The organism is Candidatus Nanopelagicales bacterium, assembly GCA_041393815.1.
Taxonomy (GTDB): domain Bacteria; phylum Actinomycetota; class Actinomycetes; order S36-B12; family JAWKJK01; genus JAWKJK01.
The window spans coordinates 1-57,671 of record JAWKJK010000002.1; the positions used below are offsets into that span (position 1 = coordinate 1).

Genomic DNA, 57,671 nt, shown 5'->3' on the forward strand with positions numbered 1-57,671 from the left:
CCGCTCCAGCCATGGCGGTGTCCTCGCTGCGGGGGCAGGTGCAGGGGCCGAGCAGGGCGGTCAGGTCCGCGGCCGGGTCCTTCAGGGTGGCTTGCCGGGCGCGGGCCCAGGTGTCGAACTGCCGCCACGCCCACGACGCCATCGGCTGGGAGGCCTCCAGGGTGATCCTGGCGCGGAAGTCCGGCAGCGGACTGATCCGCAGCGACCGTTCCCGCCGCCTCTTCTTCGCCCGTTCCGCGGCGGCGGCGGCGTCCAGGCGCAGGATGGTGCGGCGGATGCGGTGCCGCAGCCGGCCCGGGGTCTCCTCCGCATACCGCGACGCGACCCCGTCGACGTCGGGCAGCGTGTCGGCGACCACCACCTGCACGACCTTCTCGGTCAGGTCCGCGGACAGCTCGGCGGTCTCGGACACCACCGCGGACAGGTGCCCGTACCCCCACGCACCCGTTTCCAGCAGCCGAGCGACCGGGGCACCCGGACCGGCGAGGAACCGGGCCGCGTGGATCCGGTCCGACGCCGCGACGGTGGATAGCCGGCAGGCGGCGGCGACCTCGGCGTGCCGGGCCTCCTCCACGCACTCGAACGGACCGAGGTCCACCGGGCCGCCCTCGTCGTCCGGGTCGGGGTCTCGTGCCGGCTGGGGCCCGACCACCGGGAGGATCGCGGCGAACGACCGCGCGGTCACCCACGCCGCCTGCGCCTGCCACGCGGTCAGGAACACCACCCGGTCATGCCCGCACAGCGCCTCGGCGTCGACCTGCTCCAGCAGCCCGATCGCCACCGGACCCGGGCCCACCGTCACCGCCTGCGCGAGCAGGGCGGCGTCCCACGCGCGGGAGGTCCGCGGACCGGGAACCACGGGATCGAACATGTGTACGAGTGTACCTGCCCGGTCCGACACCGCGCAAGCCCTGTGCACACGAAATCGGCTGCGCTGCAGAGGAATATCACTGCCGGGGGCGGCCATGTCGCTGTGTCAGGACAGGAGCGGAGGGGGCAGCGAAGCGCGTTCTCCGCCCGCCGGGCGGCGCTCTCCCGGACGCCGCCGCACGTCAGGCGCCGCCTCGGGCATACGGACTCCTCACGTGGGCGCCGCCTCCAGCAGGCGGTTGAGCGTCCGCCTGCCCCACCTGCTCATCACCGGATGGGACTCGGCGTAGTACCAGACCAGCCCCATGGCTTGCTGAAGGGCCCACGCCATCCCGCGCTGCCACTGGACCGTGCTGCACCCCAACCGACGCCTCACCACGGTGCGCCGCTCGCCGTCCAGCAGGTGCCAGACCGAGACCAGGTCCAGTGCCGGGTCCGCGGCCGCGAACCCGCCCGTGTCCAGGACGCCCGCCAGACGGCCGCCCTCGACAAGCACGTTCTGCGGTGTCAGGTCGCCGTGGCACATCACGTCGCCGTCGACCCGCGGCAGCAGTCGCAGCTCCTGCCAGAGGGCCCGAAGCCGCACGACGTCGACGAGCCCCTCGCTCCTCGCGAAGCACAGTTCCATCCACTCGTCGTGGTCGGTCAGGCGACCGCCACGGCCCGCGCCGCGGAAGCCGCGCCCCCGCGTGTCAGCGGCTCGCAAGCCGACGAGCAGGGACGCCAGATCCTGCGCGAAGGACTCGGAGGCTGCGGGGTCCACCGCGAGCGCGTCACGACCCGGGACCCAGGTCTGGACGGACCACGGCAGCGGGTAGCCGTGCCCGGGATCTCCCAAGGCGATCGGCCGGGGACAAGGGACCGGGGACAGCGTCCAGAACTCCGACGCAGCCCTAGCCTCGTCGACGAGGACCTGCCGGACCTCGTCGGGGTCGCCCGGAAGGAGCGGGAGGCGCACGGACATGGAGTCGCCGAGGCGGAAGACCCCATGCACCGTCCCCGCCGGCGTGACCCGCGCGATCGGGAGCTGCGACCACTGCGCGAACTGATCGTCGATCAGGAGCCGTACCAGCGCCTCATCGATCGAGAGCCCGCCGTCATGCATCGCCACGCTGGCACCAGACAACGAGCTGCATCAGGCTCCGCTCACCGCCCCCGCAGGGCGGCGATCATCCCGTCCAGTTGGGCCACCATGGCCTGCAGCGCCGGTCCGTACTGCGCCGCCGTCGCCCGCGCCCACTCCAGCGCGGCCAGCGCCTCGTCGACCCGTCCCAGCAGGCCGAGGACCTCGCCCCGGTTGGCGGTCGCGAACAACACGCCCTGCGCATTCCCGGATGCCTGCGACAGCGCCACCTGCTCGTCGAGGCAGCGCAGCGAGCCGTCGAGGTCGCCGCGGTACCTCAGCACGATCGCCCGGTTCCCCACGCACGCGGCCAGCCCCACCTGGTCGCCGAGCGACCGGCACAGCACCTCCTGCCGGTCGAGCAGCGCCGCCGCCTGGTCGAGGAGCGCCTGGTCCACGTCCGACGGCGAGGCCACCGCTCCGCCCGGTGGCTGGGCGCGGTTGATGAGCAGCAGCGCGCGTTCGCCCAGCGCCCGCTGCAGCGCAGCGCCGTCGCCCTGCTCCTCGTACGCGTACGCCAGTGACGCCCACAGCGACTCCGCGCGTTGCACGTCGCCGACCTGGTACGCCAGCCCCAGTCCACGCTCGCCCCACTGACGGACCGCCGCCGCGTTCCCGAGGACCGCCGCGCTCGCCGCTGCATCCGCATAGTCCGCGACCGCCGCCGGCACGTTCTGCTGCATGTCGTGCACCTGGGCCCGGTTCGCCAGCATCGGCAGCAGCGACGAGTGCGTCTGCAGCCGACGGAACGCCGGCTCGGCGGCGGCGTACCACGCCAGTGCGTCCGCGAACCGGTTCTCCGCCAGCGCGCAGGTGCCCAGGTTCGCCTGCGCGGACGCGATCGCCTGCGGATCATCCGTCCGCTCGGCGATCCGCAACTCCTCCTCGTGCGTCGTACGGCAGCCGGCGAGGTCGCCCTGCTCCCGGCGCGCCGTCCCCGCAATCCCCAGCGCCACAGCGGCTTGCGGCCACGCGCTCGCCTCGCGTGCGGTGAGCTCGGCCTCCCGGGCGAGCCGCTCGGCTCCGGCCCAGTCCCCACCCGCCGACGTCGCCATCGCCCGCGCCACCAGCACGCGCGCCAGCAGACCCCCGTCCCCGAGCCGCCGGGCCACCTGCTCGGCCTCCACGGCCGCAGCGGTCGCCTCCGGCTGCTGCCCGAGCTGCGTACGCATCACCGACTCGTTCAGCCGCGCCTCGACCAGCCCGCGTGCGTCCCCCGAGTCGCGTACGGCCTCCAGCTGCGCCGTCGTCAGCGCCAGAGCGGACGCCACATCGCCGCGGTCCGCCAGCACCGACGCCTGCCCTGCCAGTGCGCGCGCGATCCCGGCCCGGTCGGCGAGGTCCCGGCACAGGGACTCCTGCTCCCGCAAAGCCTCCAGCGCCTCGTCGAACCGCCCCCGCTGCCGGAGCAGCTGGGCACGGTTCCCCAGGTGCGCCTGCAGCGCGTACGCGTCCCCGCGCTCCCGGCAGAGCGCGCCCTCCTCGTCCGACAGCGCCTCCGCCGAGTCCAGGTCTCCGGCCTCCCGGCGCACCAGCGCGAGGTTGCCGAGCGCGCTGGACAGCATCACGGCGTCACCGGCCCGCCGGCACAGATCCACCGCATCGACCAGGACCGGATCCGCCGCGTCCAGCTCGCCCTGCGACCACAGCGCAGCACCCAGGTTGACCAGGGCCGCACGCAGCCGGGCGGTCCCGTCCGGCCCCTCGCCCAGGCCCGCGGGAGCCCGTCGCGACTGCTCCACCAGGTAGCGCTGCAACCGCAGCGCCTCGGCCGGGTGCCCCGCGTCGGAGAGCAGCCGCGCCACTGCCCACACCAGTTGGCTACGTCCGGTCGGCCCGACCGCCCCCTCCGGGTCGTGCGCCGCCGGGTCCGCGACGACCGGCGCGTACGCCTCCGCCATCGACCGGCCGGCACCCTCCGCCCTGGCCCACAGCCGCATCAGGTCGGAGGTCGCGTCGACGTACGCGAGCTCCACGAACGCGTCGTCCGCCAGCGTGAGCACCAGGCCGTCCACGTCGCCGGAGTCCCACTGCTGCCACGGCAGCTCGTCGACGACCCGGGGTCCGAGGGGACGACCTGCGAAGTACGCGGCCAGCCGCGCATGCGCCGCCCGCCGGTCCGCCTCGTCCGCCAGGTAGCGGTCGCGCACCGCGGTCGCGAGGTACTCGTGCGCGAACCGGAGCAGCCCGGACGCGGAGACCAGGCCCTGCTCCGCGGCCAGCGACAACCGAGCCCAGAACGCATGGGGCAGAGGTGATCCCGGTGTCCCCAGCAGCTCCAGAAGCTCGGTCTCCGACAGGCCGCGCCGGGCCGCCCACAGCAGGCTGAACGCGTCGCGGACCAGTCCCGGCCGGTCCCGCTCGTAGTCGGCCTCGTACCGCGCCAGCACCTGCTCCAGCAGGTCGTCGACGGTGCGTGCAGACAGCATCCGGCCGATGACCTCGCCGAGGGTGTAGTGGTCGCCGTGCTGGCGCAACTCGTCGAGAAGCGTGCGCAGGTACAGCGGGTTGCCGCACATGTCGTCCGACGCGATCCGAGCGACGTGCACGTCGTCCAGCGCCTTGGAGAAGCGGGCCAGGAAGGCCGCCACGAACTCCCGTCGCTCCGGCGGGGTGAGCACCGGCACGTCGAGCACCGGCCACTCCCGGTGCAGCGCGGTGTCGAGCGGCCGGCCGCGACCGGACGTCAGCACCGCCCGAACCCCCGGCGGCAGCCGGGCCGGCAGCCACAGCAGGTCCGGGGCCCCGTCCACGTCATCCAGCCGGTCGACGCCGTCGACGACGACCACGACCCGGCGACCGGTCGCCGCTGCGGCCACCCCCGCGTCACGCAGCACTCGTTCGACCAGGGCGCGCAGCGCCGGGGGGTCATCGGGCAGCGCGTCGGGCCCTGGGGCCTCCACCCCCAGCGACCGGGCCAGCTCCCCGGCGAGCCGGCCCACCAGTGCCCGCCAGTCCGCCGCGTCGCCCCCTGCCCCCACATAGTGCTCGACCACGACGTCGCCGGGCCCGCGCCCACGCAGTCCCCGCACCCAGTCGGCCACGAGCGCGGACCCGCCGCCCCCGGGGTCGGCCGTCACGAGCAGCGGAGCCGCCTGCTCGCCGTCGACGTACGAGTCCAGTCGGTCCGTGAGCGCGGGCCGCGGCACGAAGGCGGTGAACCGGCTGGCGGCGTACGCGGCGTGCTCGTGGGCAGAGCGGTCCAGCGGGTCCGGGGGAGTGGCCTCCGGGTACAGCCCCTCGACCAACGCGGTCAGGTCCGCCAGCACCTGGTCGCCGAGCTGCTCCGGTCCGTGGTAGTCGTGGACGGGGAACCCGCTGTGCCGCACCCGGTCCCGGAGGTCCGTGAGCAGCTCCCGGCCCCGATCGGTGTCCTCCAGGTACAGCTCCTGCTGGTCCGGCGGGAGGGCCGCCACCCAGGCCGGGTCGCGCAGGTAGAAGAACGCGTGACCCGCCGCCTCAGGGTCGTTGAGGACCCCGTGCAGGATCTCCATCTCGGTGACCGAGCGCCCGGCGGCCTCGCCGAGCCAGCCGAGCTCGTCGACCAGGTCCGCGGGGATCTCGTCGGGCACCCAGCCGTACCGCTGCCCCAGCAGCCCGATGAAGTACGGCCGGGTCCGCTCGATCTCCGCCAGGCAGATCGGCAGCACGTCGCCGTCGGCGGCCTGCTCCGTGGTCACGCCCCAGCGCAGGTCCACCTCGCCCCAGGTGACCCCTCGGCTCTCGCACAGGTGCCGCACCAGCGGGAACACCCGCTTGACCAGCTCCTCCCGCTCCGCCTGCATGTCGCGGAACGTCGAGGAGATGAAGACACGGATCACCCGCGGGCGTCCCTCCGTACCCGTCACGGTCGGAGCCTGGCAGAGGCCCCGCCCCCGCGTCGATCAGTTGCGACGGATCTCCACATCCGTCCCGTCCGCGTTGGCGAACAGCGACCCCGACCCGCGCAGGCCCTGCACCGACATGTAGATCCGAGGCGGCTGCCCCTCCAGCTTGTCGATGCCCACGCTCGTGATCTTCTCGCCCTCGAGCTCCAGGCCGTCGTACGCCTGCTGCATCAGGTCCGGGATCACGTCCCACGAGACCTGGTCCAGGGTGAACGTGACCTTCTCGTACTCCTCGATGTCGCGGACGCTGACCGACACCGGATCGGTGCTCCACTCCCCGTAGCGGTAGTCGTAGTCGTCAAGATTGTCCCGCTTGACCGGGTCACGGACCTCCATGGAGAACCCGGTGTCGTACAACGACACCCGGCGCACCGTGGGCGAGTGGCCCAGGTGCTTCTCGGCCAGCACCGGCACCAGCTCGGGGTTGGCGAGCGCGTCCAGCGTCCCGATCGTGTCGCCCTGCATGGTGGCGATCACCGACGGGTCCAGGATCTGCGCCGGCTCGCGCGGGTCCACCGAGTCCCCACCCCCGCATGCCGCGAGCGCGAGGACCAGCGCCCCCGCGGCGACAGCGGCGCCGGCCGCGCGGCGCACCGTCCTGGGCCTGCGGTCACGCGCGCGAGTTCCGGTCACGGGCAGAGCATGCCAAGCCCGACCGGATTCGTGCATCCGTGGGCCGGCCCCCACGCACGGGGAGCCGGTTCGGGCCCTTCGGCGGTGGGAGGTGCCGGGAAGAGTTGGCAGGCTGGCCGTGGAGCGTCTCCGGCTGGGGGTGGCGGCCATGCGTCGACGAGGACCTGCACCGACAGCGCCCGGCGGTCGCCGGAGAAGGACGCGGCTCATCAGCGCGGCGGTCGCGCTTCCCCTGCTGGTCCCTCTCGTCCTGCCCGTCATGCCCGCCGCGGGCGCGACCGCGCGGGTCGTCTGGCGGAGCCCGGTGACGGTGGCCGCGGTGTGGCGTGCCACCGCGTACTACACCGGGCTCGACCTCGCCGCGTCGGCGGACGCCCGGCGGCTGGTCGCGGTGTGGCGCACCCGGGACGACGTGTACGCGGCGGCGAGTGCCGACTCCGGTGCCACCTGGTCCACTCCGGTCACGGTCAACGCCGCACCTTGCTCCGGCGCCCTGCTCGACGCCCCGCGGGTGGCGGCCTCTACCGACGGCGGTCGCGCGGTCATCGTCTTCACCTGCGGTGCGGAGACCCAGGGGCCGGCACTCTTCGCCGCCACCAGCGCTGACGGGGGGCGAACCTGGGCCGCCGCAACCCGGCTGTCCGAGGCCACCTGGGGGACCCAGGACCTGAACCCGGTGGTGGCCGTCTCCGCGGACGGCTCGCGGGCCATCGCGGCGTGGGACTTCGACCCCTACGCGTCCTCCGACCCGGTCGGGAACCGGATCCAGGCATCCTCGTCCGTCGACGGGGGCGCCACCTGGTCGACGCCCAGCGACATCGACGCGTACGGGACCTCCCGGTCCATCAGGGACCTGCAGCTCGCGGCGTCCGTCGCCGGCGACCGCGTCACGCTGCTGTGGCGCAGCTTCTCCTACTCCAGCGGCGGCCCCGCCGAGGTCCGCTACGCCACCACCCTCGACTCGGGCACGACGTGGGGGCCGGCGGCGACGCTGACGGTGGCCGAGGGGGCCTGGTTCGTGCGCAGCGCCGCGTCCCAGGACGGCACCCGCCTGACCGTGGCCTGGTCGGCCTGGAACGGCAGTCACGGTGTTCTCACGGCGGCGACGAGCTCCGACACGGGCGGGACCTGGACGGTGCCCGTACGGGTGTCCGCGAAGACCCAGGACGTCCCGACGGCGGCGCTGTGGTCATCGGCGAGCGGCCAACGCCTGTCCCTGGCGTGGACCTGGCGCTCCGGGAGCCGGTCGAAGGCGGTGCTGTCGGCGTCCAGCCGCGACGGCGGTCGGACCTGGACCACCCCGACGACCCTGTCCCTGCCGAAGCGCCAGGCGAAGGTGCCCAGCGTCGCCGCGTCGGGCGACGGCCGGCGCGTGTACGTGGCGTGGGAGCAGGCCGACGGCGGCAGCTGGCCGGCGTACGCGCGCACGAGCGTGGACGGCGGTCGCACCTGGACCGCGCGGGTCCGGCTGTCGCCGCGGGGCGGCGTCGGGGGGACACCGCAGCTCGCGGTCACCCCCAACGGCGCGCGCGCGACGGCGGTGTGGGCCTTCTCGAACGAGTCCCGATACGCGATCCAGTCGTCCCGCGGGCGGCTGGTCGGGTGAGCGGGGGGAACCGGAGGCGGATCATGTCGCGTACGTCCCACGCCGAACGCCGACCCGAGGTGCGCCGTCGCCCGCCCGTGGTGCTGGCGCTCGCCGTGGGCGTCTGCCTGCCGCTGGCCGTCGTGACGACTCCGGCGTCGGCTGCGGCTTCGGACGCGTACACCTGGCGGACCGGGGTCCGACTGTCGTCGCCGGCACCGAGCTCGGTGCCCGGGGGGATCGTGCTGTCACGCACGGGGTCGCGGGTCGCCACCACGTGGGCGGGCGTCTATGCGGGGTGGCGCGTGATCTGGGTGGCGACCAGCACGGACGGCGGCGTCCGGTGGCGGGCCCCCGTCGAGGTGTCCAGGTCGAGCGAGAACACGGACCCGTCGATCGTCTCGTCGGCCGACGGGACCAGGCTCGCCGTCGTGTGGCAGCGCCGCTTCAACGGCGCGGTGCAGGTCGCGACCAGCAGCGACGGGGGCCGGACCTGGCGCGCGCCCGTCGACCTCACCACACCCCCGACCGAGCCCAGCAGCCCCCGGATCATCTCCTCCGTCGACGGCCGGCGCCTGACCGCGGCCTGGCTGGATGAGGGGGAGTACTCGAACGGCCCGGTGACGATCCAGACCCGGACGAGCACCGACGCCGGAGTGACCTGGGGCCCTGCCAAGACGTTGGACACCGCGACCTTCGACCCCGCGTGGACCGAGTCCCCGATCGAGCTGTCGGGGAGCGCGGACGGCTCCGTCGTGGCGCTGGCCTGGCGGTTCGTGGGGTCGCCTCAGGACCAGCCGGGGCCGGTGCAGGTGGCGGTGAGCAGCAACGGGGGCGGCACCTGGGGCCCTGCCTCGGCGCTCACGGCGCCGGGTGACACGGTCGCCTCGGTGCAGGTCTCGGTCGCCGGCGACGGCTCCGCGGTCGCCGTCGGCTGGACCGGGTGGAGCGGTGCGGAGGTCGCGGCGCTGGTCCGTACGAGCGCGGACGGGGGTGCGACCTGGACGGCACCGGCTCGACTCTCCCCGAGTGGCCGTGACGTCCGCGCCCTCGCCCTGGCGGGAGCGCGTACGTCGGATCGTGTCAGCGCCGTCTGGCTGACCCAGGTGGGGGCCCAGCAGGTGGTCCAAGGCGTCGGAAGCACCAACGGCGGGGTCGCCTGGTCGGCGGTGCGCACCGTGGCGTCCTGGAAGTACACCCAGTTCAAGCAGGCCCCCGGACTGCAGGTCGCGTTGTCCGACGACGGGCGACGGGTCGGCGTAGCGTGGACCCGGCGCATCAGCGGGAAGTGGGCCGTCCAGGCGGTGACGAGCGTCACCGCGGGTCGCACCTGGAGCCCCGCGCGGACCCTGTCCGACCTGTCCGCCGAGGCCTACCACGACCGGATCGGGATGTCCGGCAACGGGAAGCGGGTCGCGGTCCAGTGGATGCGCTACCCGACGAACTCACATGACCGGTTCACCATCCGGGTGGCGACCGGACGGCACCGCTGACCCGGGCTCCGGTGGCGGCTCGCCGCCCCTACGGCGCGCAGGCGGCGTCGACGCGCTCGAGCAGCGTCGTCAGCTGGTCGCGCACCGTGAGGTAGTCCTCGGGGGTGCCGGAGATGCAGCCACCGATCGCGGCCGGCACCTCCCGGGCCCGCTCGCGCAGCGCGCGGCCCTCACGGGTCAGAGACACCACGACGGACCGCTCGTCCTCCGCTGACCGCGTTCGCTCGACCAGCCCCGCGGCCGCCATCCGCTTCAGCAGGGGCGACAGCGTGCCGCTGTCCAGGTGCAGTCGCGCACCGAGCTCGCCGACGGTGACCGGCTCGGACTCCCACAGCACCAGGAGGGCGAGGTACTGCGGGTAGGTCAGCCCGAGCTCGCCGAGCACGGGCCGGTACAGGTCGGTGATGCCGCGGTGCAGCCGGTAGACCAGGAAGCACAGCTGGTTGTCCAGCAGCAGCGCCTCGTCCGGGACCGCGGTCGCGCCGCGGCCCCGGACGGCCGTCCGTGAGCCCATCGTCGTCGGCCGCGCGTCAGGAGGCCGGCTGGTCGAGCAGCGCCTCGATGTCGCCTCGGATGTCGGCCGGGTCGGTCCGGGAGCCGTACCGCGTCACCGTCGTGCCGTCCGGGGCGACCAGGAACTTGGTGAAGTTCCACTTGATCCCGGAGCCCAGGAGGCCGCCGGCCTGTGCCTTCACGTACTGGAACACCGGGTGGGTGTCCTTGCCGTTCACGTCCACCTTGGTGGACAGCGGGAAGTCGACGCCGTAGTTGATGCGGCAGAACTCCTCGATCTCCGCGTCGTCGCCCGGCTCCTGGTGCGCGAACTGGTCGCAGGGGAAGCCGATGACGACCAGTCCCTGGTCCTTGAACTCCTCGTGCAGCTTCTGCAGCCCGTCGTACTGCGGGGTGAACCCGCACTTGCTGGCGGTGTTCACGATCAGGACGGGACGGCCCTCGAACTGCGAGAGCGGCACCTCCTCGCCCTTGTTGGAGGTGAAGGACAGGTCGTAGAGGGTCTCGGTGTTCGCCATGAAAAAGATTGTGCACGATCTAATAGGCCACGGCAAATCGACGCCGCACCGGGCCGGATGACCCGCCCGTCCGGGCCTCCCGAGTCGTAGCCTCGAGCTATGGCTGACGGCACTGCCGACGTCCTGGTCGACGTACGCGGGCTGGTGAAGCGGTTCGGGCGCACCGAGGTCCTCAAGGGGCTCGACCTGCAGGTGACCCGGGGGGAGGTGCACGCCTACCTCGGGCCCAACGGGGCGGGGAAGACCACCACGCTGCGGCTGCTGCTGGGGATGCTGAGGTCCGACGGCGGCTCGATGTCGGTGCTGGGCCTCGACCCGTGGCACGACGTGGCGGCACTGCACCGGCGGCTGGCGTACGTCCCCGGCGACGTGGCGCTGTGGCCCACGCTGTCCGGTGGCGAGGTCATCGACCTGATGGGCCGGCTGCGCGGGGGGCTGGACCCGACGCGTCGGGCGGAGCTGATCGAGCGCTTCGACCTCGACCCGACCAAGAAGGGCCGTACGTACTCGAAGGGCAACCGGCAGAAGGTCGCGCTGGTCGCCGCGCTGGCCAGCCGGGTGGACCTGTACCTGCTGGACGAGCCGACCGCGGGCCTCGACCCGTTGATGGAGGCCGCGTTCCGGGACTGCGTGGACGAGCTGCGCGGCGAGGGCGCGACGATCCTGCTGTCGTCGCACATCCTGTCCGAGGCGGAGGCGCTCAGCGACCGGGTGTCCATCATCCGCGAGGGTGTCGTCGTCGAGACCGGGACGCTGGCCCAGCTGCGGCACCTGACCCGCACGACCGTCACCGCGCGCGTGACCGCGATCCCGGACGGGCTGGACCGGATCGCCGGCGTGCACGACCTGCGCGTGCGCGGTGACGAGGTCGGCGCCGAGGTCGACGCGATGGCGATGAGCGAGTTCGTCGCCGCGCTGTCCAACGCCGGTGTGGTCACGCTGGAGAGCCGGCCGCCGACGCTGGAGGACCTGTTCCTGCGGCACTACACCGGCAGCCCGACATGACGACGACCGTCGTGCGTGCGCCCGCGACGTCGGGCGCACCCGCCCGCGGCAGGGGCGGCCCGTTCGTCGGCACCGGTGCGCTGCTGCGGTTGGCGCTGCGCCGCGACCGGATCCTGTTGCCCGCGTGGGTCCTCGGCTTCGCGTTCATGGTCGTGTTCTCCGTCGCCGCGACGAAGGACCTCTACCCGACGGTGGAGTCCCGGGTCGAGGCCGCCGACGCCGTCAACGCCACGGCCGCGCTGGTCGCCCTGTACGGCAAGGTCTACGACCCGACCTCGCTGGGCGCCGTGTCGCTCATCAAGATGACGGCGTTCGGCGCCGCGCTGATGTCGATCGTCTTCGTGTTCCTCGTCGTGCGGCACACCCGGTCGGAGGAGGAGAGCGGACGCCTGGAGCTGGTGGCCTCCGGTGTCGTCGGACGGGACGCCCCGCTGGCGGCGGCGTTGCTCGTGGGCGGAATCGGCAGCGCGGCCCTCGGCCTCATCACCTCACTCGGCCTGATCGCTGTCGGTCTGCCGCTTGGCGGGTCGCTGGCGTTCGGCCTCGCGTGGGCGCTCAGCGGTCTGGTCTTCAGCGCGATCGCGGGTGTTGCCGCACAGCTCACGACCTCGCACCGGGTCGCGATCGGGCTCGGCATGGCGTCGATCGCGGTCGCGTACGTGCTGCGGGCGGTCGGCGACCTCGCCGCCACCGGCGACCCCGGGTGGCTGTCCTGGCTGTCTCCCATCGGGTGGAGCCAGCAGATCCGGCCGTTCGCGGGGGACCGGTGGTGGGTCGGCCTGATCCCGCTGGTGGCGACCCTGCTGCTCGTACCGCTGGCCTTCGCCCTGCGCGCGCACCGCGACCTCGGCTCCGGCTACGTCGCCGACCGGCCCGGTCCCGCCATCGGACGGCTGCGGGGCGTCGAGGGCCTGGCCTGGCGGCTGCAGCGCGGCAGCCTCGTCGCGTGGCTGGTCGGCTCGGTGCTGATGGGCGCGGTGCTCGGCTCTGTCGCTCACAACGTCGCGTCGCTGCTGGACTCCGAGCAGATGCGCTCGTACCTGGCGGTTCTCGGCGGTGAGCAGGGCCTGACGGACATGTTCCTGGCCGCGGAGATGACGATCCTGGGCGCGGTGTTGTCCGCGTACGGGATGTCGGCGGTGATGCGTCTGCGGTCGGAGGAGACGGCGCTGCACGCCGAGCTGCTGCTGGGGACAGCAACCACCCGGCTCCGGTGGGCGGCAAGCCATGCGGTGATCGCGTTCGTCGGCGTCGCCGTGCTGATGCTGGCGACGGGCGCTGCCGTCGGTGTCACCCACGGGTTCGCGGTCGGCGACCCGGGGGAGCAGACGCTGCGCCTTCTCGGCGCCGCTGCCGCGCACGTGCCCGCCGCCTGGGTGATGGCCGCGCTGGTGCTGCTGCTGTTCGGATTCGTCCCCCGATGGGTCGCGGGGGCCTGGGGTGTGCTGGTCGCGTTCGTGGTCCTGGGCGAGTTCGGGCCGCTGTGGGAGCTGCCGCAGTGGGCGCTGGACCTGTCGCCGTTCGCGCACAGCCCGACGCTGCCCGGCGGCCCGGTGGACGCCCTGTCGTTGGTGCTGCTGGTCGTCACCGCCGTGGTGGTCGCCGGGGCCGGACTGGTCGGCTGGCGGCGTCGCGACCTCGCCGCCTGAGTGGGCGGGCCGGGCCGGCAGGACCTCTACCGTCGGGCCCGGGCGACGAACCTCGTCGTGACGGAAACGACCGCGCCGGTCGCATCGCGGGTCTGCGTCGTCGCGATGACCGCCAGGGTCTTCTTCTTGGCCAGCAACGAAAGGGCGCTCTTCGACCAACGGACCGCGATCGACGCCGAGCGTCCCGGTCCGACGTGGACCGTCGCCGAGCCGATCGCCACGGGTCGGGCGGCGCGCCGCGCACCGGTCGTACTCAGCGCCACCCGCACCGAGCAGGCCGAGCCGACGGAGACCGGGCAGCCGACCACTCCGGCCGTGCGCCCCTTGACCACCGCGGGAGCCGTACGCAGGGTCGCGGCGGGCTGGACGTCGACGGAGACGAACGACGGGTCACTGCTCAGGTCCCCGTCGTTGACCACGAGTTGGAAGATGTACGTTCCCGGCGTGGTCGCGACGAACGACGGCCGTGCCGTGGTGGGTCCGACGAACGACACCGCCGTCGGTCCGAAGAGCTCGGTCCACCGATACGTCAGCGCCGACCCCTCCGGGTCGCGGCTGCCCCGGCCGTCCAGCGTGACGGTCGCCCCGGCGCCCACGCTGGCGTCCGGACCGGCGTCGGCGGTGGGGGCGCCGTTGACCGGGGCGGGAGGACCCGCCTCTGCGACGACGGAGACGAACGACGGGTCGGAGTCCTGGCCCCCGTCGTTGACCACGAGCTGGAAGACGTACGTCCCCGTCGGACCGGCGACGAACGACGGCTGAGCCGTGGTGGGTCCGACGAACGACACCGCCGTCGGTCCGAAGAGCTGGGTCCACCGGTAGGTCAGCGCCGACCCCTCCGGGTCACGGCTCGCGGACCCGTCGAGGGCGACCGTGGCCCCGGCCTTCACCTGCTGATCGACCCCCGCGTCCGCAACCGTTCGGCTGTCAGCGCTCGCCTGGGTTCGGAAGAGCCCGGTCCCGGGGACGAACGGGTCGAGCGCTGCGGCGAAGTACGAGGTGAGCAGGAGACCGTCGTCGCTCATCCCGGGGTCGTCCCCGCTCACACTGGCGGTCGAGGCCATCCGGGTGGTCCCCGTCCGGACGTCCCGGACCGCGGCTCGCGCGCCGGACGGAAGGGTCGACCCGGTCAGGTTCGTGGCCTCCGTCCGGAAGGCCACCACGGTGCCGTCCCTGCTGATCGCCGGTCGGCCCGCGGAGGGGCCGTTCGCCTCGCGCCCGCCGGGGCCGACGCTGACCCGGCTGATCGCACCGGTCTGGGTGTCCTTGAGGAACATGTCGGAGGTCCGGTTCGCGTCGCCCGGGACCAGGTTCGTCGACCAGCTCGCGAACGCGACCCACCGGCCGTCGGCGGAGATGGCCGGGCAGGTGACCGTGCTGGCACCGTTGTCGGCGCGGTTCTGCGGCGTGCCGTCGGCCGCCGTCGACACCCTCGAGGTCGACCCGGTCGTGGTGTCGTACACGAAGATGTCCCACATCGACTCGCCGTCGTCGCCTGCGACGAGGTCGGAGGCATACGACCAGAACGCGATCCGCGACCCGTCCGCCGACGTCGAGGGACAGTTGCTGCCGTAGTTGCCCCCGCGGCCGTTGCGCTGCTGGTTGTCGGAGACCAGCGTCGTCGCACCGGCAGCCAGATCGCGGCGGTAGACCTGGCCGTTGGAGAAGACGCCGGTGACCAGGTCCGTGGCGTACGACCAGAACACGACCACGCGCCCGTCCGCAGAGATCCGCGCGTCCTTGCTCTGTCCTGCCGAGGGCGCACCGCCGGGAGTCACCGCGACCAGCGACGTCGTCGGAGGACTGGCGCACCGATCGCGCACGAAGACGTCGGTGGTCCCGTTGGTGTCGCCGGGCACCAGGTTGGGGGAGTCGGACTCGAAGGCGACGCGGCACCCGTCCTCCGAGATCGACGGCCAGTCGCTCGAGGCCGAGCCGGGGGCGCCGGAGGCACTGATGCTCACCAGCTCCGTCGTCCCCCGGACCAGGTCGCGCAGGAAGATCTGGTACCCCGTGGTCGCCGACGTGGCCAACGACGCGATCGAGCGGAAGACCACGTACCTCCCGTCCGTGGTCAGATCGGAGTGGTCGGCGCTGTTGGTCGGGACGCCCGACGCGGACACCGACACCTTCACGAACCCGGCAGGGACCGCAGCTGCCGGAGCACCGACGAGCGCGCCACCGACGAGCGCGACGGCCGCCAGCGTTGCCGCGGTCCGCCAGACGGCGATCGTGCGATTGCTGCGACGTCCTTCAGGGCCTTCGGGACCGGACATGGCTTGTCTCCCTCCCCCGCGGCGGCACGCGACGCCGGAAGTAGGCGCATGGTGGCACAACGAGTCAGGTTCCCCATGTCGTGCGTGTCGGTTCCGCCGGTCTCTCCTGGTCCGCAGCACGATCGAGCGGTGCGCCGGTTCGTCTGCCTCCTGCTCGGGGCGGTCCTGCTCGCCAGCGGCTGCCAGCCGCCGGACGACGCTGCGGACGCCGACGCCGCTCCGGCGGATCCCGCCCCGGCCGTTGTCTCACCACCGGAGACCGACGTGTGGGCTGCGGTCTTCGCCGAGAACGCCCGACCCGGTGACCCGTCGTGGCGGGACGCGGTCGGCCGATCCACGGACCCGTCGGCCATGTCCGGGTACGCGGGCCGGTCGTCGGCGCTGCCCGGCGACCGGGTGCCGCTGATGGTCACCACGACCGCGCCGCAGTTCCGTGTGGTCGCGTACCGGATGGGCTGGTACGACGGGGCCGGAGCCCGTCGGGTCTGGTACTCGCCCCTGATCCCGGGCGCCATCCAGACGGAGCAGGGATACCTGGAGGACACGCGCACGCCGTACGCGGCGTGGCAGCCCTCGGCGTACGTGGACACGACCGGCTGGCACCCGGGGATGTACCTGCTCCGGCTGGTCGGCACCAACGGCGCGGAGTGGCTGATCCCGCTGGTGCTGCGGTCCCCGGATGCCGTCGGGCGCCTCGTGCTGGTGATGGCCGACCTCACCTGGCAGGCGTACAACGACTGGGGCGGCCGCTCGGCCTACCGCGGGCCCGGTGGCTTCGAAGACCGGTCCCGGGCCGTCAGCTTCTCCCGCCCGTACCTCAACGGGCGCGGCACCGGGAAGTACCTCAACTACGAGCACCCCGTCGTGATGCTCGCCGAGCGGCTCGGCGTCCCGGTGTCGTACCTGGCCGCCTCCGACTTCTCCTGGGGCGGCGACACCCTGGTCGCCGGCGCGGAGGGGATCGTGTCGTTGGGGCACAACGAGTACTGGACGGCGGAGCAGCGGGACGTGGTGACCCGGGCCCGCGACGCGGGGGTCGACCTGGCCTTCCTGGGTGCCAACACCATGTACTGGCGGGCGCGAGTGGAGCAGGGACCTCAGGGCATGCCTCTCGAGGTCGTCTACAAGTCCGCCGCGGAGGACCCGGTGCTGGGGGACCAGGTCACCAGTCGCTTCCGTGACGGCCCGACAGCCCTGCCGGAGCGGGAGCTGGTCGGCATGGACTACGACTGCTTCCCTGCCTCCGGCACGTACACCGTGACCGATCCGGACTTCTTCCTGTTCGCCGGGACCGGGTCGCAGCTGACCTTCCCGGACCTGGTCGCCGTCGAGGTGGATCATGTCTCCGCGTTGCCCGGCACGCCGGAGACGCTCCAGGTCGTCGCGAGCAACCCGACCATGTGCGGGCCGACGGCGACGGTGAGCAACTCGACGTACTACACGACCGACTCGGGCGCGGGTGTCTTCGCGGTCGGGACGATGGGCTGGGTGCTGCGTGGCCTGCGCGGCAAGGCTGTACCCCGGAGCACCCGCTTCGCACGGTCCGTGACCGAGCGCCTGCTCCTGGAGATGATGGCCGGCCCGATGGGCGCCCGGCATCCGGCCCGCCCCACCCTGTCGCAGGACGCGAGCGAGCCCCCGAGCGGTGCCTCGCCCGGCTGATCCGCGCGTGGGTGCCGCCGGGTCAGTTGATGGTGACGACGCCGGCCTGGTCTCCGTACACCTTGCCCTGGTTGGAGTCGAGGCGGCGATCCTGGCGTCCTCGCGACGTCCGACGGGTGTACCGGAAGGGCCGTCCGCACGGCATCCGCGTAGTCCGCCAGTGTCGCGTCAGTCCTCTATCCCTGCCGAGCAAGCGTTCACCCGGCAGGGATAGAGGCGACCTCCTAGGAGATGGGGGTCGGCGTGGAGTAGGTGAAGTCGACGGTGACGTTGGTGGGGGTGACGCCGCACTGGGCGTCGAGGAAGAGTGGTGTCCCGTTGGCGGGTGCGACCTGGGGGCTCACGGACGTGAGCGTCACGGTCGAGCCGTTACCGGCGACGTCCCACCGCGTGAGGATCGGGCCGTTCACGCTCGACAGCCGGACGCGGATGATCCCGTTCGGGCAGCCCACGGCCGACATGGTCGGACTCACCGGCACGACGTAGGTGCCAGCTGCGAACGTCGTCGTCGTCTGGAACGGGTCGTGGACCGGCGGGGTCCAGGTCCAGTGCCAGATGAAGGCGCCGTCGATGCCGTCCGTACCGTTCTGGCCTGGGGTTCCGGGAACTCCCTGCGGGCCTTGGCTGCCTGCGGGACCCGCCGGTCCAGCAGGCCCGGTACCGCCGCTGCCTGGCTTACCGGGCCACTGGACCCGGATCTCGCCGGACTCGCAGGGCTGGTCAGCCCGGACCATGCGCAGCACCCCGGTGCCCTCGCGTGAGCAGGCGAAGTTGGTCGTGAACTCCTTGCCCGGAATGACGCTCCCCGCCGCGACGGCGACGCCCGCGACGACGCCGATGATCCCCGCGGTCAACGCGGTGGCGGTACCCAGCACGACGGCGGTCCGCGGCCTGCTTGTGTTCGGCATGGTTCCCCAACCCTTCCTGCTTGACGCCTGCCCCGACGATTGCCCGCGAGGTCGGCCGGGCACTGTTCCGCCCGATCTTCGCACCATTGGTTGGCGGGACTATACGGTTGGGTCGAGTCAACTGACGTGGTGATCGGGGAGGATCATTGAGGCAACGCGAGAGCATCGCGGCCCTGTCAGCCCTCACCCTTGCCGCGGGCGTCGGAGTAGTGGCCGTGGGGTGGAGGCCGTGGGTGGAGGACGCCGCCGCGATCAGCGCCGCGCTCGAGGCGCACCTGGCGGGGTTGGTGCGGGATGGCTCGAGGGGCCATGGGGGAATCACTCCCTGAGGGCCCTTCGCGTTGCCCGTCGGCGGCGGTTGCCACCCAGCGGGTAGCTACGGCGGGCGGCCACAGCCGGAACCCGTTGTGGCAGCGCGCCCGGAGGGATTCGAACCCCCAACCAACCGGGTAGAAGCCGGTCGCTCTGTCCGTTGAGCTACGGGCGCCGCGGGCCATTGTCCCCCGTCCAACCCGCGTACTTCGGCTTGTGGTGCCGGTTGTGCGCGCTGTAGCTGACGCAACCGGCACCACAAGGGAGGCCGGGCGGGGCAGACTCGCCGGGGGCCGTATCGAAGGCCCCGTTGCCGCACGAAGGAGCCCAGGAGGAGCTGCCCGTGGTCCCCGACGCCTACCGCGCCCGCTACCGGTCCGCCCACCAGATCCGGACGGAGGGGGCCATCGGCAACCTCTTCGACGGGGTCACGATCACCGCCCACGGCCTGGAGACGCGGCTGCTGGCGTGGCCGGGGACCGGCTACCAGACCGAGGCCGTACATGTCACGACGCTGCGGCCGGGTGAGTCGAGCGACCGCTACCGGTACGACCTGTCCGAGGAGGCGATCCTCTGCCGGTACGGCACCGCGGAGGTGTGGCTGCGGGACCGCTGGGTGAACCTGCGCCCCGGCGACATGGCGTACTTCCCCGAGGGCGTCGAGCACCAGATCCGCAGCGCCGACGGCGCTGACGAGGACGCCGTGCTGGTGCACCAGATCTGCCCGCCGCAGTTCGACCTGTACGCCGACGCCGGGTTCTACAACGCCGAGTACGGCGTGATGAACCACGAGGCGATCGAGAAGGCCGCCATCAACGCGCCCACGGTCACCCCACCGGAGCCGCAGGAGATGACGTACCAGGACGACCAGCCGGAGGTGCGTGCCCAGAACCTCGCACCCGCGGACGTCAAGGCGCACGGTGCCCTGTTCAACGTGCTGGAGGGCGCCGCGTTCACCGGTATCGGGCTGCCGATGCGGCTGGTGCTGTGGCCGGGTGCGGGGACGCGACTCGTGGGGTTCAACTACGCGTACTGCGGCACCGGGGTGCAGGACGCGATGCACCGGCACCCGGTGTCCGACGAGTTCCTGGTGATGTGGAGCGGGGCGGGTCAGCTGTACGTGGGCGACCTCGGCTGGGTGGACGCGGAGGAGAACGACGTGGCGATGGCGCCGTGCGGCGTCCTGCACGGCCACCGCAGCACCGCCGAGCTCGGGCCATCCCTGATGGGCGGCTTCGCCTCCCCGCCGCAGATGGACCTGGTGATCCCCACCCCGTACTACGCCGACGGCGTGTACGCGCATCCCGCGGACACTCGGCTCACCGCCGAGGAGGAGCACGCGGCCGACCTCCCGGTCCGACCTGCTGACCCGTCGTCCCCAGGTCGAGCGAAGGCGTACGGGCCGTCCACAGCCGCTCGACTGGCCCTGGGTCTAGGCCGGCTCGCGCCGGATCCTCGGGGCAGCGCGGGCGCGGGTGCGTCCGCACCGATCGGGGGAGCAGGCATGAACGAGATCCAGGTGACCATCACCGGCAACGTCGTCAGCGAGGTCCAGTCCCGGGTGCTGTCCAGCGGCGACATGCTGTCGTCGTTCCGGCTGGCGGTGAACCCGCGCCGGTACGACAGCAAGCAGGGCCAGTGGGTCGACGGGGAGAGCGCCTACTACACGGTGACCGCGTGGCGGGTCCTGGCGGAGAACATCAGGACCTCGCTGGTCAAGGGCATGCCGGTGATCGTGCACGGCCGGCTCAAGCAGCGCACGTTCGAGAAGCGGGTGGGGGAGGAGAGCATCACGGCGCGGTACGACGAGATCGAGGCCCGCTGCGTCGGGCCGGACCTCACCCGGGGGACCGCGACGTTCGCGCGGACCAAGAAGGACTCGATCCGGGCCTTCGAGGCGGTGACCGTCTCGCGGGTGACCGCTCCCGCCGAGCCGGGCACGGACCGGGACGCCGACGAGGCCGTTGCCGGTGGTGCGACGGAGGCCGCCTGACCCGCGGGTGCAGGTGCGGCCGGTACGACGCGAAGTCCCGGTTCTGCGCCCCGCGGGCCCTAGGCTGCGGCCGTGGCCACCGACGGGATCGACCCGGACCGGCGCGAGGCGCTGGCCCGGACGCTGGTCCTGCTGCAGGCCTACTCGCTGGAGCTCACCGACATCGTGCGGGGCGCGCTGGGCAGCGGCGAGGGCGCCAACCGGGACGTCCAGTTCCTGCTGCTGCTGCGGCACGGCCCGCTGACCCCGAGCGACCTGGGCGAGCGCGCCGGGTGCACCCGAAGCGCGACCTCCCGGGCGCTGGGTCGCCTCGAGGCCGGCGGGCTCGTCACCCGGACTCCGGACCCGGCCAACCGGCGCCAGGTGCGGGTGGCGCTGACCCGGGAGGCGCGCCGGCGCGTCCGCACCCTGGTCACGCGGCTGCAGGACTACTTCGGCGCCGGCGCGCCCCTGGTCAAGGAGGCCCTGGACCTGCTGCACCTCCCGGCGTCCGCGGCGCCCGCCGCGCCGGCCGATGCGCTGGAACTGGTGGAGGAGCTGTCCCGGGTCGGCGCGGCCTACGTGACCGAGGACGAGGGGGCGATGGCCGGGTACGGCATCGACACGTCCTCCGACCGCTACGCCCTCGGGGTCCTCGCGTACCGGGGCAGCGTGCGGCCCTCCCAGCTCGCCGACGAGCTGCACCTGACCAAGAGCAGCGTCTCGGGCCTGCTGGACCGGATGGAGGCGGTCGGCCTGGTGACCCGACGCTACGGGCAGCAGCCGGGGGACCGTCGGGTCGTGGAGGTGGCACTCACGCCCCGCGGCCAGCGGGCCGCGGCAGAGCGGCTCGCGATCCTCGACCGCCGCGTCGACGAACTGGGCGCCGCGCTGGCCCTCACGCTCGGCTGAGGGGGCGCGGGTTCACTCCCCGCCGAGCACCCACACGCTGCCGTCGGGCGTGTCCCGTACCTCCACGCCCACCTCGGCCAGCCGGTCGCGCACCAGGTCCGAGGTGGCGAAGTCGCGGCGCGCCCGGGCGCCGTCGCGGACCTCCATGAGCACCGCGAGGTACGGACCCACCACGTCCCGCGGGTCGCGCGCGCCGGTGCGGGCCACCTCGCCCAGCCGCACGATCATCGCCCGCAGCACCCGGCGGGCGCGGTCGTCGTCGCCCTGCTGGGTGTCGGCGGACCAGTCGACCAGCGCCTGCTCCAGGTCCAGCACGGCGGCGACGGCCGAGTCCACGTCCCGCGCCGCCAGCGCCGCGTCGAACGCCGCCTTCGCGTCGGCCGCGACCGACCGCAGCGACACCACCTGCGCGTGGGGCACCACGCCGGACCCACCGTCGCCGCCATCCGGGCCGTCCGCCGACGCCGCCCCCGGCGTCGAGGTCGCAGCCGACGCCGGCGCCAGCTCGCCGTCCAGCGACCCGAGGTCGCCGCGCAGCAGCGCCGCCAGCTCCGCCACGGCCAGCACCGCGCCGTCGGCGAACCGGTGCGACACCCCGCCGGCCCGCGCCGTCAGCACGCCGGACCCCGACACCCTCGCGGTGCCCGCGTCCAGGTCGAACACCACCGCGGTGTGCTCGTCCACACCCAGCACCCCGGTGCCCGCGGGCAACGCGGACTCCAGGAACTCCAGCCGCTGCTCCCCGAGGTAGCAGAACCGGGTGTCGTAGTGCCCGCCCTCGTTGTTGTCGTAGTGCGGGATCACCGCCGCGGACACCCCGACCAGGGCACCGAGCAGGTCCACCCCCTCGAGCCAGTAGGGGTCCGCCCCGGCCTTGTAGATCTCGTACACCGGGATCGCGTGCGTGCCCGCCAGCACCGCGGCCGCGGACCCCAGGCACACGGTCCCCCCGCGCAGCGCCACGTCCGCCAGCGCGGCCGGCACGGGAGTCTCCCGCCACTGCCGCAGCGCGTACGACGGGCTCCCGGGCCCGGCGAACGCCCACGCCGCGTCGTGCAGCAGCGCCAGGCACCGCTCGCGCTCCACCGTCGGCGCCGCCGCCCGCCGCCACGAGGCCAGCGACACGGTCCGTCCGACGCTCTCCGCGAAGTACCCCAGGGTCTTCTCCACCAGGTCGTCGGCGTTGACCTGGAACCCGAACGGGGTGTCCAGCAGCACCGCCGGACCGTCACCCGCCTCCGCCAGCACCCGGCGGTGCAGCCGCACCATCGTGGGCGCGGTCTCCCCGGACCCGATGAGAACCAGCCTGCCGCCCATGGGCACGAAACCTACGTGGTCAGGCCCACCCCCGCCCGGCGACTAGGCTCCACCCCCATGGCGGAGTTCATCTACACCCTGCGCAAGGCCCGCAAGGCCCATGGCGACAAGGTCGTCCTCGACGACGTCACGCTGGCCTTCCTGCCCGGCGCCAAGATCGGCGTCGTGGGTCCCAACGGGGCCGGCAAGTCCAGCCTGATCAAGATCATGGCCGGCGTCGACCACGTCTCCAACGGCGACGCCACCCTGTCGCCGGGCTACTCCGTCGGCATCCTCATGCAGGAGCCCCAGCTCGACGAGACCAAGACCGTGCTGGAGAACGTCGAGGAGGGCGTGGCCGAGACCAAGGCCATGGTCGACCGCTTCAACGAGATCTCCGCCGCCCTCGCCGACCCCGACGCCGACTACGACGCGCTGCTGGCCGAGATGGGCAAGCTCCAGGAGGACATCGACCACCGCAACGCCTGGGACCTCGACGCCCAGCTCGAGCAGGCGATGGACGCGCTGCGCTGCCCGCCCGGCGACGCTGACGTCTCGGTGCTGTCCGGCGGCGAGAAGCGCCGGGTCGCGCTGTGCAAGCTCCTCCTGCAGCAGCCCGACCTGCTCCTGCTCGACGAGCCGACCAACCACCTTGACGCCGAGAGCGTGCAGTGGCTGGAGACGCACCTGGAGAAGTACCCCGGCACCGTCGTCGCCATCACCCACGACCGCTACTTCCTCGACAACGTGGCGGAGTGGATCCTCGAGCTCGACCGCGGCCGCGCCTACCCCTACGAGGGCAACTACTCCACCTACCTGGAGAAGAAGGCGCAGCGGCTGAAGGTCGAGGGGCAGAAGGACGCCAAGCTGAAGAAGCGCCTCACCGACGAGCTGGAGTGGGTGCGCTCCAACGCCAAGGCCCGGCAGACCAAGAGCCGCGCCCGCCTCGACCGCTACGAGGAGATGGCCGCGGAGGCGGAGAAGACCCGCAAGCTCGACTTCGAGGAGATCCAGATCCCGCCGGGCCCGCGGCTGGGCAACGTCGTCGTGGAGGCCACCGGGCTGACCAAGGGCTTCGGGGACCGCCTGCTCATCGACGACCTGTCGTTCACGCTGCCGCGCAACGGGATCGTCGGCATCATCGGCCCCAACGGCGTCGGCAAGACCACGCTGTTCAAGATGATCGTCGCGGCCGCCGAGGGCGGTTCGGACGACAAGGACGTGCTGCCCACGGCCGGCGACCTGCGCGTCGGCGACACCGTGACGCTGTCGTACGTCGACCAGTCCCGCGCCGGCATCGACGGGTCCAAGAACGTCTGGGAGGTCGTGTCCGACGGGCTGGACTGGATCAAGGTCGGCCACGTGGAGATGCCGTCCCGCGCCTACGTCAGTGCCTTCGGCTTCAAGGGCCCGGACCAGCAGAAGCCCGCGGGCGTGCTGTCCGGCGGGGAGCGCAACCGGCTCAACCTCGCGCTCACGCTGAAGATGGGCGGAAACCTGCTGCTGCTGGACGAGCCCACCAACGACCTCGACGTGGAGACGCTCGGCTCGCTGGAGAACGCGCTGCTGGAGTTCCCCGGCTGCGCGGTCATCACGTCGCACGACCGCTGGTTCCTGGACCGGATCGCCACGCACATCCTCGCCTACGAGGGCGACAGCCAGTGGTTCTGGTTCGAGGGCAACTTCGAGTCGTACGAGAAGAACAAGGTCGAGCGGCTCGGGCCGGACGCGGCGCGCCCGCACCGGGCCACCTACCGCAAGCTCACCCGCGACTGACGGGCGCGGGCACCCACCACATGGCGCGCTACCCGGTCGCGGTCGAGCGTCGGTTCTCCGACCTCGACGTGCTCGGCCACGTCAACAACGTGACCTACCTGGTCTACCTGGAGGAGGCGCGCGTCCGCCTGCTTCGCCGCGTCGCGGACCGGGTCGGCGGCGCGGACCCGATGACGCAGGTGGTCGCCCGCACCGAGATCGACTACCTGCACCCGCTGCTCCTCAAGGCCGAGCCCGTCGTCGTGGACACCTGGGTCAGCCGGGTGGGGCGGTCGTCGTACGAGGTGCGCTACCTCGTCCTCGACGACGACGGCACCGTGGCGGCGCGGGCCCGCACGGTGCAGGTGTTCTTCGACCCGGCGACCGGTGGGTCCGCCCCGATCCCGGCGCCGGTGCGCGCGGTGCTCGAGGCGGTCATCGAGCCGGACGACGCCTGAGCCCCTGCGCCGCAGCGCTTCCGGCCCGTGGTCGGTGCTTCTCGACGCGCGGTCCGGGCGTGACGCCGGTAGCGTCGGCGCCGTGAACGGCCATCCCGCAGGCGAGCTCGTGCTCGGACGCGACGAGGTGGCCTTCCTCACCGCCCACCTGGACCGCGTCTGCCGCTGGGACTCCCGCGCGGTGGCGCGCATCCGGGTGCGGGGGTCGTCGCTGGGGGTCTTCACCGCGCCACCGACCGGGTGCCTGGCGTTCGTCGCCGTCCCGCTGGCGGCGCCACCGCCGGAGGTGCCGGGCGCGACCCAGATCCGCGCGCTGGGGACCTGGCCGGGGGAGGACGCCGACCCGTGGGACCGGGTCGTCCCCGCCCTGCGGCTGCGCGAATCGCTGGCGCACGCGCGCGGCCCGGGCTCGCAGGCGCACGTCCCGGTCCCCGCCACCGACGGGATGTACTCCGCGCTGGCCATGCTGCCGCCGTGGGACGGCTGGCAGCCCCCGGTGACCGGGGTGGCCCGGGACGTGCTGCCCCTGGTGCAGCGCGCCGTGGACGAGTTCCGCCGCGACTCCGCCGGCCTGGACGCCGGCGCGCAGACGGCACTGGCGGAACGGATCTGGGACCGGTCGGTATGGGGTGGGCTGCCCGTCCGGGTGCTGCACACCGCCCGGCTGCTGGGCCTGGTCGCCGACGAGCCGGCTCGGATCGCCGCGTCGACCTGCGGCAGTTGGAAGCGGCTGTCCACCCGCCGCGGCCAGGTGTTCCACCACCGCGACGGCGCGCACGCGCGGCTGTCGCTCAGCGTCGTGCGCTGACCGCGTCGTCGACCGACGCCGGCCCCGCTCAGGCCCGCAGCCACACCGCCGTCTCGGGGGCCAGTGCCACGGCCGCCAGGCCCTCGTCCTCCGCATCGCCGGAGGTGACCACCGCGACCCCGTCGCCGGAGGCGACGAGGACCTCGGTGCCCCACGACGCGGGCAGCGTCGCCACGTCCTTGCCGACGTTGACCACGGCCAGCACGCCGCCGCCGCCGTCGCGGGCCGGCCGCTCCACCGCGAGCAGGTGCCGGCCGTGCGGGTGCTTCAGCTCCCGCCAGGACCAGTCGCCGTCGCCCAGGGCGGGCTCGGCCCGTCGGACGGCCAGCGCGGTCCGGTACAGCTCGAGCGTCGACCCCGGGTCGCCGGTCTGCCGTTCGACGCTGAGGTCGGCCCAGATCGGCGGCTGCGGCAGCCAGGACAGCGGGCCCGGGCCGAAGCCGTACGAGGGCTCGGTCCCCGACCACGGCAGCGGGACCCGGCAGCCGTCGCGGCCCAGCGCGACCCCGCCGGTGCGGAAGAACACCGGGTCCTGCCGGTCCTCGGCGGGGATGTCGAGCACCTCCGGCAGCCCGAGCTCCTCGCCCTGGTAGACGTACGCCGAGCCCGGCAGGGCGAGCATGAACAGCGTGCCCGCGCGGGCCCGGGCCAGCCCGCGCTCGGCGTCGATCACGCCATCCTGGTCGATCGGAGCCAGCCGGGTCGCGTGCCGCCAGACGTCGTGGTTGGACAGCACCCAGGTGCACGGCGCCCCCACCAGCCCGGCGGACTCGGTGGTGCTGTCGATCACCTGCCGCATGCCGTCGGACCACCAGGGGGTCTTCAGGTAGTCGAAGTTGAACGCGGTGTGCAGCTCGTCGGGGCGCAGGTAGCGGGCCAGCCGCTCCGGGCTGCCGACCCACACCTCGCCGACGAAGACCTTGGGCGGGTCGTAGGAGTCGGCCACCGCCCGCCACTCCCGGAACACCTCGTGCACGCCGGGCTGGTCCCACTGCGGCTGCTCGGGGATCTCGCCCATCACGCCCATGATGTTGTCCTCGGTCTCGCCGGAGGGCGGGTAACCGGGAGCCTTCACCAGCCCGTGCGCGACGTCGATCCGGAAGCCGTCCACGCCCCGGTCGAACCAGTGCCGCAGCACCCGCTCGTACTCCGCGCGCACGTCCGGGTTCTCCCAGTTGACGTCCGGCTGGGTGTGGTCGAACAGGTGCAGGTACCACCAGCCGGTCGGGTTGCCCTCGGCGTCGGGGATCTGCGTCCAGGCGATGCCGCCGAACGTGCAGCGCCAGTCGTTCGGCGGCTCCTCGCCGTGCTCGCCCCTGCCGGGCAGGCAGTGGTAGCGCGCCCACATGCCCTCGCCGGGCGGGGTGCGCAGCGCCTCCTGGAACCACGGGTGCTCGCTGGAGGTGTGGTTGGGGACGATGTCGAAGATGACCCGGATGCCCAGGTCGTGCGCCTCCCGGATCAGCAGCTCCGCGTCCTCGGTCGTGCCCAGCGAGGGATCGACGGTCTCGTAGTCGGCCACGTCGTAGCCCGCGTCGTTCATGGGGGACCGGTAGAACGGGCTGATCCAGATCGCGTCCACGCCGAGGTCGCGCAGGTACGGCAGCCGGGACCGGATCCCGGCCATGTCACCCATGCCGTCGCCGTTGGCGTCCGCGAACGAGCGCGGGTAGATCTGGTAGATGACGGCGTCGCGCCACCAGGGGCGCTCACCACGCGGGGGCAGCGGGGACACGGTCACCCTTCCTGGCCGAGGTCGGTCGGCATCACGTTGATCATGGAGTGCGCGGCCATGGTGAGGTACTCCCACAGCTGCTCGCGGTCCGCGGGGTCCATGTGCTGCTCGTCCACGGCGGCCCGCATGTGCGCCAGCCAGTGGTCGCGGGCCTGCTCGGTCACCGGGAACGGCGCGTGCCTCATCCGCAGCCGCGGGTGGCCCCGTTGATCGGAGTAGGTGTGCGGGCCGCCCCAGTACTGCTCGAGGAACATCCGCAGCCGCTCCTCGGCCGGGCCGAGGTCCTGCTCGGGGTACATCGGCCGCAGCACCGGGTCGGTCGCGACCCCCTGGTAGAAGCGGGCGACCAGTGCGGTGAAGAACGCGTGCCCACCGAAGCGCTCGTACGGCGTGGGCGGGGCCGGGGGCGACGTCACCGGGGCATTCTGCCGGGTCAGGCCGCCGCCCGGACCGCGGTGTCGTTTGTCGCCCCGGTCCGCTCCTCGCGCTCCGCGCTCTCCACGACGTGGCGGGCCATCGGCGGGAACACCACCGAGTGGAACGGCGCCACGGACCACCAGTACAGGTGGCCGAACAGGCCGCGGGGCCGGAACAGCGCGCGCTGCCGCAGCAGCGACCCGCGCGGCCCGCGGGGACGGACCTCGAACTCCAGCCAGGCCAGGCCGGGCAGCTTCATCTCCGCGCGCAGCCGCAGCAGCCGGGGCCGGTCGATCTCCTCGACCCGCCAGAAGTCCACCGACTCCCCGACCATGAGGTGCTGCGGGTCCCGACGACCGCGGCGCAGCCCGACCCCGCCGACCGCGCGGTCCATCAGCCCGCGGATCTCCCACAGCAGCCGAGCCGAGTACCACCCGGTGTCCCCGCCGATCCGCTCGACCGCGCGCCACACCGACTCCGGGGCGGCGTCGGTCCCCACCTCGCGCACGTCGGTGTACAGCGTCCCGCCGGACCAGTCCGGGTCGGTGGGCAGCGGGTCGCTGGGAGCGCCGGGGTAGGAGGCGGACGACCAGCGGGTGCTGACGTCGGCGTCGGCCACCCGCTGCAGCGCGAGCTCGACCGCGCGGTCGAAGGGCAGCAGCCCCTCGGGCGGGTCCGGGATCCACTCGGCGATGTCGTGCTCGGTCGCGTACGAGTCGTGCCGCAGCGACTCCACCAGCGGCCGCGCCAGGCGGCGGGGGACCGGGGTGATGAGGCCGACCCAGTGGCTGGACAGGCCGGGGGACAGGACGTTGACCGGCAGGATCAGGCGCTTCGGCAGCCCGGCGACGGCCGCGTAGCGTTGCATCATCCGGTCGAACGTGAGCACCTGCGGGCCGCCGATCTCGAAGACTCGGTTGACCTCCGGCGGGAGCTGCGCGCACGCGACGAGGTAGCGCAGCACGTCGCGGATCGCGATCGGCTGGGTCCGGTTGCGGACCCAGCGGGGGGTGATCATCGCCGGCAGCCGCTCGGTGAGGTACCGCAGCATCTCGAACGACGCCGAGCCGGAGCCGATGATGACCGCGGCGCGCAGCTCGGCGGTGGGGACGCCGCTGGCGCGCAGGATCTGCCCGACCTCGACCCGGGACCGCATGTGCCGGGACATCTTGGCCAGCGGGATGTCCGGCGCCAGGCCGCCGAGGTAGACGATCCGCCCGACGCCCTCGTCCCGGGCCGCCGCGCCGAACGTCAGCGCCATGGCGCGCTCCGCGGTCTCCAGCTCGGGGCCCTCCTGCAGCGAGTGCAGCAGGTAGTACGCGACGTCCACGCCGTCCAGCGCGGCCCGGACGGAGTCCGGGTCGGTGGCGTCGCCGGCCACGATCTCCACCTCACCGGCCCACGGCAGGTCCCTCAGCCGCTCCGGGTGCCGGGCCAGGACCCGTACCCGATGTCCGGCCGCGATCAGCTGGGGGACCAGGCGGCCCCCGACGTAGCCGGTCGCGCCCGTGACCAGGCAGAGCAGTCCCTCGCGCACCCGGTCAGTCTGCCCGCGGTCCGATCAGCCCGCACCCTGGCCGCCGCCCGCACCGGAACCCCCGGGGGACCCGGGCCCCGGCGGCATCCCGCGCATGAGCACCGGGACGCGGACGCCGGCGCGGTCGAACGCCGCCTTCACCCGCTCGCGGATCGCCCGCGCCGCCGGGATCTGCTTGTCGGGCGCGGCCTTCGCGGTGATCCGGACGAACACGGCCTCGCCGCTGACCGACTCCACGCCGGCGTACGACGGGGCCCCCAGCAGCATCTCGTCGTACTGCTCGTCGCCGTCCATGTCCCGGCCGACCGCGTCGACGATCTCTCGGACCCGGTCCAGGTTCTCGTCGTACGCCACCGGGACGTCGACGATCGCGACCGTCCAGCCCTGGGACCGGTTGGCGACCCGCAGGATCTCGCCGTTGCGCACGTACCAGACCACGCCGGTCAGGTCCCGAACCCGGGTGACCCGCAGGGTGACCTCCTCGACGGTGCCGACAACCGGGCCGAGGTCGACCAGGTCACCGACGCCGAACTGGTCCTCGATGATGAGGAACAGCCCGGACAGGTAGTCCTTCACCAGGGTCTGCGCGCCGAAGCCGAGCGCCACGCCCACGACGCCGGCACTGGCCAGCAGCGGCGCGATGTCGACACCGAGCAGCGGCAGGATCATCAGCACCGCGGTGCCCCACACCACGATCGCGATCACGCTGCGGACGAGCTGCCCGATGGCCTGCGCCCGCTGCTCCCGCCGCTCGCTCATGACCAGGTCGGTCAGCTCGCTGGTGTGCGCGGCCCGCTTCTCCTGCACCGGCCGCTGCTTGCGGGCCTGCGCCGTGGCGCGCCGCACCAGCCGCAGCACCACGCGCGAGAGGACCCGCTGCACGACGACGGCGGCGACGACGATGATGAGGATCCGCAGCGGGTTGCCGAGGAACCACTCCAGCACCGACTCCCAGGTCGTCTGCTGCGCGGCGAGCAGGCTCACGGCTGCTCGGCCTCCAACCCGGTCCAGTGCGCCATGAACGCCAGCATGTCCGCCGACTCCCGGGCGCTGGTGGACAGCGCCCGCTGGCCGTGGCCGACGTCACCCTGCGAGCGCAGCAGCACCGGCCGGCCGCCGGACGTGGCGTGCTGCACGGCCGCGCACATCTTGCGGCCGTGCATCGGGTCGGTGCGGGTGTCGTGGGGGAAGACCACGAACAGCGTCGCGGGGTAGTCCGTGCCCTCGGCGACCCGGTGGTACGGGGAGTAGCCCAGGAGCCAGCCGAGCTGCTCGGGGTCGTCGGGGTCGCCGTACTCGACGGTCCAGGTGGGGCCCAGCTCCGAGGTGGTGTAGCGGACCATGTCCAGCAGCGGCGCGGCGCACACGACGGCGTTCATCAGGTCCGGCCGCTGCGTCATCGCGGCGCCGACGAGCAGGCCGCCGTTGGACCCGCCGTTGACCGCCAGCTGCTCGGCGGTGGTCCAGCCCGCGGCGACCAGGTGCTCGGCCGCGGCGTGGAAGTCGTCGAACACGTTCTGCTTGTGGCCCAGCATCCCGGCGCGGTGCCACTCCTCGCCCTCCTCGCCGCCACCGCGCAGGTGCGCCACCGCCCACACGCCACCGGCCTCCACCCAGGCCAGCACCGTCGCCGAGTAGGCCGGGGTGAGCGGGATGCCGAAGCCGCCGTAGCCGTAGAGCACCGTTGGGCGCGGGCGGTCCGGGCCGTCCGCGGGGGAGATGAGCGACAGCCGCACCTCGGTGCCGTCCGCCGAGCGGTAGGTCTCCTGGCGCGAGAAGACCCGCGGGACCTCCACCACCCCGGGGGGCGCGGCGTGCAGCGTCAGCGTGCGGGTGCGGCCGTCGTAGGCGTACACGTGCGGCACGGTGGTGTTGTCGGTGTAGACCAGCCAAACCACCGGGCCGCCGTCGGGCCGGTCCACCGGACCGCCGATGGTCCCCACGCCGGGCAGCTCGACCCGCTCCAGCAGTTCGCCGGTCGCCGCGTCGTGCAGGGTCAGCTCGCTGATGGCGTGCCGGGTCCAGGCGACGAGCAGCAGGTCGCGCTCCATCCCCTCGCCGTCGAGGACCGCGTACCCGTCGAGCACGGCCTCGGGGTCCTCGGCGATGAGGTCGGTCCAGTCCTCCGGCCGCAGCCGGTCGGGGGAGGCCACCGTGAGGCGTCCGCGCGGCGCGTCGAGGTCGGTGGACACCAGGAACCGGCCGTCGCGGGCCACGTCGATGGCGGTCTCGGCGTCCACGTCGCCCTGCACCAGCCGGAACGCCGGGGACTCCGGGGCACTGGTGGTGAGGTCGGCCAGCCACAGGTCGTTGCGCGGCTCGGTCCCCTCGGAGACCACGACCTGCAGCCAGCGGCCGGTGCGGTCGACGGTCACCCCGTAGTAGTTGGTCGCGGTCATCCCGGACCCGAACACGAGGATGTCCTCGGCCGGGTCGGTGCCCACCCGGTGCAGGTAGACCCGGCGGTGGAACTGCTGCTCGGACTCCGGCAGGTCCTCCGGGGGGAGCCGGCGCACGTAGTAGAACGCCTCTCCGCCGGGCAGCCAGGCGACCGGGGAGTAGCGGCAGCGGTCGATCGGACCGTCCACGTCCGCCCCCGTCGCGGCGTCCAGCACCCGCAGCACCGACTCCTCGGTGCCGCCCTCGGACAGCTGGTAGGCGACCAGGTCGCCCTCCTTCGACGGCTGCCAGGCGTCCAGGGTGGTCAGCCCCGAGGGGTCGAGCGCCATCGGGTCCAGCAGCACCCGCTCGGTCCCGTCCGGGTCCACCGTGAGCAGCACCGCGAACTCCTGGCCCGGCTCCCGGCGGCTGAGGAAGCAGCGGTCCCGCCGCCAGTACGGCGGCGACACCGAGCCGGAGCCCAGCAGCTGCTCGATCCGGGCCCGGAACCCCTCCCGCATCGACCAGCCCTGCTCGTGCTCGCCGTACAGCGCGGCCTGCGCGGCCAGCCAGTCGCCGGTGCGCGGGTCGTCGGGGTCCTCCAGCCACCGGTAGGGGTCGGCCACCGGGCGGCCGTGCAGGTCGTCGACGAGGTCGAGCCGCTCGGCGGCCGGGTACGCGGGACGCGGGTCGGTCATGGCAGCAGACCCTACGGCGGCCCGCCGCGGCCGCCCCGGCGGTAGCCTGCCGAGGTGGGCTACGTCGAGGACGAGCAGCCGAAGGACTCCGCGCCGTCGGTGAACTTCAGCGGTCGGCCGGAGCCGCTGGAGTGGCGCAAGTACGTCAAGCCGACCCTGTGGGGCCTGCTGGCGCTGTACGCCGTGATCTTCGTGCTGCTCAACCGCGAGCCGGTCACGGTCAAGTTCGTCTTCTTCGAGGCCCAGATCGCCACGTTCTGGCTGCTGCTGTTCGCCATGGTGCTCGGCGCCGGCCTGTCCGAGGGCGTGCGCCTGCTGGTGCGCCGCCGTCGTCGCCACGAGGAGCGGCGCGAGCGGGAGCGTCGCGAGAAGGGCGAGTAGCGCGCGCGGGTCCGCGCCCACCCCCCTAGGGTCGTTCCATGCCCGAACTGCACGATCTCACCGCCCTGGAACAGGCCGCCGCGATCCGGACCGGGGAGGTCTCCCCGGTCGAACTCACCGACCACTACCTGGAGCGGACCGACCGCCTCGCCGACACCGTCGGCGCCTTCATCACCGTCACCCCGGACCTGGCCCGCGAGCAGGCCCGGGCCGCCGAGCGGGCCGTCCGCGAGGCGGCCGACCCCGCGGACCTGCCGGTCCTGCACGGCGTCGTCGTCCCCGTGAAGGATCTCGACTTCGTCGCCGGGGTGCGCTGCACCCTCGGATCGGCCACCTACGACTTCGTCGCGTTCGCCGACGACCACGTCGTGAGGCGGATGCGGTCCGGCGGCCTGGTCTTCACGGGCAAGACCAACACCCCGGAGTTCGGGCTGCCCTGCTACACCGAGAACCGGGTCGCGCCGCCGGCGCGCACCCCCTGGGACCTGGAGCGGTCCGCGGGCGGCTCGTCCGGTGGGGCGGCCGCGGCGGTCGCGGCCGGCCTGGCCCCGGTGGCGCAGGGCTCCGACGGCGGCGGGTCGATCCGCATCCCGGCCAGCGTCACCGGCCTGGTCGGCATCAAGACCGCCCGCGGCCGGGTCAGCAACGGGCCGCTGCGCGACCCGGTGGGAGAGCTCCCGGTGCAGGGACCGCTGGCGCGCACCGTCCGCGACGCCGCCGCGCTGCTCGACGTGATGGCCGGCGCGTTCCCCGACGATCCCTACCCGGCACCGCCGCTGCTTCCCGGCGAGACGTTCCTCGCCGCGGCGGACCGCGACCCGGGCCGGCTGCGGATCGGGCGCTACCGCGATCCGATCGTGCCGGGGGCCGAGGTCCACCCCGACTGCGTCGCGGCGTACGACGAGGCCTCCGCGCTGCTCGTCGAGCTCGGCCACGAGGTCGAGGACGTCCCGCCGCCGTTCACCGGCGACGTCGTGCCGATGTTCGAGGCGCTGTGGTCGGTGCTCGGCCGGCTCACCCCGGTCGACCCGGCCCGCGAGGACGAGCTGATGCCGCTGACCCGCTGGCTGCGGGAGCGGGCGCTCGGCGTCGACGGGATGCTGCTGGCGAACACCGTCTCGACGCTGCGGATCCTGTCGCGTGCCGCGATCACGGCCACGGCGGGCTACGACGCGGTCCTCACCCCGACCCTGGCCCAGCCGCCGGCCCCGGTCGGCGGGCTGCGCGACGAGGACGACCCGGCCGCCGACTTCGAGGCGCAGAAGCGCTACACGCCCTTCACGTCGGTCTACAACGTGACCGGCCAGCCGGCGGTGTCCCTGCCGCTGCACTGGACGGCCGACGGGCTGCCGATCGGCGTGCAGCTCGTCGGGCGGCCGTACGACGAACCGACCCTGATCTCGCTGGCCGCGCAGCTGGAGGCGGCCCGGCCGTGGCACGACCGGAGGCCCGCGCTGTGGTGAGCGCCCCGATGAGCGAGGAGCTGGCCCGGCTGGCGGCGGCGTACGGCGTCGCCACGTCCTACTGGGGCCAGGCCGGCAACTACGTCGAGGTCCCGACCGAGACGGTGGAGGCGGTCCTGCGCGCGCTCGGCGTGGATCCCTCGACGCCTGAGTCGATCGGCGCGGCGCTGGAGGACCTGCGGCTTCGGGTCTGGCGGCGGACGCTGCCGCCGGTGTTCGTGGTGCGCGAGGGCGAGTCCCCGTGGTGCTGGGTGCACCTGCCCGACGGCACCGGGGCCGAGGTGCACGTGGCGCTGGAGGGCGGCGCGGGGACCGTGCCGATGGAGCAGGTGGACCACTGGGTCGAGCCGCAGTGGGTGGACGGCCGGCTGGTCGGCGAGGCCACCTTCCGGGTGCCCGGCGACCTGCCGCTGGGCTGGCACCGGATCGTCGCCCGCACCGAGGACGGCGAGGCCAGCAGTCCCCTGGTCGTCGCCCCGCGCCGGCTGGCTCCTGCCGCCCTGGAGCGCGGCCGGCTGTGGGGCTTCATGACCCAGGCGTACTCGATGCGGTCGGCCCGGTCCTGGGGGCTGGGTGACCTGTGCGACCTGGCCGACCTGGCCGCGTGGAGCGGCTACGAGCTCGGCGCCGGCTACGTGCTGGTCAACCCGCTGCATGCGGCCGCGCCGGTCCCGCCGGTGAGCCCCTCGCCGTACCTGCCGGCCACCCGCCGCTTCACCGACCCGATCTACCTGCGGATCGAGGACGTGCCGGAGTTCGGCTACCTCGACGCCGACGAGCGGGCCGAGGTCGACGCGCTGGCCGAGCCGGTACGGGCGCTGTCGACGTCGGCCGAGCTGCTCGACCGGGACTCGGTGTGGGCGGCCAAGCGGGCGGCCCTGGAGATCATCCGCCGGGTCCCGCTCACGCCGGGCCGCCGAGCCGCGTTGGACGCGTTCCGGGCCCGGGAGGGCGTCGGGCTGGAGGCCTTCGCGACCTGGTGCGCGCTCGCGGAGGAGCACGGCACGGTGTGGCAGGACTGGCCGGAGGGACTGCGCGACCCGCGCTCGGCGGCGGTCGCCGCCGAGCAGGTGCGGCTGCGTGACCGGATCGACTTCTACGCCTGGCTGCAGTTCCTGGTGGACGAGCAGCTGTCCTGGACGCAGACCGCGGCCCGGTCGTCCGGCATGCGCGCCGGGATCGTGCACGACCTCGCGGTCGGCGTGCACCCGGAGGGCGCCGACGCGTGGGCGCTGCAGTCGGTGCTGGCCACCGGGGTGTCGGTCGGGGCACCGCCGGACATGTACAACCAGATGGGGCAGAACTGGTCCCAGCCGCCGTGGCGGCCGGACGCGCTGGCCGACGCCGCGTTCGTGCCCTACCGGGACATGCTGCGCACGATCCTGCGGCACGCGGGCGGGATCCGGATCGACCACGTGCTCGGGCTGTTCCGGCTCTACTGGATCCCCGAAGGCATGCCCGCGTACGCCGGCACCTACGTCACCTACGACCACGACGCACTGGTGGGCATCCTCACCCTGGAGGCGCACCGCGCCGGGGCGTTCGTGGTGGGGGAGGACCTGGGCACGGTGGAGCCGTGGGTGCAGGAGTTCCTGCTGGACCGCGGGGTGCTGGGCACCACGGTGCTGTGGTTCGAGCGCGAGGACGACGGCGCGATCCGCTGGCCAGACCGCTGGCGGCCGTCGACCCTGGCCAGCGTCACCGTGCACGACCTGCCTCCGACCGCGGGCTACCTGGCCGGGGAGCACGTCCGGATCCGCGGGGAGCTCGGGCTGCTCGCCCACTCGGTCGAGGAGGAGGCCGCCGACCACGAGCGGGAGATGGGCGAGTGGGACCGGGTGCTGCGCGGCCTGGGCGCGCTGGCGGAGGGCGACACCTCGCTCGAGGGCCGGATCGTGGCGTTGCACCGGGCGCTGGGGCGCTCCCCGTCCGTGCTGCTGGGCGTGTCGCTGCCCGACGCCGTCGGTGACCGGCGCGCGCAGAACCAGCCCGGGACCGACCAGGAGTACCCGAACTGGCGCATCCCGCTGTGCGACGGCGACGGCCGGCCGGTCCTGGTCGAGGACCTGCCCTCCCAGCCGCTGCTGCGCAGGCTGGTCGACGCGCTCGGCGAGTGACCGCACCCGTAGGCTGAGGCCGTGCCGACGTCACCCGTTCCCCCGACCCGTTCGGCGGCGCGCACCTGGGTCCGACGCGGAGTGTCCGCGGGCCTGGCCAGCGCCGTCGTCCTCGCCGCCACCGCCCTCCCGGCGCTGGCCGAGACGATCAAGCGCGACGACGGCGACGAGCCGGGCGACCCGATGACCCTCGCGCAGGGGTTCGGGCTGTTCGTCCTCGTGCCGCTGGCGATCATCGCCGTCATCAGCCTGCTGGTGCTGGCGCCGTCGTGGACCCGCAGCGGCCGCAACGGGACCGGGCTGGAGAGCGTCGCCGAGCCGGTGTGGGTGCACGGGCCGGCCGCGCTGGCGGCCGGGTCGGACCGCCCCGCGCTGCCCGCCGGGGCCGGCGGGAGCGACGCGGACCAGGACGAGCCGACCGGAGGTGGGATCAGTGCCCGCTGGTGAGCAGCTGAGCGCCGCGCACCGCGCCGACATCGAGCGTCAGGTCGCGCTGGCCGAGCGCCAGTCCGGGCTGCCGTTCAGCGTCTACCTCGGCCCGCTGGCCGACGGGCGCGCCTCCGCCGAGGAGCTGCACGCCACCCTCCACGACCCGGCCCGGGCGGTCCTGGTCGCCATCGACCCGGCCGGGCGCCGGATCGAGATCGTCACCGGCGCGGAGTCCGCGCGCTGGCTGGACGACCGGGCCTGCCGGCTGGCGGCGATGTCGATGACGACGTCGTTCTCCGCCGGCGACCTCGCGGGCGGCGTGCGGGACGGCCTCGGCGTGCTGGCCGAGCACGCCCGGCACCCGCGGGTGCTGCACACCGACGAGCCCTGGTAGCACCTACGCGGACGCGGCGTCCCGCTCCTGGGCGCGCAGCGCCCGGGCCACCCCGTCCCGACCCTCGAGCACCAGCCGCCGCAGCGCGGGGTTGATGCCGTCCCGGGCCAGGAACGCGTCGGTCTCGTCCAGCGTCGCCCGCTCCACCTGCAGCACCGGGTACAGCCCGATCGCCAGGGTCTGGGCCATCTCCGAGGTGCGCTCGTCCCAGGCCGCCGCGATCCGGTCGAAGTAGCGCTCGCGGTAGGGCCGCAGCAGCTCGGCCTGGTCGGGCTGCACGAACCCGGCCACGGTGGCGCCGAGGATCGCGTTGGGCAGCTCGTCCGACTCCACCATCGCCGCCCAGGCGGCGTCCTTCGCCGCCTCGGTCGGGACCGCGGCCCGGGCGAGGGCGGCCTGACGGCGACCTGTCGCGGTGTCGTCGCGGGCCAACTCGGCCTCGACCTCGTCGACACCGGCGGCGCCGGTCGCCACCAGGCGCTGCAGCAGGGTCCAGCGCAGGTCGGCGTCGACCGCGAGTCCCTCGAGCACGACGTCGCCGGCGAGGACCCCGCGGACCACGGCCAGCTGCTCGGGGGTCCGAGCGGCCGAGACGAAGGCGCGCAGGAACGCCAGCTGGTGGTCGCTGCCCGGGGCGGCCGCGCGCGCGTGCCCCTCCAGCGCCTCGGCCAAGCGGTCCCGGTAGCCGTCGCGGTGCCCGGGTGCGGCGTACAGGTCGATCGCCGTCTTGAGCTGGCGCAGGACGGTCTGGACGACGCCGACGTCCGACTCGTGCCCGATGCCGGACAGCACCAGGGTGAGGTAGTCGCCGGTGGACGCCTCGGCGTCACGGGTCATGTCCCAGGCCGCGCCCCACACCAGGGCGCGCGGCAGCGGGGTCGTGAACTCGTCGATCGCGTCGATCGCGGTCCGCCACGACCGCGGGTCCAGCCGGGTCTTGGCGAAGGTGAGGTCGTCGTCGTTGAGCAGCAGCAGGTCCGGGACGGCCGCCCCGACCAGCTGAGGGACCTCCGTGGTGGCGCCGTGCACGTCCAGCTCGAGCCGGTCGCGGCGGACGAGCGCACCGTCGACCCGGTCGTACAGCCCCAGGGCGATCCGGTGCGGCCGCAGCGTCGGCGCCACGCCCGGCGGCACGGTCGGCGGGTCCTGGTGGATGCGCACGGCGGCGTAGGTGCCGTCATCGGCGAGCTCCACCTCGGGGCGGAGCAGGTTGACGCCGGAGGTCTGCAGCCAGGCCGCGGCCCACTCCTTCAGGTCGCGGCCGGACGCGGCCTCCAGCTCGCCGAGCAGGTCGGTCAGCCGGGTGTTGCCCCAGGCGTACTTGCGGAAGTACTCGGTCAGGCCGGCGAGGAACTCCTGCTCACCGACGTAGGCGACCAGCTGTCGCAGCGCGGACGCACCCTTGGCGTACGTGATCCCGTCGAAGTTCACCTTCACCGCGTCGAGGTCGACCATGTCGGCGGCGATCGGGTGGGTCGACGGCAGCTGGTCCTGTCGGTAGGCCCAGGCCTTGCGCAGGTTGGCGAAGGTGGTCCAGGCGTCGCGGTAGCGGGTGGCCTCGACGCTGGCGTGGTGCGCGGCCCACTCGGCGAAGGACTCGTTCAGCCACAGGTCGTCCCACCACGACATGGTCACCAGGTCGCCGAACCACATGTGCGCCAGCTCGTGCAGGATCGTGTTGGCGCGCTGCTCGTACGCGGCGTCGGTGACCCGGGAGCGGAAGACGTAGTCCTCCAGGATCGTCACGCAGCCGGCGTTCTCCATCGCGCCGGCGTTGAACTCCGGCACGAACAGCTGGTCGTACTTGGCGAACGGGTACGGCACCGCGAACGCGTCCTCGAAGAACGCGAAGCCCTGCTTCGTCACGGTGAGGATCTCGTCGGCGTCGAGGTGCTCCGCCAGCGACCGGCGGCAGAACACACCCAGCGGGTAGGTCCCGTGCGGGCCCTCGTAGCGGTCGCGCACGACGTGGTAGGGCCCGGCGACCAGCGCCGTGATGTAGGTGGACATCCGCGGCGTGGGCGCGAACTCCCAGCGCGCCACGCCCTCGCGGACGCCGACCGGCTCGGGCGTGGGGCCGTTGCTGACGACCTGCCAGTACGCCGGTGCGGTGACCGTGAGCTGGAAGGTGGCCTTGAGGTCCGGCTGCTCGAAGCAGGCGTACATCCGGCGCGCGTCGGCGGTCTCGAACTGGGTGTAGAGGTAGACCTCGTCGTCGACCGGGTCGACGAACCGGTGCAGGCCCTCGCCGGTGCGCATGTAGGCGCAGTCGGCCTCGACGTGCAGCCAGTTCTCGGCGGCCAGGTCGTCCAGCCGGATCCGGCGGCCGTCGAACACCTCGGCCGGGTCCAGCGCTCGACCGTTGAGCGTCACGGCCCGCACCCTCGGTGCGATCAGGTCGATCCACGTCGACGCGCCCGGTTCCGCGCAGGTGAACGTGACCCGGGTGTCGCTGGGGTACGTCTCCGGCCCGGTGGTGAGGTCGAGGGTGACCTCGTACGAGGCCACGTCCAGCAGCGCCGCGCGGGCGGCGGTCTCGGCCCGGGTGAGGTTGTCCGACACGTGCGTCACGCCTCCAGGTCTCAGGGTCGACGCATCCTCGCACGCGCCGCGGACTACACCACGATCCGCATCGGCAGCCCGGTGCCGTCCCTCGGGACCGGGCCGCCCGGCAGCGTCCGGGCGGTCCCTGCCGCCCACCGGGCCCCGGACCACGCGGCGGCCAGCGCGTCCAGCGCGTCGTCGACCGGCACCCGGTCCGGGCAGCGTCGCAGCGCGGCGATGGCGTCGACCCAGGGGGCGAGCGCGTCCAGCCGCTGCGCCACACCGACGGCGGTCCGCTTGGATGGCAGCGGCGGGCCGCCGGTCATGGCGGCGAAGGAGAGCTCCGGGTGCACCTCGACCAGCACCCGCGCGAGTACCGGGTGGGCGCGCAGCGCGGCGTCCACGTCCCGGATCCGGTCGGCCAGCGCCAGCGCCTGGCGGCTGACCCCCTGGCCGGTGAGCCGGCGCGAGAGCGCCTGCGCGCGGGCGTTGTCCGCCGTCGGGCCGAGCGCCAGCACCGGGCGTGGCGGGGTCAGGAACACCCGGGACGCCGCTCGGCCCAGGGCCTCCTTCGCCTCCAGGTCGCAGGCCCGCCAGCCGCTGTCCGGCGCGCCGACGGGGATGTCCACGCCGATCGCGACGGGCCCGCGGGAGGGGCCGGCGGCGGAGGGCGCGACCAGGTCCGCGAACCCACCGACGGGCGCGACCGACCAGCGCACCGCGCCATCCGGGCCGACGTGCGCGGCCACCCAGCCGTCGCGGTAGCCGTCGACGCCGACAACCCGGGTCGCTGCGGCCGCGCGCGGATCGTCGCCCATCGCCCCAGCCTGCACCCCGCGCTGCCAGGATGGGCGCCATGCGCGTGCACCTGGGTTCCGACCATGCCGGGTTCGAGCTGAAGGCCGCCCTGGCCGAGCACCTGCGGGCGGCCGGCCACGAGGTGACCGACCACGGGGCGCTGGCGTACGACCCCGACGACGACTACCCGGCGTTCTGCATCGCCGCCGCGGAGGCGGTCGTGGCCGACCCCGGCAGCCTCGGCGTCGTGATCGGCGGTTCCGGCAACGGCGAGCAGATCGCGGCCAACAAGGTCGAGGGGGTGCGGGCCGCGCTGGCGTGGAACGAGGACACCGCGCAGCTGGCCCGGGAGCACAACGACGCCAACGTCGTGAGCATCGGCGCCCGGATGCACGACCAGGACACGGCGCTGCACCTGGTGGACGTCTTCCTGGCGACCCCGTTCAGCCAGGGGGAGCGGCACGTGCGCCGGATCGCCGAGCTGGCGGAGTACGAGGCGAGCTCGCGCAGCGCCGGCTGAGGGCCGCGGTGCCCGAGGGTCATGTCGTCCATCGGCTCGCCCGTCGGCTGACCCGCGCCTTCAAGGGCGAGTCGCTGGCGGTCTCCAGCCCCCAGGGCCGGTTCGCGGCCGGGGCCCGCGCACTCGACGGCCGGGCGTTCCTCGGCGCGGACGCCTACGGCAAGCACCTGTTCCTCCGGTTCGCCGACGACGGCTGGGTGCACGTCCACCTCGGGCTGTACGGGAAGTGGACCGTCGCCCGCACCCCCGCGCCCGATCCGGTCGGCCAGGTGCGGCTGCGGCTGGTGGGGGAGTCCACGTACGCCGACCTGCGCGGGCCCAGCGCCTGCGACCTGCTCACCCCGGACGAGGCGGTGGCGCACGCGGCCCGGGTCGGCCCGGACCCGATCCGCCGGGACGCCGACCCCGAGCGAGCCTGGACCCGGCTGTCCCGCAGCCGCGCGCCGGTGGGCGCGCTGCTGATGGACCAGTCCGCGTTCGCCGGGGTCGGCAACATCTACCGGGCGGAATCGCTGTTCCGGGCCGGCATCTCCCCGTACCGGCCCGGTCGGGACGTCTCACGGGGGGAGTTCGACGAACTGTGGGCGGACCTGGTCCTGCTCATGCGGGACGGCGTGCGGCGCGGCCGGATCGACACGGTGCGCGAGGAGCACACCCCGCAGGCGATGGGACGTGAGCCGCGCCGGGACCGGCACGGGGGAGAGGTGTACGTCTACCGCCGGGCCGGGCTGCCCTGCTGGGTGTGCGGCACCCCGGTGGCCAGCGCCGACCTGCAGAACCGCTGGCTGTACTGGTGCCCCACCTGCCAACCGTCATGAGCCGAGCCCGGGTGCCGGGCGTGCCGTCCCCCGTCAGCGTCCGGTGTTGGCCCAGCGCCAGCCCTCGCGCCGGGTTTCGGCGCCGCGGGCGACCCGGCCGGTCGCCCACAGCAGTGCCACCCACGCGTCGTCGCCCGCCGGCACGTCGGGGAACAGCTGCCCGAGCGCCCGCGCGCACAGATCGCGGTCCGGGTCCAGGCCCAGCGTCAACGTCCGATCGAGGTCGTAGGTGTGGACCAGCGCCTCGACGACCCCCATCGCGGCGAAGTCGCAGGGACCCGCCATCCCGTACGGGTGCCAGCTGCGGGTCCCGGGCGGGGTGGTGCGCACGACCGACACCAGCATCCCGCCGGTGGCGCGCAGCACGTCGGCCAGCCCGGCCGACCCCGGCTCGCCCTCCAGCACGACATCGACGGGCGCGTAGCCGCGCTCCCGCGGGTCCGTGAGCTGGCCGGCGTAGCCGACGAAGTCGCTGGCCACGTGCTGCACGGTGTCGCGGCAAGTCCACGCGAGGTCGCCCGCGGCCGCCGACCAGTCGGACTCGCCGGCCGACGCCACCGCCCCGGCCGTGGTCGCCACCGCGGCCGCCAGCGCGTCGGCCCACTCGCCCTGGTCCACCGGGACCGTCCCTCAGTACCGGGCGCCCGCGACGGGCGGGAGCTCGTCCAGCGCGGCCAGGTCGTCGGCGTCCAGGACCAGGTCCGCGGCCGCCGTGTTCTCCCGCAGGTACGCCAGCTTCTTGGTCCCCGGGACGGCCAGCACGTGCGGGCCCTGCGCCAGCACCCAGGCGAGCGCCACCTGTGCGGGGGTCGCGCCGTGCCGCTCGGCGACGGAACGGACCCGGTCGACGATCTCCCGGTTGGCCGCCAGCGCGGCGGGCTGGAACCGCGGGTTGCCGGCGCGGAAGTCGCCCGGCCGGACCGACTCCACGGTGCCGGTGAGGTAGCCGCGCCCCAACGGGGAGAACGCCACGAACGCGGCCCCGTGGTCGCGGCACCAGCCCACGACGTCCTCCGGCGGCGCACCGCCGCCCTGGTACTCCCGGGACCCGGTGTCCTCCACCTCGCGCAGCCGCGGCGGCACCCCGAGCGCGTCGCGGGTCCACACCGACAGCTCGGACTGGATCGCGGACACCGGATGGATCGCGTGCGCCCGCTCGGCCTCGGCGATCGACACCTCGGACAGGCCGAGCGCGCGCACCTTGCCGGCACCCACCGCCTCCGCCATCGCCCCCCAGGTCTCCTCCAGCGGGATCGCGGGGTCGGCCCGGTGCAGGTACCACAGGTCGACGTGGTCGGTCCCCAGCCGGGCCAGGCTGGCGTCGATGCCGGCGCGGATGTGCTCCGGGGAGCCGTCCCGGTGGATGGTGAACGTGGCCGCCTCGTCGACCACCAGGCCGACCTTGGTCGCGAGGAACGCCTCGTCCCGGCGCCCGGCGACCGCCCGGCCGACGAGGGCCTCGTTGGAGCCCTCGCCGTACATGTCGGCGGTGTCCAGGTGGGTGACGCCGAGGTCCAGCGCGGCCCGGACCACCTCCAGCGAGCGCTCGTCGTCACGCTCGTGCTGCCCGTACGACCAGGTCATGCCCATGCAGCCCAGGCCCAGCGCGGGGACCGCCCGGCCGCCCACGTCGTACGTCCTCATCGCCGGCTCTCCTCGTCGTCGCAGGTCGGGGCAGGGCTGTCCGGGGCCCGGTACGGGTCCGGCCGGTGCACCCGCGGGTGGTTCAGACCCGGGTGGTCCGGCGGCAGGGTACGTCGCATCACCCACCACGAGGCGGCGATGACGCCGAGCACCAGGGGCCAGCCGAGGAGCACCCGGGCCACCCCCAGGCCCACCAGTTGGTCGTGGAGGTAGAGCGGGACCTGCACGCCCGCGCGCAGCACGAACGACGCGGTCCAGATCCAGGAGGCGCGGGAGTAGGCGCGGACCAGGTCGGGATCCCCGCGCCACGCGGTGCCGGTGCGCAGCACGAACCCGACGATGACGCCGAGCAACGGCCAGCGGACCAGGATCGACAGCGCCCACGCCAGCGCGCTGGCCGCGTTCGCCAGCAGGCTGGGCAGGAAGTAGTCGACCGCGTTGCCCGTCCGCGCGGCCACCAGGGCCGCCACGGACACCGCCAGCAGGCCACCCACGACGCGCACCGGGCGCTCGCGGCGGACCAGCCGGACCGTGGCGAGGACCGCCGCGGTGGCCAGCGCCGACACGACGCCGACGGTGAGGTCGCTGCCGGAGACGAGGTACGCGGTCACGAACACGACGCTCGGCGCCGCCGACTCCACCGCGCCGTACGGTCCTCCGAGCAGGACGTTGAGCGGCCGGTCGGTCCCTGCGGTCACCGGCGGTCCTCGTCGACGAGCTCGGGCGACCCGAACCAGAACCCCTGGGCCGCGTCGTACCCCATCTCGGTCAGCAGCCGGGCCTGCTCCGGCGTCTCGACGCCCTCGGCCACGACCCGCAGCCGGTGGGCGTGGGCGATGCGCAGCACCGCCTCCATCAGGGTGCGGGTCGCGTCGTCGCCGGCCATCGCGGACACGAACGTGCGGTCCACCTTGAGGAAGTCCAGGTCCAGGCGGGACAGGTAGGACAGTGCGGAGTACCCGGTCCCGAAGTCGTCCAGCCCGATCCGTACCCCCAGCTCGCGCAGCCGGGTCAGGCCCCGGCGCAGCTCGGGGTCCTCGCCGACCAGCGTCGCCTCGGTGATCTCGACCCACAGCCGCGAGGGGTCCAGGCCGCTCTCGTTCAGCGCGGCGGCCACGGTGTCGACGTAGCCCGGCAGGCGCAGGGTCCGCCCGGACACGTTGACGGAGACGGTGGACACCAGGTGCGGCGCACCACCGACCAGCACCTGCCGGTCGGCGGCGCCCAGCCAGGCGACGGCCCGGGACACGACCTGCCGGTCCAGTGCCCCGACCAGGCCGCTGTCCTCGGCCACCTCGAGGAAGCGCGCCGGCACCAGCACGGTGCCGTCCGGCTCGACCACCCGGGCCAGTGCCTCCACGGCGGCGAAGTGCGAGCCGCCGAGCCCGACGATCGGCTGCACCGCGATGGCGATCCCGCCCCGGTCCAGCGCGCCGCGCAGCACGCCCTCCACCCGGACCGCGTCGAGCACGCGCGAGCGCAGCGTCTCGTCGTAGCTGCTGACCCGGTCCCGCCCGTGGTCCTTCGCGTGGTACAGAGCCAGGTCGGCGGCCCTCAGCAGGTCGGCGGCGGTGGTGAGGTGGGAGTCGGCCCGGGCCAGGCCGATGCTGCCCGTCACCACCAGGGTGGACCCCTGGTGCTCCTGCGGTGCCCGCAGCCGGTCCAGCAGGGCGGTCGCGAGCTCGTCCGGCTGCTCGGCCGGCGCGGGGGACATGACGACCGCGAACTCGTCCCCGCCCAGCCGGGCCACCAGGTGCGGCGCCGGCACCAGGTCGCGCAGGACGTCGGCCGTCCGCGCCAGCACCCCGTCCCCGACCTGGTGCCCGAGCGAGTCGTTGACGAGCTTGAACCGGTCCAGGTCCAGCAGCAGCAGGCCGACGGGCTGCTGCGGGCTGGCGGTCGTCAGCGAGTCCGCCAGCCGCTGCTCCAGCCGGGCCCGGTTGGCCAGGTCGGTGAGCGAGTCGGTGGTGGCCAGCCGCTCCAGCTCGGCCTGGTGGGCGTGCCGCTCGGTCATGTCGACGATGTGTGTGACCAGGTAGCGCGGCCGGCCGACGGCGTCGTGGATCACGCCGGTGGTCACCAGCGCGGGGATCAGCCGCCCGGAGGAGTGCAGGTAGTTCTTGTCGTACGTCAGCGACACGACCTCGCCCGCCATCAGCCGGCGGATGCGGTCCTCGCTCTCGGCCCGGTCCTCCGGCGGCGTCCAGTCGGCGACCCGCATCCGGGCGAAGTCCCCCGGCGTCACGCCGAGGATCCGGCAGGCGGCGTCATTGGCCCGCAGCACCCGGCCGGAGTCCTCGCCCTCGATGCCGAGCATGGTCATGCCGATCGGCGCGTTGTCGAACGCGACCCGGAACAGCTCCTCGCTGGCGGCGATCTCGCGCTGCGCCGTCTCCTGGAGGGTGACGTCGTGGGTGGCGCCGCGCAGGCCGTACGGTGTGCCGTCCGGGCGCCGCAGCACGTCGGTCCACGACTCCAGGAAGCGCAGCTCGCCGTCGGGCCTGGTGATGCGGAAGACGTGCCGGTAGCCCTCCCCGGTCTCCAGCGCCCGGCGCTCCAGCAGCGCGCTGGCGGCCCGGTCCTCCGGGTGCACCAGCGCCAGCCACTCGTCGATGGTGTGCTCCATGCCGACGTCGAGGCCGGCGAGCCGGTGCATGGCGGTGGACCAGTTGAGGTTGCCGGTGGCGATGTCCCACTCCCACCAGGCCAGCCCGGTGAGCTCCTGAGCGGCACGCAGCCGGGACTCCGACTCCGCGAGCCGGCGCGCCGCCTCCTCGCGCTCGGTCACGTCCATGGTGGTGCCGAAGACCCGCACCACCCGGCCCTCGGCGTCCTTCTCCACGTCGTCCCAGGCCTGCAGCGTGCGGACCCGGCCGTCGCCGAGGACCACCCGGAACAGGTTGCTCCCGACCGGCCGGGGCAGGCCCGGGTCGGAGCGCCGGCGGGCCGCCTCGTGGTCGTCGGGGTGGATGAGCGCCAGCCACCCCTCGAGGTCGGGCGGCCCGTCGGCCGGGTCGAGCCCGACCAGCTCGAACATCCGGTCCGACCAGACGTGCTCGTCGGCCAGCACGTCGTACTCCCACCAGGCCAGGCCGGTGAGGTCCTGCGCCGAGCGCAGCCGCCGCTCCCGGTCCCGCAGGATGCGGGCGGTCTCCTCCCGCTCGGTGGCGTCGACGAAGGTGGCCACGGCTCCGATCGGCTGCCCGTCGGGACCCGTCAGGGGGGCCGCGCTCACGTCGATCCACACCAGTGACCCGTCCGGGCGGTGGACCCCCATGAGCTCGCCGTGCACCATCCGGCCGGTCTGCGCCGCGACCCGGATCGGGTGGGTCTCGGCCGGCCAGGGGGTCCCGTCCGGGTGGGTGGCCCGCAAGGTCGGGTCGGCCACCGGGCGGCCGACCATCTGGACGTCGGTCAGCCCGAGGATGCGCCGGGCGGCGGGGTTGGCCCGCAGGATCCGTCCGTGCGGTCCGACCACGACGACCCCGGACTCGAGCACCTCGAGGACGGTCCGCAGCAGGCCCTCGGGCAGGTCGCCGTGACGACCCTCCTGCTCCACCGCGCCACCCTCCCTCGCACCGCGTCCGGTCGTCGACGCTCGCGGGGAAGCCTAGAACGGTCGACGGGGTCCGGCAGCGTGGTCCAGCGGGCGAAGCGGCGGAGAGCGAGCGGGCTGCGAATCACATACATCCTCGGGGCTCACATTGTCGTAGTTCGTGGCGACACCGGCGGGGAACGTACGTATCGTCGCGGCAACCACCGGAGGGATCCACGATGACCGCCATCGACACCAGCACCACCGCCACCCCGTCGACCTCCGACCTCGAGCTGCCCGAGGTCCGCACCGAGCTGCCCGGACCGTCGAGCCGGGCCTGGTTCGACCGGACCGACCGCCACCTGACCGGGGCGATGGGCGACCACGAGCTCGTCCCGTTCGTGGAGGCCGGCAAGCGGGGCTACCTGGTCGAGGACGTCGACGGCAACACGTACGCCGACCACCTGTCCGCCTGGGGGTCGTCCCCGTTCGGGCCGACCCCGGCGGACGTGCGCGCGGCGATGGACACCGCCTGGGACCGGCACGGGATGCAGATCAGCGGCTGGGTGCAGAACCTGCCCGCGCTGGAGCTGGCCGAGCGGCTGGCCGCGATCGCGCCCGGCCGGCTGACCCGGGTCGAGTACTCCGTGACCGGCACGCTGGCCGTGGAGGGCGCGGTGAAGTTCATGCGCGAGCGCTCCGGCCGCCCGCTGGTGCTGACGTTCGGCGGGCAGTACCACGGCGAGTCCACGTACCTGGCCGCCGGCGTGTCCAGCGACCTGTCCAACGTGACCGCGATGCGCGCGCAGTACGTCGCGGGCGTCGTCACGATCCCGTACCCGAACCGGTTCCGGTCGCCGTTCCAGCCCGGCCCGGGCCCGTTCGACGACACCGCGGTCCTGGACTACCTGGAGAACTACGTCCTGGTGCAGCAGATCCATCCCGAGCAGGTGGCCGGGCTGCTGATCGAGCCGGTGCTGGGCGAGGGCGGGGTGCACGTTCCCTCTCAGGCGTTCTGGGACCGGCTCGGGGCGCTGGCGAAGCGGTGGGGCTGGCTGGTCTGCGTGGACGAGGTGCAGACCTGCATGGGCCGGTGCGGGGAGATGTTCGCGGTGGAGCTGTGGGACGGGATCGACCCGGACCTGCTGCTGCTGGGCAAGGCGTTCTCCGCCGGCGGCCAGCCGATCGCCGCGCTGCTGGGCACCGACGAGGTGATGGCGGACTCGTCGCTGCACCTGGGCAGCACGTACGGGTTCACGCCCGCGGCCTGCGCCGCGGCGACCGCCGGGATCGACCGCATCGAGGCCGGCGGGGTGCTGGAGAACGCCCGAGCCATGGAGCAGGTGTTCCTGGCCGAGATGGCGCCGCTGCGTGACGAGGTCGAGCAGGTGGGCGACGTCCGTGCGGCGGGCGCGCTCGCCGCCTTGGAGTTCGTCCAGGACAAGGCGACGATCCGGCCGGCGCCGCGCTTCCAGGTCGCGGTGCACCAGGCCGCGCTGCGCCGCGGCGTGCTGGGGATCACCCAGCGGGGCAAGTGGCACTACCGGCTGCAGCCGGCGCTCACGATGCCGATCGAGGTCTTCCGGGACAGCCTGGCGCGGCTGCGGGAGGCCGTCCACGAGGTCGCCGCCAACCCGCCGGTGGAGGAGTCGACCGTGCTGGAGTCGGTCGCGGCGGAGAACCGGTAGATGCCGGCCGACCCGGCGGTCGAGCACGGCATCGACGACGTCGACCGGGCGATCATCGCCGAGCTGCAGGAGGACGGCCGCCGGCCGTTCACCCAGATCGCGCGCGACCTCGGCCTGGCCGAGGCCACGGTGCGGCAGCGGCTGCACCGGCTCGAGCGCCGCGGGGTGGTGCAGATCGTCGCGGTGATCGCCCCGTTGCGTCTCGGCCTGCGCCGGGTGCTGGTCGGTGTGCGGGTCCGCGGGCACCGCCTGTCCGACGTGGAGGCCCGGCTGCGGGTGCTGCCGGAGGTGGACTACGTGGCGGTCACGACCGGCGGCTACGACCTGCTGCTGATGGCCGCGTGCGCGGACGACGCCGCGGTCGCGGAGCTGGTGACCGAGCGGATCCGGTCCGTTCCCGGTGTCGACACCCTCGACGTGGTGACGATCCTGCGCGAGACCAAGGACGCCTACCGCTACGCCGCGCCCCGCTGAGCACCCTCTGAGGCGCGGACCCGGACCCGGTCGCCGATCGCCGGGTTAGGGTCGTCGGGCTGACCGCACGCACGCGACCTCAGGAGGCGACGCCGGTGGTGCGGGTGCTCTCTGCCCTTGTCCTCTCCGTCGTCGCGGCACTGCCCACGGCCCCGCCTGCCGGACCGGTCGAGGCCGTCATCGACCAGGAGATGCCCGCCTCCGGCGTGCCCGGCGTCGCGTACGCGGTGGTGACGGACGGGGAGATCACGGCGGCCGGAGCGCGCGGTGTCATGGAGGCGGGAGGGGACGCGGCCGTCACGCCGGACACCCCGTTCCTGTCGGGGTCGATCTCCAAGAGCTTCACGGCACTGGCGGTCATGCAGCTGGTCGAGGCAGGCCGGGTGGACCTCGACGCCCCGGTCTCGAGGTATCTCGACACGTTCACGGGCACGCCGGCCGGTGTCGTCACGATCCGGCAGCTGCTCAGCCACACCAGCGGCTTCTCCACCCTGCAGGGCAACGCCGACCGCGGTGCGTCCGAGGCGTACGAGTCCGACGGGACCGACGCTCTGCAGCGGCGGGTCCAGGCGCTGGCCGACGTGGCTCCGGACTCCCCGCCGGGGACGACCTGGCAGTACTCCAACCTCAACTACGTGATCCTCGGCCGCCTGGTCGAGGTCCTCAGCGGTCAGGACTACCAGTCCTATGTGACGGCCATGATCCTCGAGCCGGTCGGGATGACGCACAGCGTCGTCGCCGACGGCGAGGTTCACGACTCGATGGCCACCGGGCACACGCCCTGGTTCTGGACCAAGCGGCCGCTGACCGGCAACCCGACCGACCGCGGAACCGCTCCGCAGGGGGGCATCGTCGCGAGCGCCACGGACCTGGCGCGCTACCTGCAGATGATGATGAACGGCAGGGACGACGTCGTCAGCGCCGCGAGCAAGACGATGATGATGCAGCCCGCCGGCGACCTGTCCCCCTTCTACGGCTTCGGCTGGTTCGTGGACACCGCGGACGGCACGGTCTGGCACTCGGGCACGAGCCCCGGATTCGAGTCGCTCGCGACGATGATCCCCGACGAGGGCAAGGCGGCGGTCGTGCTCGTCAACGGAGGGAGCGGGGTCGGGTTCGGGGAGACGGCCCAGCTCCGCAACGCCGTCACCGCAGCGGCGCTCGGCATGGACTACGACGGCGAGGGGTCCCGGCTGCCCCAGCAGCTGCTGTTCCTCGGCCTGCTGCTGCTTCCGCTCGCGTACCTGGTCAGCATGGTCTGGGCGTGGCGTCACCGGGGGGCCGTCCGCGCCAAGTCGGAGGCAGGGCTCCCCGGCCTGTTCAGCCTGTGGTTCCCGCTGCTCACCACGGTCGTCGCCGGCTGGGTGGTCGTCGCCCTGGTGCCGGACCTGCTCGGCGCCCCGCTGGCCACCATCAGGGTCTTCCAGCCGGATCTGGCTCTCGCGCTGGTCGCCACCGCGCTGACCGGCGTGATCTGGGCCGTCTTCCGACTGGTGGTCGCCTACACCGGCCGGCCCGCGAGCGGCTGACCCGGGGGAATCGACTGACCCGGGGGAATCGACTGACCCGGGGGAATCGACTGACCCGGGGGAACGGGCTGCAGGGGACCGCGGAAGCGGTCCCGGTACTCGCCGGGTGTCACCCCCATCAGCCGGCGGAACGAGCGGTGGAACGTCTCCACCGAGATCCACCCGCACTGCCGGGAGATCCGGGAGACCGGGTCGTCGGTGCGTTCGAGCAGCCGTCGCGCGGCGTCCACCCGTACCCGCTCCACGTAGCGACCCGGGCTGATCCCGACCTCCCGGGTGAACAGGCGCTGGAAGCTGCGGGGCGCCATGCCGACCCGCTCGGCGAGCGACTCGACCCGCAGGTCGGCCTCCGGGTGGTCGGCGATGCTGGCCACCAGGTCGGCGAGCCGTCGGTCCGTGGTCCGCTGCGCGGCCAGATGGGTGCTGTACTGCTGCTGCCCGCCGGCTCGCTGCAGGTAGACGACCAGGTGACGCGCCGCCTGCGCCGCGACGTCGCTGCCGTGGTGGCGGCGCAGCAGTTCCAGGGCGAGATCGATCCCCGCGGTGACCCCGGCCGAGGTCCACACCCCGTCGTGCACGAACAGCCGGTCGGCGTCGACCGTCACCTCGGGGTGCTCGCGCGCCAGGCCGGGCGCCAGGGCCCAGTGGGTGGTGGCCCGGCGCCCGTCGAGCAGTCCGGCACGTGCGAGGACCAGCGCACCGGTGCAGATCGAGCCGACCTCCTCGCTGCGGGCCGCGAGCTCGGCCACCCCCGAGACCAGCCGCCGGTCCTCGACGGCTGCCTCCACCGCCAGGCCGCCGCAGACCAGCAGCAGATCCGGCCGCAGCCGGGGGTCGTCCAGCGCCCGGTCCGCGTGCAGCAGCGGACCGGCGGAGGTCCGCACCGGTCCCACCGTGGTCGCGGCCAGCTGGACCTCGTACGGCGGGCGGCGCTCGCCCTGGGCCTCGGCCAGGTAGTTGGCGAAGTAGAAGACGTCGGCCGGACCGAACACGTCCAGGCCCTGCACGCCGTCGAAGATGGCGAGCACCACCGTGCGGCTGCGCATCCGGCCATGCTTCCTCTGCGGTCCCGCGGCGTCAACGACACCGACCTGGCGTTCTGCGCCACCGGCATCGAGGGTCGCTGGCGCGAATGGTCAGCCATCGGGCCTCGACGCCCGGTCCCCGGTCCCGAATCCTGAGTGGCACGAAACGACAAGTACTGCCTGATCACGTCACGGGCAGGACGGGACGGAGATGACCATGACCACCACCCTCACGACCGGACTGGAGCGACCGCGCACGTCGGCACGGTCCGGCGGCATCGCCGCGATCGGACAGGCCGGGTGCTTCGTCGTCGGGCTGGCACTGTTCGGCGGCGTCGTCGCCCCCTCGGGGTTCGGCGACCTCACGACCGACCCGGCGGAGCAGGTCGCCTACCTGGTCGACCACCAGGGCCTGCTGGCCGTCGGGTACGCCGTGATCTACCTGCTCTTCGGTGCACTGCTCGTCGTCCAGGCGCTCGCCCTGCACGGACTGCTGGTGACCCGGGCACCGCTCCTCGCCCGTGTCGCCACGGCCTTCGCCGTGGTCTGGGCCGCACTCATGTTCGCCGCCGGGATGACGGCGATCGTCGGTGCCGACATGGTGGCGACGCTCTCCGGGTCCGACCCCGGGCTCGCCTCGTCACTGCTGCTCTCCCTCCAGATGGTGACCGAGGGCACGGGCGGCGGCATCGAACTGGTGGGCGGGCTGTGGCTGCTCCTCGTGAGTGTCGCTGCGACGCGCGCCGGCCTGCTGCCCCGGTGGCTGAACGCGCTCGGGATCGTCGCGGGGGTGGCCGGAGTGGCGAGCACGGTCCTCGCGGTCGGCGACGTGGCGATCGCGGTCTTCGTGACGGCCGCCGTCACCTGGTACGTGGGGGTCGGCGGTGCGCTCCTGCGCGGGCGGGTGCGCGCGGCCGCCTGACCCGGTCCGGGCCGGGCGCGGATCAGCTCGGCCCGGACCGCGAACCCGGGTCGGCGGCCTCGAGGTTCGCCTTGATGGCCGCCACCTCGTGTCGCACGCCGGCGCGCATCCGCCTGCGCATCAGGGGCTCGAGCAGTCGGAGCGGACCGCTGATGCTGACCTCCCCGGACAGCGTGAGGCTGCTGGCGCCCGCTCGGGGCTCGACGACCAGGAGCCCGTCGTACGCGACGCCGGGGAGGTCGCCCGGAAGGTCAGTCTCCGACCGGGTGACAGGGTCGTGATCGCGCACGTGGCCGGGATCCGTCGCGGGCCGACCCGGATCTCCTCCTCGCACCTGGCCCCGACCCCGGTCGACGCTCCGACACGACCGTCGAGGACGCCAGGTTCGCCCGCCAGAGCGGGAAGTTGTGCAGGTCGGCGACGAAGTCGAACACGTCGGTGGCGGGGCGGTCGATGGTGACGGTCTCGGACATCCGGAACATCAGGGCCGTCCTCGGGGGGTCGTGGCCGGGTTCATGCCGTGGTCAGGATCGTGCGGAGCAGGCGGCGCAGGTCGCGGTGGCCTCGCTCGCCGAGGACCTCGGTCAGGCGCGCCTCGATGCCGTCGATGGTGGCGATGCCCGCGGCGATGCAGTCGTGCCCGCGCGGGGTGAGCATGATCAGCTTGGCGCGACGGTCGGTGGGGTCCGGCGTCCGCACGACGTACCCGAGGTCTTCGAGCTCGTCGACGAGCTCGCCCATCGCCTGCGGCGTCATGTTGGCGCCGCGGGCCAGGTCGGTGAGCCGCGACCCGTCGGGGCTGATCTGGGAGAAGACGGCCGAGTGTGACGGCTTCTGCGGGTAGCCGGAGCCGACGACGCCCTCGACGATCTGGAACCCGAGCAGGCTGTAGGCCTGGCCGAGCATCGAGACGGTGTTGGTCGCCTGGGGGGCTTGTTCGACCCGAGACACAATACTAAGGTTACCTGAAAATCAGGAAACCTTACTGCATGCGACGCCTGTGTCTCGGTGTGTGGGTGGGCGGTGGCGTGATGAGCCGGACGATCGCTGTGGGAGCACTCGGCGGCCTCGCGTGGGCGTGCGGGTTGCGTGGGTGGATGACCCAGGTGACGACCGCACCGTCGACCGTGACCTGGGTCGGGACCTTCCTGTGGATCCTGCTGCCAGGCGTCGCCGTTGGGGCCCTGCTCGGGCTGGCCGAGCAGCTGCGGCGCACGACGGCGAACCCCCGTGGCCGGCTGCTGGTCTGGTCGCCCTTCGCGTTCGCCGGCATCGTGGTGGCGGACCTGATCCAGCACGGTTCGACCCTTCGGGGCGGCATCGGCGGCGGCGCGCTCGCTCTCCCGGTGTTCGGCGTCGCCGGGGCGTACGCCCTGGCGGGTCGTCGCCGATGGGCCCGAGTCGCATGCGGACTCCTGGCCCTCGCGCCCGTGCCCGTCTGGGTGCTCACCGCTCCCCGCTTCGGTGGCCCCTGGCTCAGCATCACGGACCCCGAGGGCGCGTGGGTCGCCCTGTACTTCTGGAGCTTCCTCGCCGTCCTGATGGTGGCGACCGCGGTCCCGCTGCGCATCCCGCCGGGCCGTCGTGAAGGGTCACCGGATCCACTCGACATGAGGGGGCTGCCGAGACACTCCGCAGGAGGCCGACCGTGACGAGGCTGACGTCCCCTGCGCCGGATACGGCGTCCGCCACTTCGGAGACGGGGGCCGACGCGGTTGCCGCCCACCGGAGCAACGCCGCGGTGTGGGCGCTCCGTCTCGCCGGCCTCAGCGCCCTGGTCAACGGAGTCGGCTTCGCAGCGTTCGACATTCCCGCCATCTGGCACCTCGCTCGCGAAGGCACGGTCTGGTACGCCTTCGGCCAGCCCACCTACGGCAACGGCCGGTTCGAGGCCCACGGCTTCTCCGTGACCGTCCCGGTACTCCTGGCGTTCCTCGGCACGTGCCTACTGCTGGCCACCGGAGGCGCACTTCTCCTGGTCCCGCGTTCCCCGGGAGTGGTGTTCACCCTGGCCGGGATCGTCATGTGCGCGCCGTTCTGGTGGGGCTTCAACCTCCCCTACGCCTGGTTCAACGCCGTCACCATCCTCGTCCTCCTCGCGGTGGCGGGGGCCCTTCAGTGGCGCCCGCGACAGCCCCGGCCACGCGTCCGCGAGCCGGTCCCCGAGCCCGGAACGTCGTCCACCCGATCCTTGAACCCGGAGCTGGCAGGGACCCGTGACGATCCCCGCGCGCTCCGGCGAGCAGCGTGGGCCGGCGCGGCCGCGGTCCTCGCGCTCGTCGTCGGGGTGGCCCTGTGCTCACTGGCGGGGGTGGACTCGCCGGGCGTCTCGGACGCGGTCATCCGCGACCGACTCGCCGGCGGCGTGCCCCAGGCCGCCGCGGGCGTCGGGCTGCCGGTGCTCGGGCTGGGGGTCGCGCTGCTGCTGTGGTTCGCGACCGGTCTGCGGCAGGTGCTCGATCGGCTGTCCGGCGGTGACCCGCTGGCGCGAGCGGTCGTGCCGGCCGCGGCGCTGGTGGGTGGGCTGTTGATCGTGGCGGTGTCCCTCGACGTCTCGAGCGCGATCACGGCATTCGCAAGCGAGGCAGTCATCCCCGACCCGGGCACCGCCCGGGTGCTCGGCACGGCGGGGCTCCTCGTCGGGCTGACCGGGCTGACCGGTGGTGCGGTGATGGTCGCCGTGACGGCGCGGATCGCCGACAAGGGGCACGCCCTGCCCAGGTGGGCGGTGTGGGCGTCCTACCTCGTGGCGCTGATCTGCTTGACCTCCTTCTGGAACGGCGGTCTGGCGTCCGTGGTGTTCGCGCTGTGGGTCATCGGCGCCGCCATCGGGCTGCGGAGGGTGTCCACCACGCTGGCCGCCGGGTGAGCCCGCGAGCGGGTGACGGGATCCGTCGGCTCGCTGTCGCGAGCCTTCTCCCGATTCCCGGCGACTCGCCTGATCACGAGTTCAGGCCCCCCGGGATCACCCGGGGGGCCTGAACTCGTGAGCGGGTGACGGGAATCGAACCCGCGTAGCCAGCTTGGAAGGCTGGGGCTCTACCATTGAGCTACACCCGCGTGCCCGGCCGGATCGGCCGGGCGCCGCGCCATTCTAGGGGCGTCCTGCGCGGTCATCGGCGTCGACTAGACTCGCGGCCCACCGTCGCGGGGCGTGGCGTAGTGGCTAACGCGCCTGCTTTGGGGGCAGGAGATCGGGAGTTCGACTCTCCCCGCCCCGACCACTGATCCGAGGAGAGCCGAACCGCCGTGAAGAGTGCCGTCGAGACCCTGTCGCCCACGCGGGTCAAGCTCACCGTGGAGATCCCGTTCGAGGAGCTCAAGCCGAGCCTCGACGAGGCCTACCGGTCCATCTCCTCGCAGATCACCGTGCCCGGCTTCCGCAAGGGCAAGGTCCCGCAGCGTGTCATCGACCAGCGGGTCGGCCGCGGCGCGGTGCTCGAGGAGGCCATCAACGCGGCGCTGCCGAAGGCCTACGACGACGCGGTCCGCGAGAGCGGCGTCATGCCGGTCGGCCGGCCCGAGGTCGACGTGCAGGAGATCAAGGACGGCGAGGCGCTCACCTTCACCGCCGAGGTGGACGTCCGGCCCGAGTTCGACCTGCCCGACTACTCCGGGCTGCGGATCGAGGTCGACGACGCCGACCCCACCGACGACGACGTCGAGGAGCAGCTCACCTCGCTGCGCACCCGCTTCGCCTCCCTGGTGACCGTCGACCGGGCCGCGCAGGACGGCGATGTCCTGCTCGTGGACCTGTCCGGCAGCCACGAGGGCGAGCCGGTCGAGGACCTCGCCGGCCAGGCGCTGTCGTACGAGCTCGGCTCGGAGGGCATGGTCGAGGGCTTCGACGAGGCCGTCCGCGGCGCGGTGGCCGACGAGACCCGCACCTTCTCGTTCGTCCCGACCGCCGGGGAGTGGGAGGGGACGCCGCTCGACGTCGAGGTCGTGGTCCGCCAGGTCCGCGAGCGCGAGCTGCCCGACGCCGACGACGACTTCGCCCAGATGGCCAGCGAGTTCGACACCATCGAGGAGCTGCGCGCCGACGTGCGCGAGCGGCTGGGCCGCGTACGCCGGCTGGAGCAGGGCGCGCAGGCCCGGCAGAAGGCGCACGAGCTGCTGCTGCAGATGGTCGACATCCCGCTGCCCGAGGCCACCATCGCCGCCGAGGTCGACAACCACTTCGCCGACGGGCACGGCGACGGTGACGACGACCACCGCGCGGAGGTCGAGACGCAGGCCCGGGAGAGCCTCAAGAGCCAGTTCCTGCTGGACAAGGTCGCCGAGACCGAGCAGCTCGGCGTGTCCGAGGCCGAGCTGTCCCAGTGGCTGGTGGCGCAGGCCCCGCGGTACGGGATGAGCCCGGACCAGTTCGCCCAGGCGCTGGTCGAGGCCGGTCAGGTCCCGATGGCCGTGCAGGAGATTCGCCGGGCCAAGGCGCTGGCCGTGGTGCTGGAGGGTGCCGAGGTCGTCGACGCCTCCGGGCGCCCGGTGGACCTCAACGCCCTCGACCCCGACCTGGTCGGCCCCGGCGTCCCGATGCCGCACGACCACGACGACCTCGACGACGACCACGACGAGCTCGACCTCGTGGACGACTACGAGGACGACGACGACGAGGACGACGACGAGGCCTGATCCCGAGGCCGTTGTGCCGTGGGCGAACACCCCGGGTGGCCGGGATGGCACCGGGCGGGCCGCGCGTTAGGGTCCGTCAGACGTGTTCGTCCGGGCAGCGCCCGGTCCGACGGGAGGACTCGACGGTGAGCGGCAGCGAGATGCGCGGCGGGGACCGAAGCGGTTTCGGCTTCAACGACTGGGTCGACGAGCGGCTGCTCCGCGAGCGCATCATCTGGCTCGAGGGCGAGGTCCGCGACGACAACTCCAACCGGATCGTCAAGCAGCTGCAGGTGCTGTCCGCGGAGGACCCCGACAAGGACATCACGCTCTACATCAACTCGCCGGGCGGCTCGATCAGCGCCGGGATGGCGA

General features: G+C 73.6%; 48 protein-coding genes and 3 tRNA genes (1 of these 51 running past the window's edge). 26 read left to right on the plus strand and 25 right to left on the minus strand.

Translation table 11 applies throughout. From position 1 onward, the window contains the following. From R2737_05490 to R2737_05505, 4 genes are all read right to left on the minus strand, one after another. The coding region (locus R2737_05490) for a DUF222 domain-containing protein (GenBank protein ID MEZ5115706.1) at positions 1 to 871 on the minus strand (871 nt) is incomplete at its 3' end. Between the two features lie 210 nt (positions 872 to 1,081). Then, on the minus strand, positions 1,082 to 1,975 hold the full coding sequence (locus R2737_05495; GenBank protein ID MEZ5115707.1) for a phosphotransferase: 894 nt from the start codon (positions 1,973 to 1,975) through the stop codon (positions 1,082 to 1,084). Positions 1,976 to 2,016: 41 nt separating this feature from the next. Next, a complete protein-coding gene (locus R2737_05500) occupies positions 2,017 to 5,841 on the minus strand; it encodes a tetratricopeptide repeat protein (GenBank protein ID MEZ5115708.1) in 3,825 nt (1,274 codons plus the stop codon). A gap of 36 nt (positions 5,842 to 5,877) precedes the next feature. Then, entirely contained in the window at positions 5,878 to 6,513 is a 636-nt protein-coding gene (locus R2737_05505; protein ID MEZ5115709.1) for a hypothetical protein, read from the minus strand. A 259-nt stretch (positions 6,514 to 6,772) separates the two neighbouring features. On the opposite strand from R2737_05505, the gene R2737_05510 reads away from it, so the two are divergent. Both R2737_05510 and R2737_05515 read left to right on the plus strand, forming a co-directional pair. After that, positions 6,773 to 8,119 (plus strand): sialidase family protein, encoded by a 1,347-nt coding sequence (locus tag R2737_05510; protein MEZ5115710.1) that lies wholly within the window; start codon positions 6,773 to 6,775, stop codon positions 8,117 to 8,119. Positions 8,120 to 8,142: 23 nt separating this feature from the next. After that, on the plus strand, positions 8,143 to 9,591 hold the full coding sequence (locus R2737_05515) for a sialidase family protein (GenBank protein ID MEZ5115711.1): 1,449 nt from the start codon (positions 8,143 to 8,145) through the stop codon (positions 9,589 to 9,591). A 28-nt stretch (positions 9,592 to 9,619) separates the two neighbouring features. Here the strand turns inward: R2737_05515 and R2737_05520 are convergent, their stop codons facing one another. Together R2737_05520 and R2737_05525 are read right to left on the minus strand one after the other, a co-directional pair. Continuing rightward, complete coding sequence (locus tag R2737_05520) at positions 9,620 to 10,105, minus strand: MarR family transcriptional regulator (protein MEZ5115712.1); 486 nt, start codon at positions 10,103 to 10,105, stop codon at positions 9,620 to 9,622. Between the two features lie 16 nt (positions 10,106 to 10,121). Further along, positions 10,122 to 10,622, minus strand: a complete 501-nt coding sequence (locus R2737_05525; GenBank protein MEZ5115713.1) for a glutathione peroxidase — start codon at positions 10,620 to 10,622, stop codon at positions 10,122 to 10,124. A gap of 99 nt (positions 10,623 to 10,721) precedes the next feature. Between R2737_05525 and R2737_05530 the strand changes: the two genes are divergently transcribed. Next, a complete protein-coding gene (locus R2737_05530) occupies positions 10,722 to 11,627 on the plus strand; it encodes an ABC transporter ATP-binding protein (GenBank protein ID MEZ5115714.1) in 906 nt (301 codons plus the stop codon). Continuing rightward, entirely contained in the window at positions 11,624 to 13,276 is a 1,653-nt protein-coding gene (locus R2737_05535) for an ABC transporter permease (protein ID MEZ5115715.1), read from the plus strand. Before R2737_05530 ends, R2737_05535 begins: the two co-directional genes overlap by 4 nt. 26 nt (positions 13,277 to 13,302) lie before the next feature. Here the strand turns inward: R2737_05535 and R2737_05540 are convergent, their stop codons facing one another. Beyond that, entirely contained in the window at positions 13,303 to 15,552 is a 2,250-nt protein-coding gene (locus R2737_05540; GenBank protein ID MEZ5115716.1) for a PKD domain-containing protein, read from the minus strand. A 129-nt stretch (positions 15,553 to 15,681) separates the two neighbouring features. Here R2737_05540 and R2737_05545 point away from each other — a divergent pair, with 129 nt between their 5' ends. Continuing rightward, positions 15,682 to 17,214 carry a DUF6605 domain-containing protein gene (locus R2737_05545; GenBank protein ID MEZ5115717.1) on the plus strand — a complete coding sequence of 511 codons (1,533 nt, stop codon included), beginning with the start codon at positions 15,682 to 15,684 and terminating at the stop codon, positions 17,212 to 17,214. 224 nt (positions 17,215 to 17,438) lie between these two features. Here the strand turns inward: R2737_05545 and R2737_05550 are convergent, their stop codons facing one another. Next, a complete protein-coding gene (locus R2737_05550) occupies positions 17,439 to 18,122 on the minus strand; it encodes a hypothetical protein (GenBank protein ID MEZ5115718.1) in 684 nt (227 codons plus the stop codon). A gap of 414 nt (positions 18,123 to 18,536) precedes the next feature. Further along, a tRNA-Arg gene (locus R2737_05555) sits at positions 18,537 to 18,609 on the minus strand. 168 nt (positions 18,610 to 18,777) lie between these two features. On the opposite strand from R2737_05555, the gene ssb reads away from it, so the two are divergent. Then, the gene (gene ssb / locus R2737_05560; GenBank protein MEZ5115719.1) at positions 18,778 to 20,427 is read left to right on the plus strand and encodes a single-stranded DNA-binding protein; all 1,650 of its coding nucleotides are present in this window, start codon (positions 18,778 to 18,780) and stop codon (positions 20,425 to 20,427) included. A 72-nt stretch (positions 20,428 to 20,499) separates the two neighbouring features. Beyond that, positions 20,500 to 21,318 carry a MarR family transcriptional regulator gene (locus R2737_05565; GenBank protein MEZ5115720.1) on the plus strand — a complete coding sequence of 273 codons (819 nt, stop codon included), beginning with the start codon at positions 20,500 to 20,502 and terminating at the stop codon, positions 21,316 to 21,318. 12 nt (positions 21,319 to 21,330) lie between these two features. Here the strand turns inward: R2737_05565 and R2737_05570 are convergent, their stop codons facing one another. Then, positions 21,331 to 22,635 carry a hypothetical protein gene (locus tag R2737_05570; protein MEZ5115721.1) on the minus strand — a complete coding sequence of 435 codons (1,305 nt, stop codon included), beginning with the start codon at positions 22,633 to 22,635 and terminating at the stop codon, positions 21,331 to 21,333. A gap of 57 nt (positions 22,636 to 22,692) precedes the next feature. Here R2737_05570 and ettA point away from each other — a divergent pair, with 57 nt between their 5' ends. From ettA to R2737_05585, 3 genes are all read left to right on the plus strand, one after another. Next, positions 22,693 to 24,390, plus strand: a complete 1,698-nt coding sequence (gene ettA / locus R2737_05575; protein MEZ5115722.1) for an energy-dependent translational throttle protein EttA — start codon at positions 22,693 to 22,695, stop codon at positions 24,388 to 24,390. Between the two features lie 20 nt (positions 24,391 to 24,410). After that, positions 24,411 to 24,827 carry a thioesterase family protein gene (locus R2737_05580; protein ID MEZ5115723.1) on the plus strand — a complete coding sequence of 139 codons (417 nt, stop codon included), beginning with the start codon at positions 24,411 to 24,413 and terminating at the stop codon, positions 24,825 to 24,827. Between the two features lie 82 nt (positions 24,828 to 24,909). Next, the gene (locus tag R2737_05585; GenBank protein MEZ5115724.1) at positions 24,910 to 25,635 is read left to right on the plus strand and encodes a hypothetical protein; all 726 of its coding nucleotides are present in this window, start codon (positions 24,910 to 24,912) and stop codon (positions 25,633 to 25,635) included. A gap of 28 nt (positions 25,636 to 25,663) precedes the next feature. Here the strand turns inward: R2737_05585 and R2737_05590 are convergent, their stop codons facing one another. The 5 genes from R2737_05590 to R2737_05610 are packed head-to-tail and all read right to left on the minus strand — an operon-like array spanning position 25,664 to position 32,401. Beyond that, positions 25,664 to 27,370: a glycoside hydrolase family 13 protein gene (locus R2737_05590; protein ID MEZ5115725.1), complete on the minus strand. Its 1,707-nt coding sequence runs from the start codon at positions 27,368 to 27,370 to the stop codon at positions 25,664 to 25,666. Positions 27,371 to 27,372: 2 nt separating this feature from the next. After that, the gene (locus R2737_05595; protein ID MEZ5115726.1) at positions 27,373 to 27,786 is read right to left on the minus strand and encodes a globin; all 414 of its coding nucleotides are present in this window, start codon (positions 27,784 to 27,786) and stop codon (positions 27,373 to 27,375) included. A gap of 17 nt (positions 27,787 to 27,803) precedes the next feature. Further along, positions 27,804 to 29,324, minus strand: coding sequence for an SDR family oxidoreductase (locus R2737_05600; protein MEZ5115727.1), 1,521 nt, complete (start codon positions 29,322 to 29,324; stop codon positions 27,804 to 27,806). A gap of 24 nt (positions 29,325 to 29,348) precedes the next feature. Further along, complete coding sequence (locus R2737_05605) at positions 29,349 to 30,308, minus strand: mechanosensitive ion channel family protein (protein ID MEZ5115728.1); 960 nt, start codon at positions 30,306 to 30,308, stop codon at positions 29,349 to 29,351. Beyond that, positions 30,305 to 32,401 (minus strand): prolyl oligopeptidase family serine peptidase, encoded by a 2,097-nt coding sequence (locus R2737_05610; GenBank protein MEZ5115729.1) that lies wholly within the window; start codon positions 32,399 to 32,401, stop codon positions 30,305 to 30,307. The genes R2737_05605 and R2737_05610 overlap by 4 nt, the downstream gene beginning before the upstream one ends. A gap of 54 nt (positions 32,402 to 32,455) precedes the next feature. On the opposite strand from R2737_05610, the gene R2737_05615 reads away from it, so the two are divergent. The 5 genes from R2737_05615 to R2737_05635 are packed head-to-tail and all read left to right on the plus strand — an operon-like array spanning position 32,456 to position 37,185. Beyond that, entirely contained in the window at positions 32,456 to 32,782 is a 327-nt protein-coding gene (locus R2737_05615; protein MEZ5115730.1) for a LapA family protein, read from the plus strand. Positions 32,783 to 32,820: 38 nt separating this feature from the next. After that, positions 32,821 to 34,245 carry an amidase gene (locus R2737_05620; protein ID MEZ5115731.1) on the plus strand — a complete coding sequence of 475 codons (1,425 nt, stop codon included), beginning with the start codon at positions 32,821 to 32,823 and terminating at the stop codon, positions 34,243 to 34,245. Continuing rightward, positions 34,215 to 36,362, plus strand: coding sequence for a 4-alpha-glucanotransferase (gene malQ / locus R2737_05625; GenBank protein ID MEZ5115732.1), 2,148 nt, complete (start codon positions 34,215 to 34,217; stop codon positions 36,360 to 36,362). Before R2737_05620 ends, malQ begins: the two co-directional genes overlap by 31 nt. Before the next feature lie 21 nt (positions 36,363 to 36,383). After that, the gene (locus R2737_05630; GenBank protein MEZ5115733.1) at positions 36,384 to 36,809 is read left to right on the plus strand and encodes a hypothetical protein; all 426 of its coding nucleotides are present in this window, start codon (positions 36,384 to 36,386) and stop codon (positions 36,807 to 36,809) included. Further along, entirely contained in the window at positions 36,796 to 37,185 is a 390-nt protein-coding gene (locus R2737_05635) for a DUF5130 family protein (GenBank protein ID MEZ5115734.1), read from the plus strand. Before R2737_05630 ends, R2737_05635 begins: the two co-directional genes overlap by 14 nt. A gap of 3 nt (positions 37,186 to 37,188) precedes the next feature. Here R2737_05635 and pepN read toward each other — a convergent pair whose 3' ends face one another. Together pepN and R2737_05645 are read right to left on the minus strand one after the other, a co-directional pair. Then, complete coding sequence (gene pepN / locus R2737_05640) at positions 37,189 to 39,756, minus strand: aminopeptidase N (protein ID MEZ5115735.1); 2,568 nt, start codon at positions 39,754 to 39,756, stop codon at positions 37,189 to 37,191. Between the two features lie 44 nt (positions 39,757 to 39,800). Then, entirely contained in the window at positions 39,801 to 40,547 is a 747-nt protein-coding gene (locus R2737_05645) for a DUF429 domain-containing protein (GenBank protein ID MEZ5115736.1), read from the minus strand. Positions 40,548 to 40,585: 38 nt separating this feature from the next. On the opposite strand from R2737_05645, the gene R2737_05650 reads away from it, so the two are divergent. Both R2737_05650 and R2737_05655 read left to right on the plus strand, forming a co-directional pair. Next, positions 40,586 to 41,047: a ribose-5-phosphate isomerase gene (locus tag R2737_05650; GenBank protein MEZ5115737.1), complete on the plus strand. Its 462-nt coding sequence runs from the start codon at positions 40,586 to 40,588 to the stop codon at positions 41,045 to 41,047. Positions 41,048 to 41,055: 8 nt separating this feature from the next. Then, the gene (locus R2737_05655) at positions 41,056 to 41,865 is read left to right on the plus strand and encodes a DNA-formamidopyrimidine glycosylase family protein (GenBank protein MEZ5115738.1); all 810 of its coding nucleotides are present in this window, start codon (positions 41,056 to 41,058) and stop codon (positions 41,863 to 41,865) included. Positions 41,866 to 41,898: 33 nt separating this feature from the next. Here R2737_05655 and R2737_05660 read toward each other — a convergent pair whose 3' ends face one another. The 4 genes from R2737_05660 to R2737_05675 are packed head-to-tail and all read right to left on the minus strand — an operon-like array spanning position 41,899 to position 47,068. Next, positions 41,899 to 42,483 (minus strand): maleylpyruvate isomerase N-terminal domain-containing protein, encoded by a 585-nt coding sequence (locus tag R2737_05660; GenBank protein ID MEZ5115739.1) that lies wholly within the window; start codon positions 42,481 to 42,483, stop codon positions 41,899 to 41,901. A 12-nt stretch (positions 42,484 to 42,495) separates the two neighbouring features. Further along, positions 42,496 to 43,509 carry an aldo/keto reductase gene (locus R2737_05665; GenBank protein ID MEZ5115740.1) on the minus strand — a complete coding sequence of 338 codons (1,014 nt, stop codon included), beginning with the start codon at positions 43,507 to 43,509 and terminating at the stop codon, positions 42,496 to 42,498. Then, positions 43,506 to 44,207, minus strand: coding sequence for a DUF3159 domain-containing protein (locus tag R2737_05670; GenBank protein MEZ5115741.1), 702 nt, complete (start codon positions 44,205 to 44,207; stop codon positions 43,506 to 43,508). Before R2737_05670 ends, R2737_05665 begins: the two co-directional genes overlap by 4 nt. Beyond that, the gene (locus R2737_05675) at positions 44,204 to 47,068 is read right to left on the minus strand and encodes an EAL domain-containing protein (protein ID MEZ5115742.1); all 2,865 of its coding nucleotides are present in this window, start codon (positions 47,066 to 47,068) and stop codon (positions 44,204 to 44,206) included. The genes R2737_05670 and R2737_05675 overlap by 4 nt, the downstream gene beginning before the upstream one ends. 215 nt (positions 47,069 to 47,283) lie before the next feature. Here R2737_05675 and R2737_05680 point away from each other — a divergent pair, with 215 nt between their 5' ends. The 3 genes from R2737_05680 to R2737_05690 all read left to right on the plus strand — a co-directional run bounded on the left by R2737_05680 (position 47,284) and on the right by R2737_05690 (position 50,735). Beyond that, positions 47,284 to 48,732, plus strand: coding sequence for an aminotransferase class III-fold pyridoxal phosphate-dependent enzyme (locus R2737_05680; GenBank protein MEZ5115743.1), 1,449 nt, complete (start codon positions 47,284 to 47,286; stop codon positions 48,730 to 48,732). After that, positions 48,733 to 49,206 (plus strand): AsnC family transcriptional regulator, encoded by a 474-nt coding sequence (locus R2737_05685; protein ID MEZ5115744.1) that lies wholly within the window; start codon positions 48,733 to 48,735, stop codon positions 49,204 to 49,206. A 95-nt stretch (positions 49,207 to 49,301) separates the two neighbouring features. Then, complete coding sequence (locus R2737_05690; GenBank protein MEZ5115745.1) at positions 49,302 to 50,735, plus strand: serine hydrolase domain-containing protein; 1,434 nt, start codon at positions 49,302 to 49,304, stop codon at positions 50,733 to 50,735. On the opposite strand, the gene R2737_05695 is transcribed toward R2737_05690, so the two are convergent. Next, on the minus strand, positions 50,708 to 51,781 hold the full coding sequence (locus R2737_05695) for a GlxA family transcriptional regulator (GenBank protein ID MEZ5115746.1): 1,074 nt from the start codon (positions 51,779 to 51,781) through the stop codon (positions 50,708 to 50,710). The genes R2737_05690 and R2737_05695 overlap by 28 nt on opposite strands. Positions 51,782 to 51,977: 196 nt before the next feature. On the opposite strand from R2737_05695, the gene R2737_05700 reads away from it, so the two are divergent. Then, complete coding sequence (locus R2737_05700; protein ID MEZ5115747.1) at positions 51,978 to 52,682, plus strand: DUF4386 family protein; 705 nt, start codon at positions 51,978 to 51,980, stop codon at positions 52,680 to 52,682. A 22-nt stretch (positions 52,683 to 52,704) separates the two neighbouring features. Here R2737_05700 and R2737_05705 read toward each other — a convergent pair whose 3' ends face one another. Then, positions 52,705 to 52,971, minus strand: a complete 267-nt coding sequence (locus R2737_05705) for a hypothetical protein (protein ID MEZ5115748.1) — start codon at positions 52,969 to 52,971, stop codon at positions 52,705 to 52,707. A gap of 224 nt (positions 52,972 to 53,195) precedes the next feature. Next, complete coding sequence (locus R2737_05710; GenBank protein ID MEZ5115749.1) at positions 53,196 to 53,633, minus strand: MarR family winged helix-turn-helix transcriptional regulator; 438 nt, start codon at positions 53,631 to 53,633, stop codon at positions 53,196 to 53,198. A 146-nt stretch (positions 53,634 to 53,779) separates the two neighbouring features. On the opposite strand from R2737_05710, the gene R2737_05715 reads away from it, so the two are divergent. Further along, positions 53,780 to 54,334 (plus strand): hypothetical protein, encoded by a 555-nt coding sequence (locus tag R2737_05715; GenBank protein ID MEZ5115750.1) that lies wholly within the window; start codon positions 53,780 to 53,782, stop codon positions 54,332 to 54,334. Between the two features lie 89 nt (positions 54,335 to 54,423). Further along, the gene (locus tag R2737_05720; GenBank protein MEZ5115751.1) at positions 54,424 to 55,551 is read left to right on the plus strand and encodes a hypothetical protein; all 1,128 of its coding nucleotides are present in this window, start codon (positions 54,424 to 54,426) and stop codon (positions 55,549 to 55,551) included. A 120-nt stretch (positions 55,552 to 55,671) separates the two neighbouring features. Here the strand turns inward: R2737_05720 and R2737_05725 are convergent. After that, a tRNA-Gly gene (locus R2737_05725) sits at positions 55,672 to 55,742 on the minus strand. Between the two features lie 88 nt (positions 55,743 to 55,830). On the opposite strand from R2737_05725, the gene R2737_05730 reads away from it, so the two are divergent. The 3 genes from R2737_05730 to R2737_05740 all read left to right on the plus strand — a co-directional run. Continuing rightward, positions 55,831 to 55,906, plus strand: a tRNA-Pro gene (locus R2737_05730). Between the two features lie 25 nt (positions 55,907 to 55,931). Next, positions 55,932 to 57,317, plus strand: coding sequence for a trigger factor (gene tig, locus R2737_05735; GenBank protein ID MEZ5115752.1), 1,386 nt, complete (start codon positions 55,932 to 55,934; stop codon positions 57,315 to 57,317). A gap of 140 nt (positions 57,318 to 57,457) precedes the next feature. Next, positions 57,458 to 57,671: the start of an ATP-dependent Clp protease proteolytic subunit gene (locus R2737_05740; GenBank protein ID MEZ5115753.1), read on the plus strand. Its footprint extends 362 nt past the window's final position; only the first 214 of its 576 coding nucleotides appear in the window; it begins with the start codon at positions 57,458 to 57,460; its stop codon lies off the right edge, out of view.

What these genes read in the sequence shown, in the direction of transcription:
- R2737_05520 (MEZ5115712.1), bottom strand. Translation starts at nt 10,105, where the DNA reads ATGGGCTCACGGACGGCCGTCCGGGGCCGCGGCGCGACCGCGGTCCCG.
- R2737_05715 (MEZ5115750.1), top strand. Translation starts at nt 53,780, where the DNA reads ATGACCCAGGTGACGACCGCACCGTCGACCGTGACCTGGGTCGGGACC.
- R2737_05680 (MEZ5115743.1), top strand. Translation starts at nt 47,284, where the DNA reads ATGACCGCCATCGACACCAGCACCACCGCCACCCCGTCGACCTCCGAC.
- R2737_05610 (MEZ5115729.1), bottom strand. Translation starts at nt 32,401, where the DNA reads ATGACCGACCCGCGTCCCGCGTACCCGGCCGCCGAGCGGCTCGACCTC.
- R2737_05525 (MEZ5115713.1), bottom strand. Translation starts at nt 10,622, where the DNA reads ATGGCGAACACCGAGACCCTCTACGACCTGTCCTTCACCTCCAACAAG.
- R2737_05515 (MEZ5115711.1), top strand. Translation starts at nt 8,143, where the DNA reads ATGTCGCGTACGTCCCACGCCGAACGCCGACCCGAGGTGCGCCGTCGC.
- R2737_05550 (MEZ5115718.1), bottom strand. Translation starts at nt 18,122, where the DNA reads ATGCCGAACACAAGCAGGCCGCGGACCGCCGTCGTGCTGGGTACCGCC.
- ettA (MEZ5115722.1), top strand. Translation starts at nt 22,693, where the DNA reads ATGGCGGAGTTCATCTACACCCTGCGCAAGGCCCGCAAGGCCCATGGC.
- R2737_05650 (MEZ5115737.1), top strand. Translation starts at nt 40,586, where the DNA reads ATGCGCGTGCACCTGGGTTCCGACCATGCCGGGTTCGAGCTGAAGGCC.
- R2737_05495 (MEZ5115707.1), bottom strand. Translation starts at nt 1,975, where the DNA reads ATGCATGACGGCGGGCTCTCGATCGATGAGGCGCTGGTACGGCTCCTG.
- R2737_05620 (MEZ5115731.1), top strand. Translation starts at nt 32,821, where the DNA reads ATGCCCGAACTGCACGATCTCACCGCCCTGGAACAGGCCGCCGCGATC.
- R2737_05530 (MEZ5115714.1), top strand. Translation starts at nt 10,722, where the DNA reads ATGGCTGACGGCACTGCCGACGTCCTGGTCGACGTACGCGGGCTGGTG.
- R2737_05570 (MEZ5115721.1), bottom strand. Translation starts at nt 22,635, where the DNA reads ATGGGCGGCAGGCTGGTTCTCATCGGGTCCGGGGAGACCGCGCCCACG.
- R2737_05510 (MEZ5115710.1), top strand. Translation starts at nt 6,773, where the DNA reads ATGCCCGCCGCGGGCGCGACCGCGCGGGTCGTCTGGCGGAGCCCGGTG.
- R2737_05540 (MEZ5115716.1), bottom strand. Translation starts at nt 15,552, where the DNA reads ATGTCCGGTCCCGAAGGCCCTGAAGGACGTCGCAGCAATCGCACGATC.
- R2737_05700 (MEZ5115747.1), top strand. Translation starts at nt 51,978, where the DNA reads ATGACCACCACCCTCACGACCGGACTGGAGCGACCGCGCACGTCGGCA.
- R2737_05580 (MEZ5115723.1), top strand. Translation starts at nt 24,411, where the DNA reads ATGGCGCGCTACCCGGTCGCGGTCGAGCGTCGGTTCTCCGACCTCGAC.
- R2737_05645 (MEZ5115736.1), bottom strand. Translation starts at nt 40,547, where the DNA reads ATGGGCGACGATCCGCGCGCGGCCGCAGCGACCCGGGTTGTCGGCGTC.
- R2737_05695 (MEZ5115746.1), bottom strand. Translation starts at nt 51,781, where the DNA reads ATGCGCAGCCGCACGGTGGTGCTCGCCATCTTCGACGGCGTGCAGGGC.
- R2737_05685 (MEZ5115744.1), top strand. Translation starts at nt 48,733, where the DNA reads ATGCCGGCCGACCCGGCGGTCGAGCACGGCATCGACGACGTCGACCGG.
- R2737_05665 (MEZ5115740.1), bottom strand. Translation starts at nt 43,509, where the DNA reads ATGAGGACGTACGACGTGGGCGGCCGGGCGGTCCCCGCGCTGGGCCTG.
- R2737_05535 (MEZ5115715.1), top strand. Translation starts at nt 11,624, where the DNA reads ATGACGACGACCGTCGTGCGTGCGCCCGCGACGTCGGGCGCACCCGCC.